The sequence below is a fragment of the Psychrobacter sp. 1U2 genome (genome assembly GCF_051847575.1).
Genome location: NZ_JBPYDC010000007.1, coordinates 1 through 57671, shown reverse-complemented (window position 1 = coordinate 57671; position 57671 = coordinate 1). Strand labels below are relative to the sequence as shown.

Below are 57671 nucleotides of genomic sequence, written 5' to 3'. Positions count from 1 at the left end.
TCAGCCTGCACCGTCTCTGGATTGGTAAACTTCTTAAATAACCGTAACGCTTGTTCATGGATTACCGTAGACTCGCTATGCATAAAAGGCATCAATAAGAATTTACGCTCCTCTACCGTTTGTAGATGCTGCAAATCATTAGCCGCTACCGCCTCTTGCGCTAACACTAATGCCATACCATCTTGCGCAAAAGCTGCTGCTGTATCGCGGTAGATATTTCGTGAAAACTGGTCTAATACGATAATCTCTGCTAAACGGCCATCAGGACTGCTGCGCCAATTATAGCATTCAGCTGCCGAGGCTTGTACCAGTACGCTGCCGAAGCGCTTCCGTAGTAATCTATCAAAACTTAAATCTTTCTCAAAAAACTGCTGACTGCCGACTTCTTCAAAGCAAAATTTTAGTATTTTTTTATACATAAGGGTCCTCATTTAATTTTCCAGTCTTTTTAGTAACCATAGCCTTTTTTATCTGGCACAAGTCTCTACCAATCATAACGACATAATGCGCATTTATAATCTATACTTATTGAGTATCGCCAAACAATAAATAATAACTAAACAATATAAAGAGAGGATACATCATGGCACGTCTACAAGACAAAGTGATCATCATTACCGGAGCAGCTCAAGGTATGGGTGAGACTCACGCCCGTCTATGTCTAGAGCAAGGTGCAAAAGTGGTTTTAACTGATATCAATAGTGAAAAAGGCGAAGCGCTGGCAATGGAGCTTGGCGATAACGCCCTATTTATCAAGCATGATGTGACTAATGAAGATGATTGGACGCAAGTCGTTAATGAAACCAAAGCTAAATTTAGCCAAATTGATGTCTTGGTTAACAACGCGGGTATCACCACCCACAAATCCATCTTGGATACTTCAGTAGAGGACTACCGCAAGATACTGGAGATCAATCAAGTGTCGGTATTTTTAGGGATAAAAGCGGTCATTCCTACTATGAAACAAGCCAAGCAAGGCTCGATTATTAATATCTCATCGATTAACGGTTTAGTGGGCGGTGCGATTGGCTATACTGACTCTAAGTTTGCCGTACGCGGTATGACCAAAGCCGCGGCTCTTGAATGCGCCCCACACGGTATTCGTGTCAACTCTATCCGTCCTGGCGTCATAGCCACCCCTATGATTACCCAAGGCGATACTAAAGATGCGGTCGAAGCTTTTGCCAAAACGATTCCGATGAAACGGGTGGCAGAGTCTGAAGAAGTCAGCGGTATGGTGCTGTTTTTGGCCTCAGATGACTCCAGCTATTCTACTGGCTCTGAGTTTGTCGTTGATGGTGGTTTGACCGCGCAGTAGTTTGTTGAAAAGTGTATTTGAAAAGAGCTAAAGTATAATTTAGCTCTTTTTTTGTAGCTCCTTTATACCAGTCATTTCATGGTCTGCAAAAGGTAAACGCTCTGCTATAACCGTCCATTTATTTTCAAATTTGCTTAGGCTATTTTTTTTATGGTTTATTTTTACTAACAAAATATCGATATCCATACTCACCTTGGTAACCGCTCCTTGACTCCCTGAGCTTTTTGACTTCTGCGTACGCTCTCTACCACATTCGTCCTCTAGATTCTTAAAAACTTGCTGTAGCTGAGCTAAAGTCATACTCTTACTCAAAGCTAAATAGACACTTTGATTGATATAGTCGGGTTTTGGCTGCTCTTTGGTAGCGGTAATATCAGGATTTTTAACAGCATTAGACAACTCAATCTCGCCAAGCTCAGCTAGAATGTTCTGGACATACGGTAAGTGATGATCCGCTTGATAATTACTACCCAAAGCCAACAACGCTGCACTCACTGCCAACGGTTGTAGCTCGGTAATACTCAGCCTTGGCAAGCTTTCTAGCTTTAAATCCGCTAAATCTTTATTGCTCATTAGTAAGATTGTCGGTGTTTTTAGCTTCAGTTTTTGCCAAGCGCGTAATTTGCACCCCAACCGCATTTGCTTCTTTAATAGCCGTTGGCTTGGCGACGCTTAAAGTTATTCTTTGGCAGTTATATTTGGCTAATAGTTTCTCGGCGAGCTGCTCGGCTAGATGCTCAAGTAGTTTTGCTTTAATGTCTTTACACCAAATGCTGACATCGTCGCAGACTTCTTTATAGCTTAAGGCGTCTTTGACATCATCTGATAGCGCCGCTTTGCTGATATCAGTTTCTAACACGATGTCGATTAAAATAGGCTGAGTGATTGCGCGCTCCCAGTCAAAGACACCAATGACTGCATCGAGTTTTAAGCCTTTTACAAATACCACATCTGCTTCGCTAGGTTGCATTATTTTTCCTTAAAATCTTCCATTAACGATACTTTTAATGTATTGCTCTCTACCAAATGACTATCTACAAGACGATTAGGCTTTTGAGTTTCCATTTTTGACTTTTAGCATTTTACTTGGGCGATGTCGCCACAGATCGATACTGAATAATAATAGGCCTAACCATATCAGACCAAATACGGCTAAGCGATGCAGATCAAAAGGCTCCTTATAGTAAAACACCGCTAAGAAGAAGATAAAGGTCGGTGTTAAGTAATTCATAAAGCTTAGAATACTATAAGCGACTAGCTTAGTGGATTTATTAAACAATAAAAGCGGTATCAAGGTTATTGGTCCTGCCAGCATCAATAGCCAAATATTTGAGGTAAACCAAAAGCTAATCTGACTACTGACGACATCTGCCTGCCAAAACCACCACACGCATATCGGTACGAGCATCGCAGTCTCGACAAACATCGCATCGACCGCCGTTAGCGGTGTTTGACGCTGAATGGTGCCATAAGTGCTAAAGCTAAAGGCCAATATTAACGATATCCAAGGCAAGCTACCTAACATGACCACTTGTATTAACACCGACAGTAGCGCAAAACTAATCGCTACCCATTGCAGCGGCCGCATGCGCTCTTTAAAGAGAATCATCGATAGCGCTACCCCGACTAGCGGCCCGATAAAGTAACCTAAACTGGCTTCTAGTATCTGATCGTGATTCACCGCCCAAACGTACGTCAGCCAATTAGTCGCGATAATCAAACCTGATAAAAAGGTTAGTGCTAACCATCTGGGGTTTTGTTTAAGCGTATTAATCCATTGCCAACGCTTAGTAGCGACTAAAACGACTAATAAGCATAAAAACGTCCAGATAATACGATGTCCGATGATTTCGGTCGCGTTGTATGCGCTTAATTGCTTAAAATACAGCGGAAAAGCGCCCCAAATTGAGAACGCTATCAGCGCCGTAATAATGCCGCGCTGAGTGGTTTGCACAGCAGCGACTGGTTTTTTTAGCACATTTTGGGTAGTCATAACACAAGACAACTTATTTGGACAAAGCGCATCTTTATCACCCTTTATATCTCCTACTATTGCTAATCAACAGGGTAAATAAAAGGAAGGAATGCGCTTTGCGAGGTACAGAGTTTTAGTACTTAGGTTTTATTAGTTAGGTTTTAGTATTTAAATAGAAAAGCAATGAGTCAATGCCATAAGGACATCGACCCATTGCTACTTACTAATCACTAATGACTTATAAAATTAAGCTTTTTTAGTTTGTTTTAACTTATCCGCTATAAAAGACCTAGGCTTTGTCAGTGCTGGTATTATTATCAGTATCTACGCCTTTATCCACTTCAATGGACATACCGATTTGATTAGCAAGCTCTGCAAAACCTGGAAAGCTCGTATTAACTGTTTCTACGCCTTCGATAATAATCTGCTTAGAGGCACGCAAGCTAGCAACAGCAAAGCTCATCGCAATACGGTGATCATGATGCGAGGTTATATGACCGCCATCAAAGATAGGTTGATGGTTATCGACCTTATCGTCTTTACCTTGTTTGCCCTTGCCTTCAATGATTAGTCCATCTTCAGTTACCCTGCAGTCAATTCCTAAGGTTTGCAAGCCATCAGCCATGACTGCAATGCGGTCAGATTCTTTCACTCGTAGTTCCTTCGCGCCTGTTAACACCGTTCGACCTTGCGCACAACTGGCGGCAACGAATAATACTGGGAATTCATCAATCGCGAGTGGCACTAAGTGCTCAGGTATCTCAATGCCTATAAGGTTTGAGCTTCGAATGGTAATATCAGCGACGGGCTCACCGCCGACGTGGGTTTCATTGCTTAGACTAATATCTGCATTCATTAATTTGAGGATATCGATAACACCAGTACGTGTCGGGTTGATACCCACTTGACTCAAAGTCAGCTCACTATCTTGGCTGATAGCTGCCGCCACCATAAAGAATGCTGCTGAGGAGATATCAGCCGGTACTGCTATATCGCCAGCGGTTAACTTACCACCGCCCTCAACGCTGATACGATTGCCATCGACGCTCACCTCATAACCAAAGGCCGATAACATCCGCTCGGTATGATCGCGGCTGACTTCCGGTTGCGTCACTGTCGTTGTACCTTCGCTCCACAGGCCAGCTAATAACAAGCAAGACTTAATTTGCGCAGAAGCCACTGGCATCTGATAGTCAATACCTTGCAGTGGCTTACCTGCTTTATCGCGGCCAGTAATACTTAGCGGCGAGGTACCACTAGTACCCGTGCTTTGAATGATTGCACCCATCTGCCGTAGTGGCGCAGCAATACGCTCCATAGGGCGCTTATTGAGGCTAGTATCACCGGTGAGTACGCTATCGAAATCTTGCGCGGCTAAGATGCCAGCTAGCAAGCGCATACTGGTGCCAGAGTTGCCCATATAGATAGGCGTTTTGCTGGGCTTTAGCCCTTTCATACCGACACCATGAATGGTCAACTTGCCGTTATCTGGCCCCTCGATGGTCACGCCCATATCTCTGAAGGCTTGCAGAGTCGCTAACGCGTCCTCTCCTTCCAAAAACCCTGTCACTTGGGTGACGCCTTCGGCAATACTACCAAACATAATACTGCGGTGCGAGATGGACTTGTCACCTGGAATGGTAATGGTACCGTTGACGGCATTACGGGTATTGGGAGAAATAATATAAGAAGCTGACATAGCAGAGGTATCCGTATAAGGGGTGCTGGTTAGCATATGGCCAAAATGTCGCCGTGCAGCTTGCGCGCGGCCTAAAAGTCCCATTAGGGCGGTTGAATCTTTATCAATAATAAGCTGGCGTATATTTTTTAGATAATCGCTGTATTCATCAAGCGCATCGATTATCGCATCTTGATTGGCAAAAAAGATATCGTGCCACATCTTTGGGTCGCTCGCCGCGATACGGGTAAAGTCTCGAAAGCCGCCAGCGGCATAGCGAAACATATTTAAATTATCATCATGACTGGCCAGCTGATCGACTAGATTATAGGCTAATAAGTGCGGCAAATGACTGGTATGCGCCAGTACCGAATCGTGATGCTTAGCATCCATCGACATTACACTCGCCCCTACCGACTCCCATAACTGGCGCAGCTTGATAATAGCTGCCTCGTCAGTGCTCGCTAGTGGACAAATAATAACGCTATGGTTAATAAATAAACCGCTGCGTCGTGCATGATAGCCTGAATCTTCAGCGCCGGCAATCGGATGCGCGGGCACCAGTCCAACAGGCAAACCCTTGAGCGAAGTTGCAAAAACATCTTTAGCGGCGGCAATGACATTGGCTTTGGTGCTGCAGACATCGCTGATAATACAGTCATAGGCAAGCGCACCGCTTTGCATTACAGCCTTAATCTCAGTGAATACCGCTGACACTGCTTGCACAGGGATGGCGATAACGATCAAATCAGAGCCACTCACGACTTGGCTTAGCGAATCACCACCAGCATCGAGCAACCCCTGCTCGAGAGCAGCGCTTATGCTGGGCTGATGTTTATCGACTGCTACCAGACGTTTGCTTAGGCTATTATCTTTAATAGCTTGCGCAAGACTGGCACCGATTAGCCCTAGACCTATGATGCAGACTTGCTCAAATAATGGCTCTGTGTTTAGATGATTTGTGGATTTTGGATAGCTCATGGGTATCTTATTATAAGTGTCGTACAAATAAATCTAGCATCTTAACTGGGGCGTATTGAACAATCATCAAAAAGTATGGCGAATCTGCAACACCGCCCAGATAAAGTTGCGATTAATAGGTTTCAATCTTCATTTAAGATAGATTTTAAAGTATCAATCAAGCGCGTATTGTCTTCTGCTAAGCCTACGGTGATTCGTAACCAGTCGTTTAGCTCATACCCTCTTAAGGGACGTACGATGACACCTTGCTCTAATAATGCTTGATTAATGTCAGCCGCGCCTTCTATTTTTACCATAATAAAATTGGCGTATGACTTGATAAACTCAAGCCCTAACGCATCGAACTGCTTCTCTAACCAGCGCATTTGTCCGGCGTTAATTTTGCGCACCTCGCTAATAAAGCTTTGATCCGCCAGTGCCGCTGCCGCTGCGGCTAAAGCGATACGACTAACGTTAAACGGTTGACGGATACGATTGAGCAAATCCGCCACTGCAGGCGAGCTTAGCGCATAGCCAACACGTAAGCCTGCTAGGCCATAAGCTTTGGAGAAGGTGCGCACAATCACTACATTATCAAACTCGTCCAATAGCGCCCGATTATTACTCTCAGGGCTGTATTCGATATAAGCTTCGTCTAATACAACCAATACTGAAGACGGCAAGCTTGCGACAAACTCGCGTAGCTCTTCGCTGCCTAATAAAGTGCCAGTTGGGTTATTCGGATTGGCGATAAATACGATCTTGGTATTGGCATTATCTAGGGCCGCTTGACGCATGGCTTTTAAATCATGACCGAAGCGCTGGGCTGGTACCTCGATACCGGTCGCGCCTTGCATCTTAGCTAGCATCGAATACACTACAAACCCATATTGGCTATAGACAATAGCATCATTATGACCGACAAAGCTTCGTGCCAAAATATCGAGCAAATCGTTAGAGCCATTACCTAAAGTGATGCTATCGATGCTCATATTGGTAAAGTCAGATAGCGCTTGCTTGAGATAATAACCATTGCCATCAGGATAACGAGCCAATTGGCTTAACTGCTCCGTTATCGCTAAAGTGACTTGCGGTGAGCAGCCTTTAGGGTTCTCATTACTAGCCAACTTGACCACATCTGAGACCCCGTATTCACGCGTGAGCTCTTCCACAGGCTTACCCGTTTGATAGGGTGCTAGCGCCATTATACTGTCGTAGGCTGGCATTAGTGGATGAAGAGTTTTAGCTTGCGAGGTATTGGAAGATGGCATGGTTTTGTCCTTTTTTAATGGCTTGACTATCATCTAGTATTTAGACGTTTAGTCAAAGGTGCTGGGCTCAAGCCTCAGCCTACGCCGACTCAAATAAATATTTCAATACTAACTACCACACTCTATCTCTTAGAGCACCGCTTTTGGATAAGAGCCTAGTACACGCACATCTTTGACCAATGGACGTATATCAGCAATAGCCGCGCTGACATTAGGGTTGTCAATATGCCCGTCCATATCGATAAAGAACACGTAAGCCCACTTGTTCGGACGTTCAGGACGGGTCTCGATGCTAGTCATAGAAACGCCATGATAAGACATGGGCTTAAGGATTTCGATCAAAGCACCGGCCTTGTCATGGGCTGAGACGACAATAGAGGTTTTGTCTTGGCCTGATGGCGCGATAGCTTCGTGACCGATGACTAAGAAGCGGGTGGTATTGCTCGGGTTGTCTTCGATGTTCGAGTACAGCTTATGCAGATCGTATTCAGCAACTGCCACGTCGCCTGCGATAGCGGCTGAATGCCATTCGTTCTTTAGACGGCGAGCGGCTTCGCCATTACTAGAGACTGCGACGCGCTCGACGTTAGGATAATTAACATCGAGCCAATGACGGCACTGTGCGAGTGACTGCTGATGCGAATAAATACGGCTAATGCTATCGACTTTAGTATGTTCAGCGACTAAGAAGTTTTGATGAATAGGCAGCTCAACTTCGCCAATAATCTTAAGCGATGAGGATAAGAACCCGTCCAAAGTATGATTAACGACACCCTCAGAAGAGTTCTCAACAGGGACCACGCCGTACATCGCCGTACCCGCTTCGACTTCACGAAACACATCGGTAATCGTGTTAAGGGGTACAGTATCAGCGGCTTTGCCAAAGTGTTTCAGCGCGGCAGCATGGGTGAAAGTACCAAGCGGGCCCAAAAAAGCAATACGCTGCGGCGCTTCTAGATCCAAGCAGACCGACATAATTTCACGAAACAAACGTGCCATTTTTTCATCAGAGATCGGCCCCTCATTACGCGCCATCACCGCTTTTAGTACTTGCGCTTCGCGCTCTGGACGATAAAAGATAGGATTGCTATCGGATTTTTGCTCCGCTAGGTACTCTTTTTTAACTACCGCCACTCTTTGGGCTAATTTTGCCCGATTATTGATCAGCATATGAATCTCATTATCGACTGCATCGATATCGTGACGCAGCTGATTCAAAAGCTGTTGATCGGTTGCGGTTTTGCTGACATCAGTATTTGCTAGCGTCGAATGATCTACATTTTGCTCTGCCGGCTGTTTACTCATATCTTTTATCCTTTTTGAAACGGTTAACGTTTGCTATATTGAAGAAGACTAGTATCTAAATAGTATCTAGATCTAATCATTTACTTTTTATTATTGACGGCTGGTTACTATTGATAGCCTACCAGCTCTATTTATCCTCTTTACTCATAAAAGAGTCGGCGAATAAGGCAGGCAAACAACAGACCGTCCCTACTATAGCAAAAACTGCTTACAGTGCCCATGCATAAATGGCTGTCAATAGCTGAAATAAAGTAAATGAGGTTATATCTTTTAGTGGCATGAGCCCAAGCATTATCATAATAAATACTCGCAATCGCTATGACTAGCAGTAACCCCAGAAGTAAATCTGTGTTAGAGTCTTAAAGAAAGCCTACGAATAAATCGAAGGTTTAACCCTTATTATAATGACAAGGATATTTAATGAGCGCATTACAACAGCTTCGCACTATGACTACTATTGTCGCTGATACTGGCGATCTAGCCGCTATTGAGCGTCTCAAGCCTATCGATGCGACCACTAACCCAAGCCTCATCACCAAAGCGCTGATTCATCCTGACAATCAATCGATGCTAGCAGAAACCATGAGTCGTCAGCAAGGTGATGTCGATGCGGTTATCGATGCTTTAACGATCCAAATCGGCTGTAGTATTTTAGAGCTCATCGAAGGTCGAGTATCGACTGAGGTAGACGCCCGCTTGTCTTACGATACTCAGGCGACTATCGATAAAGCTTTGGAATATATAGAAGCCTATAAAAAGGCTGGAGTTGACTCTGATCGGGTATTGATCAAAATGGCAGCGACTTGGCAGGGGATTGAAGCGGCCCGCTACCTTGAGACCCAAAATATCCACTGCAACCTAACCTTGCTATTTGGGCAACATCAAGCGATTGCTTGTGCTGATGCTGGCGTTACGCTGATATCGCCATTCGTTGGTCGTATCTTAGACTGGCAAAAGCGCCAACAAAATCGCCAAAACGTACCCGCCGGCGACGATATGGGCGTGCAATCGGTCAAGCTTATTTACCAATACTACAAGCAGCACAGTTATCAGACGCAGGTAATGGGCGCCAGTTTCCGCTCAACAGAGCAAATATTAGCCCTAGCAGGCTGTGACTTATTAACTATTGCGCCAAACTTAATAGATGAGCTTGCCAATATGGATATCGACGTCACCCGCCAGCTATCCCCTACTATGTCGATGGATCTAGATGCTATGAGCAAAGTCAGCTTAACCCATGAAGAGTTCAGCGCCGCTTATCAAGACGATAAAGTGACACAAGATCTATTACCAAAAGGTATTGATGGGTTTATTAGCGCCCGTGAAGAATTAGCGCAAGCGTTAGCAGCTATGCGTTAATCAACATACTTATACTTAACGTCCTATTATCTGAGTAACTCAAAAAGCGCTCAACGTAGAGCGCTTTTTTTGTCTTAATACCTGCTTTGAAAGCCCATTTAGGCTTTCAAAACGGTATAAACCGGCACTGGAAACTCGTCATGTAGGTCGACTAAATCCAATAATACCAAAGCCCCCACCACATTATGATTAGCGGATCTGCATAGCTCGTAGGCCGTGCGCAAAGTACCGCCAGTGGCCAAAATATCATCAACCAATAGTAAACGCTCAGGCGGCAAGTTGCTTTGCATCTCAAGCGTATCTTTACCGTACTCTAGCGCATAAGCTTTATTAGCGACCGGTGGTGGTAGCTTACCGGGTTTACGAAGTAATATCATGCCCTTGCCCAATCTACCTGCTAGCAAACTTGAAAAGACAAAACCGCGCGCTTCAACTGCGCCTAAACAGTCCACCTCATCCATGAGGCCCTTCGGCAGCGCCGCTAACAATGCATCAATCACCTCATCAATATGACTGCGCAGTAAAGGGGTAATATCATAAAAGTCTATACCCGGCTTAGGAAAGTCCGGTACAGTACGAATAATTTGCCAAAGCGGATGCTCAGTATTGACAAGATTAGAGTCATCAGAGACAGTCTTAGCGGATGATGTCGCTTTTGTGGCGCTCATAAAAGTCCTTAACAGGTAAAAATATAGCGATCATAACCAAAATGTAAAGGTCATAATAATCGGACGTTATAGTAGCATAATTGCTATGTTGACAGTGATCAAAGCTAAAAATGACGACTGCTTCACTATTGAATATAGCGATAAGGCTTTAATAAAGGCATACTTGTCTCAATATACAAGTGTAAACTTAAATGAGCTAGGTGGCGATATATGCTACACTACGCGCGCTTTGATAGTCTCAAACCCCAATGATAAATGAGCAATGATAGATAGGATTATGTATGAAACGTTATGAATGTATCGTCTGTGGCTGGATCTATGATGAAGAGCTTGGCTGTCCTGAAGAAGGTATCGCTCCTGGTACGCGCTGGGAAGATGTCCCTGAAGACTGGACTTGCCCTGAGTGCGGTGTGGGTAAGCTTGATTTTGAGATGTTAGAGTTTTAGAGCTAGTACCTTGATAACTAGGTAACTAGGACCCTCTAAATAGGACACTTTATGACGAATACAAAATCTCTTGATGCTGATACTACTAGTAGCAATACTGCTGAAGGTAGTAGCAATGGTACTTTGAAACGTATGGACACTAAAAGACCCGCGCAATACCCTACCCCAGACTGGGAGAAATTCGGTGAGCATCACTGGGTACCTTCAGATCTGAGCAAAGATCTTTATCAAGCCATGATCGATATCGGTGATGGTATTGAGCTTTGCGTCGAAGCAGGTGGCAATCCTCATAACCCACCGCTGCTAATGATAATGGGTTTAGGCTCACAAATGATCTTTTGGCCCAATAGCTTTATAAAAAGGCTCATTGACGCAGGTTTTTTTGTCATTCGTTTTGATAATCGGGATATTGGGCTGTCCTCCAAGGTTCAAATTGAAGGGTTACCACGCGTCAATCAGCTGAAGATGATGTTTCGTCTGCAAACTGGCTTATCTAATAAAAGCGAGCAAGTCGCTTATAAGCTTACTGATATGGCCGAGGATACCGTGCGCTTGATTAAGGTGTTACATCTTGGTCGCACGCATCTCATTGGCGCTTCCATGGGTGGTATGATCGCGCAAATCGTCGCGGCTCGTTATCCAAGCTTAGTCAACCGTATGGCTTTGATGTTTACCACCAATAATCGCGCTTTTTTGCGACCACCAAAACCCAAACAGTTATATACCTTAATCAATCGTCCTGAGAGTCACTCTGAGCGCGATATTGTCCGTCATAGTGTTTGGTTTATTAAGACGGTTGGTACGCCTGGGCATATTGATATTCGCGCGGTACGTGAAGTGGCAGAGCTACGCTATCAGCGCAGCTTTCATCCGTTAGGTACGCTGCAGCAGCTCAACGCTATTTTGGCTTCCGGCTCCATTGCGCGCTTTAGTAAAAAGGTAAAAGCGCCGACTATCGTTATGCACGGTAGCGCCGATGGGCTATTGCCAGCATCGCAAGGCAAGGTAGTGGCAAAGACTATTCCTAATGCCAAATTTTATCTGATTGATGGTATGGGTCACGATATTCCAGCTTATTATCAGCCTTATATGGTCGATCTGATCCGTAATCATCTTTTAGGTTAAAGAAGTATTGTCAGCTGCTCGATTTTTAAATGAATACAGCGGCGCATAATCTTATTATGCGCCGCTGTATTCATTGATCTTGCTCACTTCTACTTTGGGGATTATTTATCAATCACAGCTTACATTGGTACCTTCTTTATCAATACACATCTTATTACCATTTTGGAGGCTGCCAATCCAAGCTTTGCCTTGTTTAAAGACAAAAGAGGGCGCTCCTAGATAGCTGCCGCTGCTCGCCACGCCTTCTTCATCGAAGCGAAAAGGAATCACCAACTCCCCGCCTAAATTAACAAAACCCCATTTACCATCGACGAGTACGCCTGCTAAGCCTTCTGAAAAGGGACGCACAGCATCGAAGGAATAGGTAATCATAGTAATATTACGCTCATCTACAAAGCCCCATTTGCCATCGCGCTGATCCGCTTGCAAAGTCGTAAATAGCGCTCGGTTGGCGCGGTTAGTAGTCGCAGTATCGTTGTTTGTGCTGTTAGTATTATTTTGCTGCCTATCACGATTACTATTGTCAGCACTGACAGGACTGGGGTCTGAGATAGCATTACCATTTTTATCGAGCCAGCTAGTGGCTTGACCTTTACGCACTCGCGCTTTGCCGCCTTTATAATTATCGATATCACTAATAGAGGCAGAAAACGGTACTATGATGTTGTTAGTAGTATCTATAACTCCATATTTACCGTCTTTTTTAACCACAATACGCCCATCCGTTGCCGCTCGCGCCCAGCCCGAAGACTCACCTAGCTTATCATAGATCAGCGGCACTACTTCGCGCCCTTCCATATTCAGATAACCGACCTTGTTACTGCGCTCGACAGGTATCAAGCCGCCAGCCAGCTTATCGGCGTCTACTTGCTGATAGCGCGATAGATCAACGACCCTCTTACCTTGCTTATTGATTAAGGCAACCGGTGCGCCAAAATCCTTAATCGCTAAGAAATAGCGACTGTTAGCGGTGCAAGAGACATTTTTGTAATAGCTTTTGGGCAGCTTACAGCTGGCAGCTTGCGCGCTTGGCATCACAAACATTAGGCTAGCCGACATTAGCAGTCCTGCAGACAACTGCTGCGCTATTAACGCAAATAGCTTTCTAGACGTAGATCTAAATAGTGACATAGACGATGTGTATACCGGTAAGTTATTAACAAAGTTTTGATAGCTATTTTCGGTAGCTCTTAGGCTGAAAAATAATTATAAGCTTGTTTATTATAAACTGCTAAGCCAACAAATAGCCAATATAGCGTTCGGGTAATCTTCTAGTGTAACTAAGTACGAGCTTAAAAATATTATAACGAGCTACTGCTAAACCAATCCTAGCTACAAAATTATCGTTATGCCATTTAGATTTTAGGCCAAAAGGTATACACTTGTGCTCTTTTTAGAGCTTACATTTTTATCTTTTGTTGTTATTAGTGCAATATCATAGTCGTTTGTAAATCAGTCAGACCCATAAACAGGTCAATAAGTCAGAGGGGAGCTTTATGTCCAATACCACCACGCGTACTGCTACCATTGGCTTAGTCATAGGTTGTATTATTTTTGGTTTAGGTAGCCTCATTGTTGCCCATGTCGATATTGGTGGCTGGGCGATGTCATTTTGGCGATTGGCGATCTCAGGGGTGGTTTTTGCGGTGTTAGCGAAGATAGCCGGTCAACGCTTGCCAAAATCGAGACGCGCCATTTTTTATGGTTTATTATCAGGCGCGTTTTTGGGCTTGGACTTAGCCCTTTGGCATGAAAGTATTTATGCAGTCGGCCCTGGTATCTCAACATTATTAAATAGCTTACAGATTTTCTTTTTGGCAGCGATTGGTTTTTTATACTTCAATGAGCGCCAGTCTATTTTGCAATTGATTAGTTTATGTTTAGCGATGCTAGGAGTCGCTATGATAGGCAGTCCGGAGTTTGCGCAAAACTCTGCCGCCACTTGGGGCTTTATCACTGGTATCATCTCAGGGGGCATGCTAGCGGCCTCGATGACGTTTATTCGTAAGACGCACGATACAGAACCGACCCCTATACTGGTTCTGATGCAACTGGTCAGTATTGGCGGGGTGCTAGCAATGATAGTCCCTATGCTGATACTAGATAAAGGTAATATTATGCCTAGTACTTTATCTGAGGTTGGCTGGATACTGGTCTATGGCGCGGTGATGCAGTGCTTAGCTTGGGGCTTGATTGCCTACTCTATTCCTAAGCTATCTCTAGCTCTGACCGGATTATTGCTGTTGACTGAGCCGGTTGCCGCTTTGCTCATTGATTATACTTGGCTCGATAAGCCCATTAATACTTTGCAATGGACCGGCGCTCTACTGACTATGTTAGCTATCTATTTAGGCTCGCTAAAACCCAAACCTCGAGCTCTGCGCCGATATCGGTTTTTTGCGCGGTTTTATAACAAAAAATATTAATTTAAAAAAGGGTGAGGCTGTTATCAGCCCCACCCTTTTACTCTTAAAGCTAAAATACCTTAAAGATAAAGATCAGTCCGTTTGACGATTAAATAAAGCATTGAGTACGATGGCGGCTAAAGTTGCAGTACCTATGCCGCCCAAATCAAAACCGCCTAAATGCAAACTAAAATTACCAGTACCCATAATGACCGTAACTGCAGCGATGATTAAATTGCTGTTTTTACTAAAATCCACTTTACTGTCTATCCAGATTTTTGCCCCAGCGATAGCAATGAGTCCGAATACGACGATAGATGCGCCGCCCAACAGCGCCACCGGAATAGTCTGAATAATCGCGCCAAATTTTGGTGACAATCCTAATAATACCGCGACGACACCGGCGACAACAAAGATAGTCGTGCTATAGACTTTAGTAACCGCCATAACCCCAATATTCTCAGCGTAAGTGGTCACTCCAGTACCGCCAAAGCCTGCTGAAAATGTCGTTGCTAAGCCATCAGCAAAAAACGCCCGGCCCATATAAGGGGTGACTCGCGCCTTAGTCATACCTTCTACCGCTTTAAAATGACCTAAGTTTTCGGCGACTAAAATAAAAGCGACAGGTGCAATCAAGACAATAGCACTAAGCTCAAAGCGCGGCGTATGAATACTAGGCAGACCAAACCATGAGGCAACTGAGACACTAGTAAAATCAATAGGTGTCCCGTAGCCCATCACGTTGGTAACGATGTAATAGATCACATAAGACAAAATAAGGCCAACGAGTAATAATAGGCGGCGCAGCATACCTCGTGTGAATACCGCCACACCACTAATGAGCAATACCGTAAGCGCCGCCATCCAAGCGTCAAACTGATTGGCCGAGACCCCTTGGATAGTAACGGGCGCTAAATTCAGCCCGATAATCATCACGATAGCACCGGTGACAATAGGGGGCATCAAGCTTTCAATCCAGCCCGTACCGGTCTTCATAACCAGCAAGCCTACTAGCGCATAAATGATACCGCAGGCCATAATACCGCCTAAAGCCACATCTAAACCGCTATTGAAACCGGTACCAGCATAAGCAGTGACTGCTATCACAGGGCCAATAAAAGCGAAGCTTGAGCCTAAATAGCTTGGCATCCGGCCGCCGGTAATCATAAAGAACATGATAGTACAGATACCTGACATCAAAATAGCTAGATTGGCGTCAAACCCCATTAATAGAGGGGCTAATACTGTTGCGCCAAACATCGCAAAAGTATGCTGGATACCTAGCAAGATGCTCTTTGATGGTGGCAAATACTCATTGATCCCTACTGGATTGCGATCCAAGTCACCTTGAAAAGGACGCCAAGTAGGAAACCATTTGCCATTATCGAAGTCTGGATTATGCGGTAGTGTCATAGTATTAGTCTCAATACCTGCAGCCTCTAAAGCATTGTGTTCCGATGAGATTTGAGACGACTGTTCTGAAGGGGGTATCATGCGCGTTTCCTATTTGACCCAACTGCATTATTATAGCTTCTATAAAAAGGAGCATGTGCTGTCATTATTTACCAGTAGTGAAGACTTGTGACTTTTGCCAAGTCGTACCCTATAACTTTGTAGCCGTCGGATAGCTTGCATTGATGGACATCATTAATAATAATTAGTTAACCATCACAAGCTTAAGCCTTGCTATTTTTCGTTAGTCACGTCGATTTATATATGTTCTACTAGATAAATAAGAATTTTGTCTAAATTTTTTTGGTACTTACATTCAATATCTTTTATTTTTATTACAGGATGTTACAGCACGGTTAGTGCTCAGCATAATAACGGAATTTTATAGCAAAAAAAAGAGCTGATTTGACGGTTTTCTATACCGAGCTATTCTTAAGTAGCCACTAACGAAACGGTTGGCTATTCGCTAAAAACCTTTAATTGACTACCCTATTCGTGTCTAAATGTTGATTATTCCTGATAATCAAAATATCTACTAAACGACCCTTTATTTAAGCGCTATCTACTGACGATTTAGCCTTTTTTTATTTCATCTGTTGAGTGTTTCATTATGATTAGTGTTTTTGACTTATTTAAAATCGGTATTGGTCCCTCAAGCTCACATACTGTAGGCCCAATGGTTGCGGCCAACCTGTTTTTATCCTCACTGCGTAAACAGACTGAGCTGAGTGCCATTAAAAGTGTTGAAATCGAGCTTTTTGGCTCTTTAGCCGCTACCGGCAAAGGGCATGCGACCGATACCGCTATCTTGCTCGGGTTACTCGGTCATGCTCCTAGCACCATCGACACTCGGCTTACCAGCCAGTATTTGCTACCTATATTTTCAGACAAAACTCTTAATATCGCAGGCGAGCATGAGATTGCATTCGATGTAGAACGCCATATTCATTGGTATAGCGATACGGTCCTACCTTATCATCCTAACGCGATGACTATTAGCGCGCACTTAGCCGATAATAGTCGCTATCAGCAAACCTACTATTCAGTAGGGGGCGGTTTTGTGATCAATGAAGAAGACGCCACCAACCCTGATGACGATCATGCGACGCCAACGATAGAAGAGATACCCTATCCGTTTAATAGCGCATCTGAGCTACTTGAGCGCTGCCAAAAGAACGGCTTAAGTATCAGCGAGTTGGTATTGGCTAATGAGTGTCATTATCGTGATAAAGAGGAGGTACTTGCTTATTTAGATTCTATATGGGATTCAATGCAAGACTGCGTAGCAAGAGGCTGCCAAAATAGCGGTATTTTGCCTGGAGGTCTCGATGTCAAACGCCGTGCCCAAGCCCTATACTTACAGCTGTGCGCTGAAAAAGACCGGCCTATTGCCAAAACAGATAAATTGGCTGCGATGGATTGGATCGATTTGTACGCTTTAGCCGTTAACGAAGAGAACGCTAATGGCGGCAATGTGGTGACCGCTCCGACGAATGGCGCAGCAGGTATTATCCCAGCTGTCATGCATTACTACCGAGATTTTTTGTCTAACTACAGTTTGGATGGTGCGCGTAAGTTTTTACTTAATGCCACAGCTATCGGCAGTCTTATCAAACAAAACGCTTCTATCTCAGGTGCTGAAGTCGGCTGCCAAGGCGAGGTGGGCTCTGCTTGCGCAATGGCAGCATCAGCTTTGGCCGAGATATTAGGCGGCGATCCGGCAAAATGCCTCAATGCTGCGGAGATTGGTATTGAGCATAATTTAGGATTGACTTGCGACCCTATTGGTGGCCTCGTACAAGTGCCTTGTATTGAGCGCAACGCTATGGGAGCCGTGAAAGCGGTGAATGCCGCTCGTCTGGCCTGCCGCGGTGATGGTCAGCACTTTGTCTCTTTTGATAAAGTAGTTGAAACCATGAAGCAGACTGGCGCTGATATGCTCGAGAGCTACAAAGAGACGTCGCGCGCAGGCCTTGCCGTGATTGCAGACAACCGAATACCTACAGTCAGCCAGGGAGTCAGTGTCAAGTATAGTCAGTGCTAGAGCTCTGAATATATTGACAAAGTAGCTGCCATAAAAAAGCCTCTAATCATTTAGAGGCCTTTTTATATAATATGTCTCGTCCTAAAATAAGTTTACGAAAAAGGAGCTTATTCATGGACAAGTTAGCAGTAGCAAAGGTTAAACGCAGTCAAAAAGATTACACCTTAGGCTTTAAACTCGCCGTCGTTGACAGTATAGAAAAAGGCGACATGACCTATAAACAAGCACAAGCAACTTATGGCATACAAGGACGCAGTACCGTATTGGTATGGCTGCGTAAGCATGGTAAATTAGACTGGACCCATCCCCTTAAGAGCCAGACTATGTCACCCAAAGAAACCCCAGCCCAAACCATCAAACGCTTAGAGCGAGAACTGGCGGATGCTAAAGCGCATAACCTTATTTTAAGTAAGGTTGTCGACGTCTTTGAAAAAGACTATGGAGCACCTACTAGAAAAAAGTCTTCTACGGCATCCTCTGGCAACTCAAAGAAGACAAACAAATAAGTTTAGCTCAAGGATGTCGATTGCTTAATGTGAGCCCGCAAGCGGTGTATCAACATCGTACTCGGGTACAGAATAAAGCAAGCACCTTTGCTGTCATCAAAGACTGGGTACAAGCATATCGAATGCTCATGCCTCGTATAGGGGGTCGGAAGTTATATTGGCTGCTTAAACCGAAACTGATAGCTCATGGCATAAAGATTGGCCGTGATGGATTCTTTGATTACCTAAGAGCTCATAGACTATTGGTTCAACCCAAACGAAGCTATACAAAGACCACCTTTAGTAAGCACTGGATGAAAAAGTATCCAAACTTAACCAAAGAGACACCAGCACCTATCAAGCCTGAACAAACCTTGGTGGCTGATATTACTTATGTCACCTCTAAACAAGGAACGCACTACCTATCTTTAGTGACAGATGGGTATTCAAGACAGATTATGGGGTATCACCTAAGTGAGAGTGTGCCAGCAAGTGAAGTTGTAAAAGCGCTCAAGATGGCAGCTCACAGACGTTCTTATACTCATAAAGCCATTCATCACTCTGATAGAGGTCTACAATATTGTGCATCAGAATATCAAGAGGTGCTTAGAGCACATAACATCACACCGTCTATGACCGATGGTTATGATTGTTATCAAAATGCATTGGCTGAGCGGGTGAATGGTATTTTAAAGAATGAGTTCTTGTTGTATGAGTGCAATACGATGAGTGAGCTTAAACAGCTGATTGATGAATCTGTTTATGTCTATAATCATATTAGACCGCATTTAAGTTTGAATATGAGAACACCGACTGAGGTACATGACAGTTATTCATGTCCTGTTTAATGTAAAAAAGCCAGATACATAGGGTATCTGGCTTAGCAAAAAACTATCAATGTATTTTAGGACGGGACAATATAAAATGTTCAAAAATTAGGTCAGGTCATCTATCTAAGCTTACTCAGCTGTTTTTGAGATAACTTCATTAAGATACCATACTGGCTTAACAACACCAGCAGTCTCGTCAGCGACCGCTTCTTGGCGTACGTCTAACATATAGCGGTATCCTGGCTCATAAGTGAAACCTTGAATATCGCCATTAAACGAAGTAAAGTTTTTCTGATGCGCTTGACGGAACTGTAAGCACTCAGATTTGATAACCTCACCTGTGTTTGCAGTGACATCACAAACAGCTTTGGTAGGTGCGATCTCAAGCTTAAGGTTAGGAATGTTAACCACTTTAACATTTTGCGCTTGGCCTTCAACAACCATAGTACGCTCATCGTTAAGATCCATAGTAGAACAACCAGCTAAAGCGAAAGTAGTTGCTAGTGCTGCTATTGCTAATTTTTTCATGAATAAATCCTCAATTGGTATAAATTATTGGTAGTCATTAAATTAACGGCTACGGGTAATGGTTATTCAAATATAAACAATTGGTTTAAGGATAATTAAACTCAAGTGCTAAGTTTGTGTTGCTTATTATATGATCTAAGCAATATATTACCTCTGCTACGCTAATTTGATGACTTATATTGATTATAGTTTTTTCAAATCAAAATAATTATAGAGCGCGCACACATCTTAGCACTATGACTCCTTTGTAACTTAACGTCAAAGTTTGCAACTTTTGTCAACAGACTACAAAATAAGTTAACTTCGGTAATCGGCATTTATCTTGACATAATCATAGGATAAATCACACGTATAAACAGTATCACTTGCTGTACCGCGTGCTAAATCGATATGGATAGTAATCTCTGAACGACTCATCACTTGATTACCATCGGCTTCTTTGTACTCAGGTGCTACGCCGCCGTTTTGGCAAATCATGACTTCATCTAAGTACACATCGACCTGTTCAGTGTCTAAGTCTGGGACGCCGGCGTAGCCAACAGCCGCTAAGATACGACCCCAATTGGCATCACTGGCAAAAAACGCCGTCTTCACCAGTGGGGAGTGCGCCACCGCATAAGCGACATCGCAGCACTCTTCAGTCGTCTTACCGCCAGTCACTTTAACCGTCATAAACTTAGTCGCCCCTTCCCCATCACGGACAATCAGCTGTGCTAAGCGTACAAACACCTCAGTTAAGGCGCCAAATAGCGGCTGGTAATGAGGATGCTCAGGGCTATCAATGACATCGGGGCTAGCTTTTCCTGTCGCTATGAGCACGCAGCAATCATTGGTAGAAGTATCGCCATCTACGGTAATACGATTAAAAGACTGCTCATTAATGGTGCTTAGCATCTCTTGTAACAGATCAGCACTAATATTGGCGTCGGTAGCTACGTAGCCAAGCATTGTCGCCATGTTTGGCCGGATCATGCCTGAGCCTTTAGAGATACCAGTGATGTGATAAGTGCTTTTTTTATCATCCTCAGCTATCTCAACTTTTTGACTGGCCAGCTTCGGCAAAGTGTCAGTCGTGCGAATACCGTTTGCAGCGGCTAGCCAGCTAGTAGGCGCTAATTGTTCTAAGCCCTTATCTAAACCCTCAATGACTGCATCGCTATTTAACGGCTCGCCGATGACGCCAGTAGAAAAAGGCAATACGCTAGCGCTCTCTACCCCCACCTTAGTGGCTAAAGCGGCACAGATATCGCTAGCGCGGCGCTTACCATCGCTACCCGTTCCGGCATTGGCATTACCAGTGTTGATGACTAAATAACGCGGGCTGGCCTTTGCAAAATGCTCACGCAACACTCTGACGGGAGCGGCGCAAAAAGCGTTCTTGGTAGTGACAACCGCGACGCTCGCGCCTTTAGCAATCTCAATAAGGACCAGATCATCACGATCCTTATAACGCACACCAGCGGCCGTCGCACTGAGGGTGATGCCATCGATGGGATATATTGTGTCAGGTACTGCCGTATCTCCAACAGCCATAATGCTTCCTTTATGATGATTAATTAGGGTTAAAACACTTACGAGAGCTGGTAAAAAACACAGCCCCTACTTGCTTAAATCAAAAGCCGACCAGATTGGGGCATGATCTGAGGGTTTCTCCATTGCTCGCAGCTCATAGCTGACACCCGCATCTGTGCACTGATTGACTAAATCAGGGGTACATAAAATATGATCAATGCGCATGCCGCGTTTAGGATCATCATTGAAGCCGCGACTACGATAATCAAACCAGCTATAAAAGTCCTCACTATCAGGATAATGGAAGCGATACGTGTCGATCAGATCGCGAGACATAAGCGCGGCGTACCACTCGCGCTCCTCTGGTAAGAAAGAGGTTTTTCTATTTTTTAACCAGCGCTTAGCATTTGCTTCACCGATACCGACATCGATATCTTCCGGCGCGATATTCATATCACCCATGATAATCAACGTGCGGCCTTCGGCGATTAACACATCAATATAAGCTATCAAATCAGCGTAATAAGCTCTTTTCATCGGATACTTAATTGGGTGGTCTTGGCTCTCTCCTTGCGGAAAATAGCCATTTAGCACATCAATCTCGCGACCTGCAAAGACATAGCGCGCATGAATAAAGCGTTTTTGTGCATCATCATCTTCGTGCGGGAAGCCTTTTTGCACAAAAATAGGCGCAATCTTTGATAATAGTGCCACGCCGTAATGCGCTTTTTGGCCAAAATACTCGACATGATATCCTAGAGATTCGACGTTTTTTAACGGGAATTGCTCATCATGAACCTTAGTCTCCTGTAACCCCATAACATCAGGGTCGATGACGTCTCGTACCGCCTCGAGCTGATGCTGACGCGCGCGAATACCATTGATGTTGAAACTGACAAAACGGACCATACGTTACCCTTATAATTAATTTTAAGCTCAAAAACCTGTCTTTTATTGTGCATGTCCTAGTTATAGTCACTAACTATTAAATAATTAGTTTTTGCTAAGTTTAGCAGCTGGTCTTGTGTTTAGCGCTCGATCGAGCGCTAATCATAACAGAGTTATCGTGCGCTATCTGTTGCTTGCTGCCAATCCTTACGCTAAAGTATCACTATTAAAACGAGTCAATCATTACTATAAGTAAGATAATATAGAATCTTTATAAGCTTCTAGTAATAGGCTCCCTTACTATTTGTGATTGAGTGCATTTATGACGATACAATCTAGCAGCGCCCCGACGATAAAAGCAGAACCGCTATTTTCTACTAACTACTCTATTTATATCAACCATACAGATGCCGGCGGTATTGTCTACCACGCCAATCATTTGGTGTTTTTTGAAAACTGTCGCCGTGATTGGTTTACTAAACTTAATATTAATGGCTACTTTTTGCAGACTGATGAAGGCCACATTCAGCACTTTGTCGTGAGCCAAGCGCAGTTACAATACCACAAGGCCATCTTGTTAGACGAAACCATAGAAGTACGTATCGATAAAGTCGAGCTAAAACCGGCTAGCATCATTTTTTATCAAAGCATCCATCGCCAACAGTCCTTCCCTACTCAGCACTCAAAAGAAAATGGCTTAAACAATCTTCAAGCCAGCTCAGACACTTTGTTAAGCAGTACAAAAATAGTCATTGCTTGTGTCCAAAATCAGCTAAATCCTACTGCATCCAAAAGCTCAGAGCCAGCGGCTACCCTAACAGACAGTCCTTTATCCGGTCAATCGGCAGCTCAAACGAATCAGATGACTCCTATAAAGCCCGTTCGTGTTCCCAAAAGCTTACGTGACACTATCGAACAAGCTATTAACCAACACAATCAGCCTTCATAAAGCTTATCAATAACGGCTTAAAGTGATAGCAATCACTCATTAAATCCTAAACCTTCGTCCATTAATAACACTTTTGTACCAAAGCGCTATTTTTATGGTAATTGTTGCTATACTTTTGAGGCTTTTTTGCCTATTATTTAAAGTTACTAGAAAACGGATGAGTGGTAACATTCGTGACACAAAACGTATCTAAAACGGTTAATTATGCGAACGAACGGTAAAGTCACCTAAATATCGCTCTACTATCGTAATCCATTGCTATGCTTGTTAACTGTCTAACCCCTCATGGAATGACCCAATTAAGACTCCCTAAACTTCAAGGACGCAGAAAATGACAATGAATAAACCTTGGCATGCTCGTTATCCAGCTGGTGTACCTAAGACGATTTATCCAGATAATTATGCCAATATAATAGAGCTTTATGAAGAAAGCTTTAGCCGTTATCGCCAGCATCCTATAAGTATTTGTATGGGTGTCACTCATACTTATGGTGATATAGATGATGCATCCTTGGCTATCGCTGCTTGGTTACAAGCACAAGGCTTGCCTAGAGGCAGCGTAGTGGCATTGATGATGCCAAACGTACCACAGTATCTGCCAACGATGATAGGTATCTTGCGTGCCGGTTATATCTGTACGCCGGTCAACCCTCTATACACCGGTCGCGAGTTGCGCCATCAGCTCAATGATTCAGGTGCAAAAGCTATATTTTTGGTCGACAACTTCGCACAAGCGCTAGAACAAGTCGTCGATGAGACGGCTATCAAGCATATTGTGCTCTCCAAAATGGGCGATATGATGGGTCTTAAGGGTATTTTAGTCAATACTATCATCCGTCAAGTCAAACGTTTAGTACCTAAGTATAAGCTCAACGATCCCAAACATGCCCTCACTAAATTCCCAGATGTACTAAAAAGAGGCAAAAACATGCCTTTTCAAAAGCCAAAAATGTCTTTGGATCAAAAAGCATTTTTGCAGTACACCGGTGGTACTACAGGCCTATCAAAAGGCGCTATTTTATCGCAGCGTAACGTCGTAGCTGCTGCTCTGCAGTCTGAGGCTTGGACACGCCCTATCACAGGCGAGATTAATGATGTTTATATCAATATGGTTATGGCTTTGCCGCTATATCATATTTTTGCCTTTATGCTTAGTTTGCTAGCGGTACGGTCAGGGTATACTTTTATTCTCGTTCCTAATCCGCGTGATATTCCTGGGTTTGTCAAAACCTTGTCAAAACAGCCGTTCCATATCTTTCCTGCGGTTAATACCTTGTTTAAAGGTCTACTGGATAATCCAAACTTCAAAAACTTAGATTTTAGCTCATTGAAGATATCTCAAGCCGGCGGTATGGCGGCTACTGAACAAACTGCAACGCGCTGGCTTGAAGTGACAGGTTGCCCGATGATTGAGGGTTGGGGTATGACTGAAGGCGTTGCTGCCGGTACGGCTAACGTCATTACAGACCGTAAGTTTAACGGCACTATTGGGGTGCCCGTTCCGAGCGTTGATATTATCGTTATCGATGAAGAAGGCAACCGAGTCGGTTTCAATGAGGCAGGTGAGATGTGTATCAAAGGCCCAAATGTTACTTCAGGTTATCTTAATAGGGATAACACTGATGACTTTACCGAAGAAGGCTACTTCCGTACCGGTGATATTGTCAGTATGGATGAAAAGGGCTACATCAGGTTGCTCGATCGCAAAAAAGATATGGTTTTAGTCTCCGGCTTCAACGTTTTCCCTAACGAGCTTGAATCGGTTATGCTAGATTATGAAGGGATTATCGATTGCGCGGTCATTGGGGTACCCGATGAGCATCAAGGGGAGTCTATTAAGATATATATTATCCGTAAAGATAGTACTATCACTAAAGAGATGATTAAAGACTTTGCCCTTGATAATTTGACAGGTTATAAATGTCCACGCTATATCGAGTTCGTCGATGAATTGCCAAAATCCAACGTCGGTAAAGTGCTCAGACAAAAACTGCGCGAAAAACACTTAGAAGATCATCCTGTCCTTTAAAACACTTTCTAAAGTAGTAATAAGCGAATCATCATATATAGAGGCCCTTTACTTAGATAAAGGGCTTTTTTTATAATTAACTGCTTGTATAATACTACCTTGATGCAAGCGCTGTAACAAGATAAGGAGGAAATATAACCGCTTATCTATTATTAACGTCCACTTGTCATACATCACATAATAAAATATTTATCAACTTTATATTCATACTCTGAAGTCTTTGTATGTTGTTATCGCAAAAAGCTAAGTTTGTGGTAGTGTGTTTCCAAATTATTTCACTATGTTACTGTTTAGCAAAATATTAAGGTTATTGTGCTCTAAAATTCTAGACAACAATAATTTTGAATAGTAGTTAATTCAGTATAATTTTATAGCGACAATACTTTAAGCAGTAACAGTGCTGTATCGATAGCGCTGAAAAGTCGTTCATTTAGGCTCATATTTACAGAAGAACTATAATGAACGGTTTGTACAAAGGCCACCATATGTTAGCAGTCAGTTAATAGATAGGATAGCACTCGGCATGACTTAGCTTTGGCAATAATCATCAGCGTTGCCATAGCTATTTATCATGTTGACAGGGATGTGACTACTTGCCTATAGAACCTTAACTTATCTCAAATTTAAGGATGCTAGATATGACAGTGAATAAACCTTGGCTCGACCAATACCCGACTAATGTACCTAAGACAGTTAATCCTGATAAATACGGCAATATAGTCGATCTATATGAAGAGTGTTTTGATCGTTTTCGTATGCATCCTATGAGTGTCTGTATGGGCGTCACTCATACTTATGATGATATCGATAAAACCTCATTAGCTATCGCCGCATGGCTACAAGCGCAAGGCATACCTAAGGGAAGTATTATAGCGATTATGATGCCGAACGTACCGCAATACCTACCCACGATGATAGGTATCCTGCGCGCCGGTTATATCTGCACGCCTATCAACCCGCTCTATACCGGTCGTGAGCTGCGTCATCAATTAAATGACTCAGGGGCCAAGATCATCTTTGTCGTTGATAACTTCGCCCAAGCGCTTGAGCAAGTGGTAGATGAGACCGCTATCAAGCGTATTGTGCTCTCGAAAATGGGCGACATGATGGGACTAAAAGGAATGTTGGTCAATACCATCATCCGCCAAGTCAAACGCCTAGTGCCTAAATATAAGCTCAATGATCCTAAGCATGAAGTAACTAAGTTTCCTGACGTCATCAAGAGAGGCAAAGAGCTGCCTTTTAATAAACCAAGCATGAGCTTAGAGCAAAAAGCTATCTTGCAGTACACTGGCGGTACTACTGGTTTATCCAAAGGCGCTGTGCTATCCCAGCGTAACGTAGTAGCAGCCGCGCTTCAGTCAGAGGCCTGGTATCTGCCAGTAACCTCTGAAATCAATGAGGTCTATATCAATATGGTCATGGCGCTACCTTTGTATCATATCTTTGCTTTTATGCTGAGCTTATTAGGGATGCGTTCAGGCTACACCTTTATACTAGTGCCTAATCCTCGCGATATGCCCGGATTTGTGAAGACCTTATCGAAGCAGCCATTCCATATCTTCCCAGCGGTCAACACTTTGTTTAAAGGCTTATTAGACCAGCCAAACTTCAAAAATTTAGACTTTAGCTCACTACGTATCACCCAAGCTGGCGGTATGGCAGCGACAGAACAGACAGCAGCGCGCTGGCTTGAAGTCACAGGCTGTCCGATGGTTGAAGGTTGGGGTATGACCGAAGGCGTGGCCGCTGGTACCGCTAACGTCATTACCAATCGCGAGTTCAACGGTACTATCGGTATCCCTGTTCCGAGCGTCGATGTCATCGTTATAGATGAAAATGGTCAGCGTCTAGGCGTCCATCAAGCAGGCGAGATGTGCTTTAAAGGCCCCAATGTCACTGCAGGCTATCTGAGCACCGATAGCAGTGGCGACTTCACTGAGGATGGCTACTTCCGTACTGGTGATATTGTTAGTATGGATGAAAAGGGTTACTTCACCCTACTCGATCGTAAAAAAGATATGATCTTAGTCTCAGGATTCAATGTGTTCCCAAATGAGATTGAGTCTGTGATGCTTGACTGTGAAGGTATTATCGATTGTGCTGTCATCGGTATCCCTGATGAGCGTCAAGGCGAAGCGGTCAAAATCTACGTGGTTCCTGCAAACAATAATGTCAACAAAAGCGACGTTAAAGAATTTGCTTTGGATAATCTGACTGGCTATAAGTGCCCGCGTTATATTGAGTTTGTACCTGAACTACCCAAATCCAACGTCGGTAAAGTGCTACGTCAAAAACTTCGCGAACAGCACTTATTGGATAATCTGGCTCTATAAACAACCTGACATTTATTCGTACTCTCAAAAGCCCTTTATTAATATAAAGGGCTTCTTACTTTGTAAAATCCGAAAAATAGTATAGAATTTTATCATCATGTTCACTTCTCATAAGATATAAGGATTTATCTTCTAAGAGCGTTAACGTAAGATAAATATCTCCTTTCAATCGAGCAATACCTTTCACCCCATTTATCACTCACTAAGGATAGTAATAATGATGAATCAACCTTGGCTCGCTCAATATCCAGCCGGTGTTCCCAAGACCATTGACCCCGACCAATACTCAAGCTTAATAGAGCTCTATGAAGAGAGTTTCGATAACTTTGCCAGCCAGCCCTTTAGCATTTGTATGGGTGTCAAACACAGCTATGATGATATCAATCAAGCCTCAAAAGCGATCGCTGCTTGGCTACAATCGCAAGGCCTAGCGCCAGGTAGCGTGGTGGCTTTGATGATGCCAAACGTGCCGCAATATCTACCGACTATGCTTGGTATCTTGCGAGCAGGGTATGTTTGTACGCCGGTCAACCCACTCTATACTGGCCGTGAGCTGCGTCATCAGCTCAATGACTCTAGTGCTAAGGCGATATTTTTGGTGGACAATTTTGCAAAAGCGCTCGAAGAAGTCGTTGATGATACCGAAGTTGAAACGATTGTGATTTCCAAAGTAGGCGATATGATGGGTCTAAAAGGTATCGTCGTCAATACACTGCTGCAACATGTCAAAAAACTGATTCCTGACTATAACCTTAATAGTACTAAGCATAAAGTAACTTTCTTGCCTGATGTGCTCAAAAAAGGCAAAAAACTAACTTTGAAGAAGGTTGATGCCACTCTAGATCAAACGGCGTTCCTTCAATATACTGGCGGGACCACTGGGCTGTCTAAAGGCGCTATCTTGACGCAGCGCAATATTGTCGCCGCAGCCCTACAATCTGAAGCTTGGTCGGAACCTATCGTCTCAAAGATTGGTGACGAACAAATTAATATGGTCTTGGCCCTACCGCTCTATCATATTTTTGCTTTTATGCTAAGCTTGGTAGGCGTACGCTCTGGTAACGCCTTTATTCTGATTCCCAATCCGCGCGATATTCCAGGCTTTATCAAAACGCTCTCAAAGCAGCCTTTTCATGTGCTGCCGGCTGTTAACACCTTATTTAAAGGTCTGCTTGATCACCCTGATTTTAGCAAGCTTGATTTTAGCTCGCTCCACATGTCGCAAGCTGGCGGTATGGCTGCCACTGAACAAACAGCTTCACGCTGGTTGAGCGTGACAGAATGTCCGATGATCGAAGGTTGGGGAATGACTGAATGCGTGGCGGTTGGTAGCTGCAATGTACTGACTAATACTGAGTTTACTGGCTCTATTGGTATTCCTTTACCTAGCATCGATATGATCGTTATTAATGAGGATGGCACGCAAGCCGCGGTGAATGAAGCAGGTGAGATCTGTATGAAAGGCCCTAATGTGACGCCCGGCTACCTGAATAAAGATAACAGTAATGAGTTCACCAAAGACGGTTACTTTCGCACCGGTGACATCGGCAAGATGGATGAGCAAGGCTACTTCACCCTACTCGATCGCAAAAAAGATATGATACTCGTCTCAGGGTTTAATGTCTTTCCTAATGAGATCGAATCCGTCATGCTCGATTGTGAAGGTATTTCAGACTGCGCTGTCATTGGCGTTGCTGATGAAAGCCAAGGTGAATCGGTAAAAATATACATCATACCTGACAATGATAAAGTCACCGAAACCATGGTTAAAGACTTCGCTCACAAGAACCTCACTCGCTACAAATGCCCTAGTCAGATTGAGTTCGTTGATGATCTACCGAAAAGTAATGTCGGTAAAGTTTTGCGCCAAAAGCTGCGAGAAAAACACCTAGCCGATTATGCATAATCGAGAATCAGTACTATTGATAGTCAGTCATCAAAAAGCCCTCTTAGCTTAGAGGGCTTGCTTATTATAAAACTACTTAGATAATTAAAAAATAGCTATTAGCTGATCTTGCTAACAAACTGCAAAGGCAGATGCTTCATCGCTTGACCAACGATTGACCAAGGTAAGCTTGGTACGCAAGCTTCCTCGACGCCAGACTCTATGGCCGCTACGATAGCTTTCGTTCCCGTATCAGCATCCACCTCAAACGGTAATGGCTTAGCGTCCTTATTAATCTCAGTGCGAATATAACCTGGGAAAATAGTAGTGACGTTAATCGGTAATTTAGTGAGCATCATATCCGCACGAATCCCTTCGGCAAGATGCGCAATACCGGCTTTTGCTGCGCCATAGGTCGTCATATGTCCTGGCAGGCCGCGCATCGCTGACATGCTCGAGATTACTACTAAATGGCCTGCGTTTTGCTTTCGAAATATTTTCATGGCCGCCTCACACTGCGCAAGTGCTGAGATGAAGTTGATCTCAGCGGTACGCCGGTTGATCTCAAACCGCCCTTTACCGATACGGCGACTGTCTCCGACGCCAGCATTGACGACAATACGATCTAAATGACCAAAATCTGCGGCAAACTCATCAAATACTTTGAATATTGATTCATAGTCGCTGACATCTAAAATCTTGTATTCCACCCGAATATTAGGGTAGCTGTCCATAAGTTCGGCTTTGAGCTGCTCTAAACGCTCACCGCGCCGCGCACAAATCGCTAGACTATAGCCAAGTTTGGCAAACAGCCGCGCCATGACTTCACCAAGACCTGAACTTGCGCCAGTGACAAGCACGGTTTTGCCTTGTCCTACTTGAGATTTGGTAAGACCGTTTAGATAGCGCGCGGGTTGTATCGCACTAAGCGCTTGCGCTCTACCTTGTTCGGTCGCTTTTGTCACTAAGCTCATTATTTTATTTTGCATAGCATTCTCTTCTCATCAATACCGTACGTGTACGTTTACACCACTTTAGGGCTTCAAATAATAAGATATAAAGATATCATAATATAGCAGTCATATTTTAGATACTATATTTAAGTGCTAGATGTTAGCTATTAGGTTTTGAGGTATCCTTGTCGCTATTAATCACCCTTTCCTATACTCTAAATCCTAGCGCCAAGTGACGAAACGTTCGCCCTCAGAAAACAAATGGCTGTATTCATTTAATGATAATAACCGTGCCGTTTGTCTTCGTAAAGTAATAGCAGTCACCCCGGTATTGATCAGTCTCTTATTAAGCTGATAGGCCATCTGACTATCTTGCTTAAATAACTGCGCAGTAATCGCGGCTATTACCCCGCCTGAGGTAAACACTAGCACCGTCGTATCTGAGCTGCTACCAGAACCCTTATTTATAGCATTTAATGAGGTCGCTTTGTCGCGTATCTGAGCGAATGCTTGCTGTGTACGCTCATTAAACTGTGTCCAGCTTTCAATATAGTCGCTATCATAATCGCCGCCATGCCAGCGCTGCATCGCTTGATCAAACAGCTCAGCCAAACGTAGCTTAGGCACGTCAGCTTTTGCGATCTCCATAGCTATAGCCGCTTGGCTAGCAAAGGCCGGGTGAGACTTGGTCAACACATCTTGATGATTAAACTCGTTGAACTCAGCAATCAAGCTATCATCAGAAAAGGCAGCGGGCGCATTAATAAGCGTATCAGAGGGATTATGCTCAGCCAAAGCCGCTTGATAACTGTCTATAAAGTGGCGGGCAGAGTCCTGCTGACGCACTAAATGACCACTGAAGACTGCATCGATACGGCGCTGAGTATGAGCATAATAGGAGCCAAGCATTTGCGCTTGCTTGACCCCTAAGTCTGATAATTCATCGTAGTTTTTTTTGCCAAAAGAAGCTTGGCCATGACGAGCCAAAAGTATGGTAATCATAGTAATATTGCCTAATTGTTATCTTATTTTGCGTATGTCATTCATCAAAGACTGTATTAGTGAAAGACGTTTTGTCATCATCACTCATCAACTGATTTTGAAGTCGATTCAAAATAACCTTTAGGTAAGATGCCTTTGACAAGCTTTTGTACAGGCTCTGGCAATTGCTCTATCGCGGCTTTATCTACGCCTCTTTCTTCTAAGCGCGGCTGCACATGCGTCAAAAATAGCGCCTCGCCTTCATACTGAGCGATAAGCTTTAGACATTTAGCATTTAATACATGCACGATGAGCCAAAAGTTCTTAAAAGCTGGGTTTTTGGTTTGTTTATTATAGTAGCGATAATAGATTTGCTGAATGATACCGGCTAAGCGAAATAGTCCAAACACTTCATAAAAAGTCCAGTTATCAATCTCAAGACCGGTTTTCTCTAAGTAGTATTCAACGACTTCATTACGAGTCATCATCCCTTTTAGATGGGTCGGCTGACGACGCGACTGCTGCATGATGATGTTGTCATCTTCCTCGATCCAATAAGCCAAAGCGCTACCTAAGTCCATCAAAGGATCACCAAGAGTCGCCATTTCCCAATCCAGCACGCCGATGACCTCGGTTGGATTATCAGCAGCCAAAATCACATTGTCAAAACGCCAATCATTATGAATAATACAGGTCTTGCTATCTTCTGGCGTGTGCTTGTTCAGCCATTGACGCACGATACCAAAGCTTGGTACGTTTGGTGTTTTTGCTTTCACATAGCGCTTATCCCAGCCCGTTACTTGGCGCTCGCAGTAGCCATCGCCGCGGCCTAAATTAACCAGATCAGCATGCTCGGTATAGTCCACTTGATGCAGCTCGATCAAAGCATCTATCACATTAGTACAGAGCTCACGCGTCTGCTTTGGATCAAAATCTATCTCTTTAGGCAAATTGGCACGAGGAATGATACCTTCCATGCGCTCCATGACATAAAAATCCGCTCCGATAATATCTTCATCAGTACACAGCGCAATCATCTTTGGAACATATGGATAAGCTTCTTCTAGCGCTTTTTGTACCGTATATTCGCGTACCATATCGTGAGCAGATTTGGCCTTGGTACCTTTAGGCGGGCGGCGTAAAATTAAATCTTGATTGTCGTACTCTAAGCGATAAGTCCAGTTAGATGCGCCCCCTGAAAATTGGGTAACGGTAGGCTTGCCTTGAATATCAACGCCTTGATCTCGTAGCCAGTTGCTAACAGCGGGTGCATCAAGCTCTTCACCTTCTCGCACTGCACCGCCTTTGTCTAATGCCGCATTCAGCTCTGGCTGCTCGTGGCTGTTCTTAGCATTGTCTTCAGTATTCTGCGTATCAGTTACCATACAACGTTCCTTATTGTTTATGTGCTGCTATTATTAAATATTCAACAGACCTTAGTTAAAAATTCACTACCAAAAGCTTGATAGTGAATGTTAAGGGATAATATTCGCTGAAGTAAGGGTCATTAGGGTCAATGCTATGGTCTAAATGACCCATTAGCGTTTAGACCCTATTATTTAGAAGGCTTCTTATTTAGACGATTTCGAAGGACGGCGAAAGCCTTGACGCTTTAGTTCTAATTTTGCAATCATCGTTTTATGAACTTCATCCGGACCATCTGCTAAGCGTAATACTCGAGCTTGAGCGTAAAATCCTGGCAACATAGTATCTTGGCAAACACCCATACCGCCATGGATCTGAATGGCCATATCGGCGACTTCTTGTAGTACGGTAGGCGCCACGACTTTGATCGCTGAGATTTCAGTCAATGCCGCTTTGGTGCCTTGGCTGTCCATTTTTTGCGCGGCATATAACGTCAGTAGACGCGCTTGATCGATCTTAATACGCGATTCAGCTACCCGCTCTAGATTACCACCTAATTGTAAGATCGGTTTGCCAAAAGCGTTACGGCTCATACCGCGCTGTACAGCAAGCTCTAATGACTTCTCGGCTGCACCAATACAGCGCATACAGTGGTGAATACGACCCGGCCCTAAGCGGCCTTGCGCAATCTCAAAGCCCATACCCGGTCCACCGATAAAATTAGCAACCGGTACGCGCACATCATTGAAGCTGACTTCACCATGACCATGCGGCGCATCATAATCGCCGAATACTTTGAGCATGCGCTCGATTTTGACTCCTTTTGCGTTAGCAGGAACCAAAACCATAGAATGCTGCTGATGACGATCTTTACTCTCATCAGGGGTATAAGCCATGACAATCAAGATATCAACGGCTGGATCACCGAGACCTGATGACCACCATTTACTACCATTAATAACAATCTCGTCGCCATCGACGACAGCGGTCGCTTCCATATTAGTCGCATCACTAGAGGCGACATCAGGCTCAGTCATACAAAACACCGAGCGCGTCTTACCCTCAAGCAAAGGCGTCAGCCATTTATCTTGCTGCGACTCAGAACCGTAGCGCCATAATAGCTCCATATTGCCACTATCAGGAGCATTACAGTTAAAGATATGCGGAGCCAATAAACTACGTCCTGTGAGCTCTGCAATTGGGGCATAATCCGTCACCGATAAGCCTGCACCAAGCTCGTCATCCGGAAGAAATAAGTTCCAAAGACCAGCCTCGCGTGCTTGTTTACGTAAGTCATCGTACGCAGCTGGCCACTGCCAACTCTGCCAGTTACCATCTGGGTTCATCTTGTGGCATTCTTGCCAAAACTCATCTTCGATCGGCTCAATCTGAGTGGCTATAAAATCTTTGACCTTGGCATGCATGTCTTGACCGTGTTCGGTAGCGGTAAACATCAATGTATCATTGGACATAACTGATTTCCTTTTCGTGGTTAACTTGTATGAGTAGTTAGCTATTAGCTTCTGAAGGCCAATATATTGACGGTGTACGTACGTGTACTGTTTGTTACTTCCTCTATTTATAACATAGCTCCGAATTTTAAACAGCAAAAAAGGCGCGACTGTTTAGGACACGCCTTTTACAAAATATCAACAGTGAAATAGGATATACCTAATTTTTATAAGGATTTCTCAAACTCTGCATTAGCTCCTATGAGAAGGCTCATAAAAAAAGTATAAACTGTTCAAATGAGCTAAAAACTACTTCAACATATTTAGACGGCTATTGAGATCCAACCGTGCTAGCGCGTCAGGTAGTTTGTCTACTGCTAGCGCAATAGTCGCTTCAGCCGCTTGTGATAAGCCAAGCTTTTCAGCAAGCGTAGGCTTTTGACGCGAGTGTAGCGCATAAACTTCGTTATCTTTCATCAGCTCTAACACATAACTATCTGAGGTTTGCAGCTTATCAACGAGCTTAAGCTTCAGCGCATCTTCGCCATACCAGTGCTCACCATTAGCGACTTTTGTTAGGTCAAGCTGAGAGCGATAGGTATTGACGAAGTGTTTAAACAGATTATGAGTTTGTTCAAGCTCTTGCTGATACTTAGCACGATCTTCTTCGTCGTTTTCACCGAATACGGTCACGGTACGTTTGTAGTCGCCGGCGGTAAACATCTCAAAATCGATATCATTTTTTTTCAGTAGTTTATGAAAGTTTGGTAGCTGTGAGACCACACCGATAGAACCGATCACCGCAAAAGGCGCTGCAATAATCTTATCAGCGACACAAGCCATCATATAACCGCCACTGGCGGCGATTTTATCGACGCAGATGGTGAGCTTAAGGCCAGCATCTTTGAGACGCACTAGTTGCGCTGCAGCTAATCCATAACTGTGCACCATGCCGCCACCAGACTCTAGGCGAATAATAACCTCATCGCCTTCATTGGCGGTACTGATAAGGGTGCTAATCTCTTCACGCAAATGCTTGACCGCAGAGGCTTTAATGTCACCATCAAAATCTAGTACAAATACTTGCTGACTCTTATTTTTACTTTTATTCTTGCTTTTAGATTTAGCTTTTAGCGCTTGCTTGGCCTTTTTTGCCATGCTCTTTTTGAGCTGCTTGAGCGCAGCTTTGCCTTGAGTCGCTTCCATCAAGTCTTCTTGGCGCTGCTGCTGAGTCTTATTCAAGTGCATGACTTTGAGCTCGACAGGGTTTTTTGGCGGGTGAAATAGCATATCAAGTCTTCCTTTGGGTTAATTGCAGAGGTTTTAGATGAAGCATTCTAGTTGTGATAGCGGTAGTATTTTAAGATGAAGCTGATATGCGCTCGCTGCGCTCTATTTTCAAGCATTAACACTATATAATAGTTACAAAAGCCTGATCGCTTTAAATGATTGGTATCAGATAAGTATTCTATTCTTTGATCTGTGCTATTGAGATATCCTATTCTCATTAGCAAGCACAGTTGTATAACACCCGTACTTTAGGCATAATATGCGTTTAAAATAAATTTAATACAGCCTACGCGCAGACTATCCGTCTTTATAGCGCTGAATGGCTGTTTTTTGCAATTGACTATCTTAATATCAAATATCGTTTGAGAGCCTAACTGGTATTTTTAAACGGCTATTCTTTGAATCGGGCACATAACTGGATAACCTTGACTATGACTGACAGCACTATGAAACCTAGTACTATTACGCAAAAAGACCTCGCCGTACACAGTGGCTATCGCGACGAATACTGCGGTGCTGTGACTGAAGATTTATTAGAGCAGACCATCACTATCGTCGGTTGGGTACATCGCCGCCGCGATCATGGTGGAGTGATCTTCTTGGACATGCGTGATCGTGCTGGCATCTTACAGGTCGTCGTCGATCCTGATACACCTGAAGCCTTTGCTACTGCTGATGCGGTGCGTCCTGAGTATGTGCTAAAAATAACTGGCCGCGTCCGTCGTCGTTACGAAGGTACTGAAAATAAGAATATGACCAGCGGTCAAGTCGAGCTATTAGGCAAAGAGATTGAAGTTTTAGCAAAATCTGAAACCCCGCCTTTCCCGCTCAATGACGAAAATATGACCGTCTCTGAGGACTTACGCCTCAAGTACCGCTATCTGGATATGCGCCGTCCTGAGATGCAAGAGCGTATGGTATTCCGTGCCAAAGCCACATCAGCCATTCGTCGTTATTTAGATGACCATGGTTTCTTGGATGTTGAGACTCCTATCTTGACACGTGCAACGCCAGAGGGCGCGCGAGATTACTTAGTGCCGTCACGTACCCGTCCGGGTAACTTCTTTGCATTACCGCAGTCGCCGCAGCTCTTTAAGCAGCTATTAATGGTCTCAGGCTTTGATCGCTATTATCAGATTGCTAAGTGCTTCCGTGATGAGGATCTGCGTGCTGACCGTCAGCCTGAATTTACCCAAGTTGATATTGAGACCTCTTTTCTAAATGAAGAAGATATCATGGCCATCAACGAAGGTCTAATAAAGCACGTGTTCAAAACTATGCTAGATGTTGATTTTGAAGCTTTCCCGCGTATGACTTATGCAGAGGCAATGCGTGATTATGCATCAGACAAGCCTGATCTGCGTATTCCATTAAAGCTACAAGACGTTGCCGACCTGATGCAAGAGGTTGATTTTAAAGTCTTTGCCGGTCCTGCTAACGATCCAAAAGGTCGCGTAGCCGCGCTACGTATTCCGAATGGTGCGTCATTAAGCCGTAAGCAAATCGATGAATATACTAAGTTTGTTGGCATCTATGGTGCGCGCGGTCTGGCGTATATCAAAGTCAATGACGCAAGCAACATTAACAATGGTGTGGATAAAGAGTCTGGCCTACAATCGCCTATTATCAAGAATATGACTGACGACGTTCTTGCCAGCTTAGTTGAACGCACGCAAGCTGAAGATGGCGACATTATCTTCTTTGGTGCCGACAAAGCCAGTGTCGTTAATGATGCTATGGGCGCGCTACGTCAAAAAATTGGCCTAGATATGGACATGACCACTTGTGAGTGGGCGCCGCTTTGGGTCACTGACTTCCCGATGTTTGAAGAGACCGATGACGGTCAATGGACGTCTATGCATCATCCGTTCACTAAACCTAAAGGCTCAGTGCAAGAGCTCAAGGACAATCCAGCTAACGCGCTCTCTATTGCTTATGATATGGTGCTAAACGGTACAGAAATCGGCGGTGGTAGCCTACGCATCAATACCTATGACATGCAGCAAGCCGTACTTGAAGCTCTAGGAATTGGCGAACAAGAAGCGGAAGATAAATTTGGCTTCTTACTTGACGCGCTAAAATTTGGTGCGCCGCCGCATGGTGGTCTCGCCTTTGGTTTGGATCGCTTAATTATGCTGATGGTCGGCGCCAGTTCTATCCGTGACGTAATCGCCTTCCCAAAAACTAAAACTGCTGAAGATCCATTAACTCAAGCGCCTGCTCCAGTCGATACTAAGCAGCTACGTGATCTAGGTATCCGTCTGCGCGAAAAAGCTCAAGCAGATTCGACTAAACCTGCTCAGTAATTCATCTAATGATGGCTTACTCTATGTGCGGTGATTCATTATGAATCCGTATCAGATTTTCAAATACGTGCCTTTATCTGTCCTGCAGATTTTGGCACGTATTGCTGCTAGGATAATGATGCGCCTGCCGAACTTGAGTATCGTTCGTACTATCAAGATTAATATGGCGCTTATCGAACCTACCTTAACGGTTAACCAACAAAAGGTGGTTATCAAAGATATCGTCCGTCATCAGTGTTTAAGCAGTGTTGAGTCCATCAAGAGCTGGGCGATGCCGCCTGAATGGAGTATTCAGCAGATACGTGAAGTGCATAATAAAGAGATATTACTAGAGGGCTTAGCCGATCCTAACGGGATGCTTGCAATCGTTCCTCACCTTGGCACCTGGGAGATAATGAACGCTTGGCTCAATCAATTTGGCTCGCCAACGATTATGTATAAGCCGGTCAAAGACAAACTCGCTGATAATTTTATCCTAAAAGGTCGTGCGCGCCTTAACGCTACTTTAGTGCCTACCGATAGTAGCGGTGTCAAAGCTATCTTTAAAACGCTTAAACAAGGCGGTTTTAGTATTATCTTACCCGACCATGTTCCTGACCCGTCAGGTGGAGTGGTTGTGCCTTTTTTTGGCGTTGAAACCTTGACCAGTACCCTCGCCCCTAAGCTTGCTAGCAAAACCCAGTGCGCCCTAGTTGGTCTGTCTTGTATTCGCCGTGATGACAATCGCGGGTTTGATATTCATTGCTATAAGCTCGATGATCCAGCGCTGTATGAGCGCAATACAAAAGTCGCTACTCATGCTCTGAACCTTGCAATGCAAGAGATGATTGAAGATAAATGCAGTCATTACATGTGGGGCTATCGCCGATTCAAACATATCCCTATCTTACGCAATCCTTATACTGCTAATGCAAGCGCATTAGCAGAGTTTATTCATAGCAATCGAGCTACAGCTTCTAAATCCGCTTTTAAGACCGATAACCCCCTTGATAATGAGTAATGACTTCTACTCTAAAAACCCTATTTCATTGATATAAGTATGAGTGCATTATGGCAACTGACAGGATACTAAATTCATCAAACGCGCAAACGCAAGATAACCGCCAAGGTGCTGAATCGCGCTATATCATTTGTATGAAATGGGGTGATAAATATGGGCCAGAGTATGTCAACCGCCTATACAATATGGTTAGTCGCCATCTGACATTGGACTTTCAGATGGTATGTCTCACCGATAACAGTACAGGTATTGATCCTGCCGTAAGGTGCTACCCAATACCTGAGCTGGATCTACCTGCTGGCCCAGAGCGCGGCTGGAAAAAGCTCACAACTTTTAAACCTGAGTTATACGATCTAAAAGGCGTGGCGCTGTTTTTAGATATCGACATCGTCATTGTCGATAATATCGATAGCTTTTTTACTTATGAGGCTAAGCATCCAGATAGCGTGGTTATCATCCGTGACTGGAAAAAACCTTGGCGGATGATTGGCAATAGCTCAGTGTATCGTTTCAATATCGGCATGGGTACTTACCCTAACTTATTGGCAAACTTTGAGCATAACTTTGATATCATTCGCACTCAGGTACGCCATGAGCAGGCTTATTTATCTGATTATTTGCGTAAGCATCATCACTTAGAGTACTGGCCCAAAGATTGGTGCGTGAGCTTTAAATATCAATGCATCGCCCCTATTCCGTTTAATTTAGTGCGTGCACCTAAGCTACCTGATGGCGCGAAGATGGTTATCTTTCATGGCGAAATCAATCCACCAGACGCTATAAAAGGTGGCGGCGGCAAATGGTATCGTCATGTCAAACCTAGCCCTTGGTTAAAAGAGTATTGGCAATAAGTTTATAAGGAAAACCATGAGATCAGAGGACAAAAGGCAAATAGACGTCGTTATTGCTTGGGTAGACGGTGATGATCCGCAGCTCAAAGCAAAAAGAGCGCGCTATCAAAAAACCTCCAGCGCTGCCTCTGACGCTACTAGCTCAACCCGCTTTGCCAGTAATGATGAAATCTATTACAACCTTGCTTCTATTTTGAAGTATGTACCTTTTTGTCGTCATATTTATATTGTTAGTGACGGGCAGCAGCCTGAGTTTATAGATGAGTTCGCTAAGCAAGGAATTTGTGCAGGTGATAAGATAAAAATCATCGATCATACAGAGCTTTTTGAGGGTTACGAGCAGTTTTTGCCAACGTTCAATACTCGCTCAATTGAAACAATGCTTTGGAATATAGCGGATGTGTCTGATTATTTTATTTATATGAACGATGATTTTTTCTTTAACCAGTCTGCAACTCTAGAGGATTTTATAGAGAAAGATAAGCTTATCTTGCACGGTCATTGGCGCAACACGGCAGCTTTAAATGCCAAACTTAACTTTCGTAAAGCTAAATCTAAACTATTAGGTACGCCTATTCAGCCAAGACATACCATCGCGCAGATGCTCAGTGCAAAAGTGCTTGATATGGATCAGTTTTTTGAGATTCATCATTTTCCTCATATTGTTGATAAAACGATCTTAAAAAACTATCTGCTACAGCACCCACAGCTTTTAGAGACACAAATAAAATATAAATTTAGAGATGTTGCTCAGGTGAACCCTATTACTCTGATGAACCATCTCAAAATACAGAAGAGCCAAGCCCATTTACGAGCTGATATAGCGGTTAATTACTTGAAGAACGAAGATAGCGTTGAGAGTTTTTTATCTAACTTAGATAATAGTGATTATAAGTATGGCTGCATTCAAAGCTTAGACCGTCTTAACTCTGACTCTTATCAGAAGGTTACAGCCGCTATGACAAATAAATTTTCGGCATATTTACCCTCATCGCTACTAACGAGTGCAAACTAACGTCTTAGAGCAACCATATATTGCATCAACTTTAACTTAGAGACCTTGGATACTTTATGAAAATAGCAGTCGTCGGTACCGGCTATGTAGGCTTATCAAATGCTATGCTACTAGCGCAGCATCATGACGTTATCGCTGTCGACATTGTCGCTGAAAAGGTAGAATTGCTAAATAATAAGCAATCCCCTATCGAAGACAAAGATATCGAACACTTCTTGGCAAATAAAAAACTAAATTTCAGTGCAACTCTTGATGCAAAGCAAGCCTATGAAGATGCTGATTTTATTATTATAGCAACGCCTACTGATTATGACCCCAAAACCAACTATTTTAATACCTCAAGCGTCGAAACTGTAATTGAGCAGATACTCACCGTTAATCAAAACGCCCTCATCATTATTAAATCGACCGTACCCGTCGGCTTTACGCTCAGTATTAGAGCGCGCTATGGCACTGAGCGTATTATATTTTCTCCTGAATTTCTAAGAGAAGGCCAAGCTTTGCATGACAACCTTTTCCCTTCTAGAATCATAGTCGGAGAGCAGTCCAAACGTGCCCAGCAGTTTGCAGACCTACTCATCGAAGGCGCGCAAAAAAAGGATGTTCCATTACTATTTACTAAGCCCACTGAAGCTGAGGCAATCAAACTATTTTCTAACACTTATCTAGCGATGCGCGTGGCCTACTTTAATGAGCTTGACACTTATGCACAGACTTTTGGCTTATCTACTAGGCAAATCATCGAAGGGGTGGGCTTAGATCCACGTATCGGCGATCACTATAACAACCCTTCCTTTGGCTACGGCGGCTATTGTCTACCAAAAGATACTAAACAACTATTGGCTAATTATGATGAGGTGCCAAGTAATTTAATAAGAGCAATTGTAGACTCTAATCGCACGCGCAAAGATTTTATTGCGGATAAGATCATTCAAAGAAACCCTAAAATCGTTGGTGTTTACCGATTGGTTATGAAAAGTGGGTCTGATAATTTTCGTGCCTCGGCTATTCAAGGCATTATGAAACGTATTAAAGCCAAAGGTATAGAAGTCGTTGTTTATGAGCCAGTACTAGAAGAAAAAGAATTTTTTAATTCGCGCGTCATTAAAGATTTGAGTGAGTTTAAAGCGATGAGCGATGTAATCGTTGCTAATCGTTTATCAACTGATATACAGGACGTAGCGGATAAAGTGTTTACTCGAGATCTATTTGGGAGCGACTAATGAAAATACTGGTCACTGGTGCGGCAGGTTTTATTGGTTTTCATTTAATCAAGGCGATACTAGAAACAGATCTATCTGCTAGGGATTACTGTATCGTTGGTATCGACAATATCAACGACTATTATGATACAGATCTAAAAGAAGCGCGTTTGAGAATATTAGGTGAGATATCAGATCCAGAAATTTTTACATTTATTAAGTTAGATCTGGCTGATCGTGAAGCCATATCTGAGCTTTTTGCAACCTATCAATTTGATACAGTTGTTAATTTAGGTGCCCAAGCAGGTGTGCGCTATTCTATCGAAAACCCTAACGCGTATATCGACTCAAATGTGGTTGGCTTTGTTAATATTCTAGAAGGCTGTCGTCACCACGATATTAAGCACTTAATCTACGCAAGCTCTAGCTCTGTTTATGGTATGAATATAAAGCAGCCATTTACCACTGCTGATTGTGTTGATTTTCCTATCAGCCTATATGCCGCTACCAAAAAATCGAACGAGCTTATGGCACATAGCTATAGCCATTTATATAATATCCCTACGACAGGGTTAAGGTTCTTCACTGTTTATGGTCCTTACGGTCGACCTGATATGGCATATTTTTCGTTCACAAAGAAAATTCTAGCTGGTGAGCCAATTAATGTATTTAATAATGGTGATATGCAGCGTGACTTTACCTACATTGATGATATCGTCAATGGCATTATTCGTATAATTAATAAGGCCCCTTCTCCCCAGTACTCTACTATTACGACAGCGACTGCTCCCTATAAGATTTACAACATTGGTAATAATCAGCCTGTCACTTTGCGCCGTTTTATTACTGCCATTGAAGACGCTTGTGGCAAAAAAGCGCAAGAAAATTTACTGCCCATGCAAGCAGGCGACGTACCGATTACTTACGCCGATATAGATGAATTGATAGAGGATACTGGCTTTAAACCGGAGACTAGTATAGAAGATGGTATCAAACAATTTGTCGATTGGTATCAACGATATTATATCTAATATTCATATCAGTTTAGACAAGCTTTACAATTATTTTGAGTACCCGCTACTGAGGAGCAGTACATGGTTTTATTTTTGATTTCAAACTACTCAGGTTTTAATACTGGACGTGGCGGGCACTATTACTCATTGAGACAAATGGCTGAAACTATAGCTAAAAACAGACAAGTCGTAACCATTGTAATGGGAGATAGCGTCTCATTGCCAGCGGCATTATTAGGTATGCAAAATGTTCATTCTATTTCTACTAAATTACATAAGCAACAAAAGGGCGTGAAAAACGTTATTGCTAAGCTTGAAGAATTAGAGTGTTTATCTGAGCTCACTACTGTTCATGCTTACGATGCAAAATCTGCATACATTGGCGCACATATCGCAAAAATGACAAAGACCTCCTTCATACTTACAAAATGTGGAGGAAGAGTACCAAAAAATTTTTACCCTAAAATACAATCTTTGATTGTTTTTCATAAAAAAGACTATGACTACTTTTCTAAGCAAAAAAATAACTACCCAAATATCTACCTGATTCCTAATAGAGCAAAACCTGCAATATATGATAAAAGCAGACAATATCAAATTGATGAGATACGCAATGAACATGCTTTTAACATTCTTAAAATAGGTAGGATCGGCAGTTATTATTTTAAAACTTTAACAGACACTATTAGATTTTGTTCACGCATTCAAAGTAAGGACCTTCCTGTACATCTAAGCTTTATTGGTTATGAAGAGTCAGTAGAGGTTACGCAAAGACTAAGGGGTTATGCAGAACAGCTAAATGTATCATTATCTATCTATTCTGATAGCGACTATACATCACAAGCATCTGAACTATTATGGTCTTGTGATGCGGCAGTTGGTACTGGTCGCGGTGCTATGGAAGCCCTATCTGCTGGTAAAATTCTACTATTTCCTGTTTCTAATTTTGATTGTCCATGTTTGTTTAATGAAAAGACCGCGGCTTATGCCATGCAGGATAATTTCTCAGAAAGAACCATAGTGCCTGAGCAATTAAGCGAATACTGTGATCCAAACTATGTTTTGGATTTAATAACAGACAGCACCTATAGACATAAACTGAGCACATTCGGTTATGATATCTTCAACTCAGATTTTAATGTAGATGTAGGAGCTAGAAAAGTACTTGATATATATCACAGCAATCAAAACAATCCAGGAATCTCCAGATGGAACTCTTTCATGTTACGGCTTCACAATATGAAGCTACATTTCAAGCACAGAACAAAGTCTTTTAGACATAGACTTAAAGGAATGTTAAGTTAACAAATATTGTTAGTTCTAAATGTATAATCTACTAACGCGCTTCACTTGAACTGAGTGTCATTACTATTTGTAGAACTAGATGCTAGTAATTTCTCCATTAGAAGTTACGAACCTTGCTTCAACGACCATTTTATAACCTGTTTCTTTGTATACAGTCTCTTTGACAGTATTGATTAAGTACAAAATATCTTCAGATTGAGCACTGCCGTTATTTACGATAAAGTTGGCATGCTGTTCTGATATTTGTGCACCACCCTGATTCATGCCCTTTAACCCTAACTCTTCAATAATTTTTCCTGGTGGTCCATAGTCTTCATACATATCAGGGTTGCTAACAAATACTGAGCCGCAGTTTGGTTGTTTTCTAGGAAATTTTTTTCGACGTGAATGAAGAATGTCTAACATATCTTGGCGAATATCACATTTAGCACGGCCATTGTTGAGCTTTAATCCAACTTCAACGACCACTTCATCTATATTCTGGAAAATTGACTGGCGATAGGAAAAATTGCATTGTGAGTTATCATAACGTTTTATATTGCCTTGGTTGTCGATAGTTTCTACATAGGTAACTACACTACCAATACCTTTTCTTTGACTGCCACCATTCATGACAACAAGGCCGCCAAGTGTCCCAGGTATGCCGCACGTATGTTCGATGCCTGATAGATTTTTTTGCATAGCCAGCCTAGCCAGACTAGGCACCCATATGCCAGGATCAGCAACAATATCTAAGCCATCCACTGCTACTTTTGAAAAATTAGTTCCTATTTGTATAATAACTATGTGTATATCCTCATCAGAGAATAGTAAATTTGTAGTACTACCTATTATGAGAGACTTTATACCATTCAAATATAACCATTGTCGAACTTTGATTAATTCGTTTTTACTTCTTGGCCGAATAATAATGTCTGCCTTTCCACCTACCTTCCATTGGCTAAGTTTAGACAAAGACACTTCGAACTCTATGATTTCAGGGAATATCTCATTAATTTTTTTCTGATATAAGGTATTCATTTGTATTTATCCGATACTACCACCACAGTTTGCACCAAGAGACTTTAATTTAGGTATAAGATCAACATATCCACGTCCGATTTGCCATGCATCAGTAATAACGGTTTCTCCTTCAGCAGCTAAACCACATAGCGTCAAGGCAATACCAGCTCTTAGATCCAGAGCCTTCACTTCGGCTCCTAACAAACCACCACCTTTACCTATAATTTTTAGCATGTCACCAGAGATTTTATAGTCAACTCCCATACGAGCCATTTCTTTTGCGTATCCATAACGTCCAGGGAAACGCAAGTCTACTATACGCGACTCACCTTGAGCTTGTGCAGCCCAAGCCGCTAGAATGGGCTGTACGTCTGAATTTATACCTGGGTGAGGCCCAGTACTTAATTCAAGTGGATAGCAACAACCACCGCGTACAATAAGTGATCTTTCACCTTGGTAAAGCTTTGCTCCACCAGCTTTTAGATGACTAAGAACAACCTCTAAATCATTATAAGGAAAGTCATGAATCTCTATATCACCTTTAGTGATAACTGCTGCTGCCAGCCATGTAATGGCTTCCATATTATCAGCTATCACTCTATGCCTAATACCATTTAACCGCTCGACGCCAGATATTTCGATATGTTCTTGCCCAAATACTTTAATACGAGCGCCCATACCATTGAGCATTGTTATCAAGTCAATTATTTCTGGACGTATATGTGGATTCCAAATACGTGTAGTACCACGAGCTAACGATCCAGCTATGATAGCGTTCTCAGTAGCTCCCGTTGAACGCAGTGGTAAATGTATATCACTTCCTACTAAACCACTTCTCGCTTCTGCACATAGATAGTCACCCTCTTCCCATATCGTTGCTCCTAGTTTCTCTAACAACATAACATGCAAATCATATTTACGTTCGCCCAGCTTACAACCGCCTGGCAGTGGGACTTTGGCTTCTCCAAAACGAGACACTAACGCTCCTAGTATCAATAATGTGTTTCTGATAGAGCGACCATCCCATATTAAATCTGTTCTTATACTGGTATTTTCTTTAATAATAATGATGTCATCATTTACAAGCTCAGTTTGTTTACCTAAAGCATGCAGCATATCTACATGTACTTGCGCATCTAATAATTGGGAAGGATAGTTTTCTAAGATAATGCTATTTTCAGATAATATGCTAGCCGCCAACAAACGTAATGCTGAGTTTTTAGCACCTGCTAACGCAACTTCACCCTCTAATCTGCTTTTTGCAACTGTCAAAACATTGTTAACCATTAATAAATCCATATTATTTTTAATTATTTGACTGTTAATTACCTAACAGTAATTCCGTCTATATTTTTCAAAACTTTCAATAACTAATATAAGGTAAACTCACGAAGAAGTTAAATAATCAATATATTTTTGAGCAATGTTCTTCGGTAAAAACTGTTCATCAAAATCAAACAGAAAACTTTCAGGCTTTGCCATCAATAAGGTCATTTTTCTCGCTAAAGCATCAACATCATCTACAGGCACAAGGCTATTAGTCGGTAACATTTCACTTGGACCTGACTTACAGTTGGTGCTTACCACGGGTACATTCAATGCTAATGCCTCAGGTATAACCCTAACAAAACCTTCGGATCTTGAAGATAAAACAAACCCTCTAGCATGCTTCATATAAGGGTAAGGATTTTTATTAAAACCTAGAAATAGAACTTTCTGCGAAATACCTAAGTCTTGAGCCAGCTTTTTGGTTTGCTCAAGCATTTTGCCTTTACCCAATAACACTAAAGGATAGGCCATAGTCGATTTAGCATAAGCTTTTAGCAACACGTCATGTGCTTTTTCTGTTTTAAAACTACCTACATGAAGAATATATTGTCTTGGCGTAATCTTATCGTACTGGCTTTCAATTGATTCATTAGCCAGTTGTCGAATCAGCTCTTTGTCAAACGCATTGTAAATTGTATTACTAGTGATACAAGAACCTAAGCTTGCCTGCAAATCAGCTTCCACCCCTCTTGAAACACAAATACAAGGTCTGCTCTCATAAATTCGGCGAAGCTCTTTTACTTTTTTATTAGTATTAGTGTTATTCGTTAGTTCAAACTTATTAGAAACTGTATTTCTAATAACGTACATTAGATTAGGTAATTTACTATGAGTCATGATTCTATCTGATGCATATAGATTAGATAAGATAATATTTGGTTTTCCTATTTCACTTAATATATATTTATCTACCTTAGCTGCAAATAACTGATAACGAAGTTGACTATTCAGTATTAGCTTATATGGTTTGAATCTGATCATATGATAGTTCAAATTAGGATTGAGATCATATTCTACAAGCGGTTTGAATCTTAATATATGAACTTCATAACCCAATTCATAAAACCCCTGACCTAAAGTAAGAACTGAACGCTCTGCGCCACCACCTTGCAAACAATTAATAACTAATACTACTTTCTTAGCAATTTGAGACATAAACTATGGCTTACCGACTAATATCATTTTTGTTAGAACATTGAAAATTTAGTAACATTTAAACCTTATGACTTATTCCCTCCAATATTTCTCAACCCACCCTACTGGCAAGATAAAATGACGCAAGTGACGTAGCGGTCTTTTTAGATTTTTGGGCTCAGTTAATCTTTTTAAGTGATCTTTGGCATTGTTAGCAGCATTTTTATTATATCTACCTTCGATCGCATGTGTCGGATATAAGTCGCCAGGGAAAATAACAATTCGAGCACCTTTAGGAATCTTTGGCTCTTTGATGTAGTTAAGTGGGAACGGTTGACGACATTTGCGTCTAAAGTGCGCAACCCATGCCTTTGGAAACAGCTTGACACCGCCTGGCGCATTACGAGTCACAAAACGCTGCTCAAAACGATACTCATCAGCGATACCTTGTGGATCAGCTTTGAATTTTTCTTGTAGTGAGACAAGCGAACCTATCTTGAATCTAAAGCAAGATGTTTGCCCTAGGCGCTCTAGCGGGTTACTTGGGTTATAAGACAAAATAACATCGTCCGGCTCGCCGTATTCAAAGAAAGGATCGAGGCTATCTACTATAATCACATCCAAATCTACAAATAATACTGTCCCTGTCAAATCACCTAATGTCTCACCCCACAAACGTGATTTTGGCCACTTGCCAAGTGTGTTGGTTGGCATGGTGACATCTAATGGTGGCAATTCTTGACATTCGATTTCTGGACGTACATCGGTGGTATCATCGGTAAAACAGACGAAACGAAACGGTGGCGTAATATTGCGAGATACCATGCCATACAATTTATTGGCGTAATCAGCCCCGTACTTTGTACCCCATTTAATACAAATAATTTGTTTGATATTTTTATTATGTGCTGTACTAGAATCTATTGGCATGGACTGCTCACTTTAATCTTAAGAATAAATATGATGGCTATATTAGCATAAAAAAAAGACTGAACAATTATGTTCAGCCTTTTTGGTCTTTAAACTAACGACTTTATTAGTCAATAAAGCTTAACCAGTCCATATACTTCTCATTACGACCATGAACCACATCAAAATATAGCGTCTGTAGTTTTTCGGTCAAGGGTCCTCGGCCACCATTACCAATGACACGATCATCGTATTCGCGGATAGGTGTCACTTCAGCAGCGGTGCCTGTCATAAAGATCTCGTCTGCTAAGTAGAACTCATCACGAGTGATACGGCGTTCAACGACTTTGATACCTAGATCAGCTGCGAACTGGAAAATAGTACGACGAGTAATACCATCTAGTGCTCCGCCTGCCAAGTCTGGCGTGTGCAACACACCGTCTTTAACTAAAAACAAGTTCTCGCCAGCGCCTTGGCAGACATAACCTTGTGGGTCCATTAGGATGGCTTCGTCATAACCGTTACGGGTAACTTCTTGGTTGGCCATGATAGAGACAGGATAATTGCTCGAAGCTTTGGCCTTACACATAGTGACATTTGGTAGATGATGCGTGAATGAAGAGGTTTTTACGCGGATACCGTTTTTGATACCCTCTTCACCAAGATATGCGCCCCAGTGCCAAGCAGCAACCATGGCATTAATGCTATTGTCACGTGAAGACAGGCCAAGCTTTTCTGCACCTACCCAAATAAGCGGACGAATATAAGCTTCTGCTAAGTTATTTTGCTTGACCACATCTTTATGTGCTTGCTCTAGCGTGGTCGCATCAAAAGGCACATCCATTTGAAAGATTTTCGCTGAACCAAGTAGACGTTCGGTGTGTTCCTTTAGGCGAAAAATAGCGGTGCGGTTGTCAGCTGTTTGATAAGCGCGTACGCCTTCAAACACAGCCATGCCATAGTGCAAGCTATGGGTAAGCACATGAACGTTGGCATCTGGTTGTTCAATTATTGTGCCATTCATCCAAAGCTTACCGTCTTGTGTTGCCATATTCATTTTATAGTCCTTATGCTAGCGCTAACGTCTAACTTTTTTTGTAGAAGTAAGTGTTTTAAGTACAAATTGAGCTGATTATATCACCGGCAGCCTTGGCGAATAAAACTTTTTATTTTAGCAGCCGATAGCTTTTGTTTATGGGACATTATAGCCCCATACAGCCTTTGTAACGCTACTGCTTGTAGTCTGTACTTATGGTTATGAGTTATCTTCGTTTTCAGTGACTCCCATCAAGCGCTGCCACTGGTCTTGTACGAGCGCTCTTGTTTCAAGCCATAAAGATTCATCCACTAGCAAAGACTGTTCAGCAAGCGCTAATTGATGAGTGGAGGCGCGGATGCGTAAATAGGCGTCTGTCAAGTCCTGACAGACGGAGTGCTCCCAAATGCCAAGCTTCGCCATCTCCTCAAAGATACGCACATTGTCGCTCCATTTAGTCAAGCTTGGGTAGTCATGCGCATAGGCCAGCACAGCAAACTGAGCTAAAAACTCAATATCAACAATGCCGCCTGCGTCCTGCTTTAGATCAAATTTACCGGCTTTCTTTTTTTGACGACTCGTCCCAAGATGACGCTGCATTTTTAGGCGCATTCGCGTCACCTCCAAGCGCACTTCATCAAGGGTACGCGGCAGCGATAACACTTCGCGGCGTATCTCAACAAACCGCGCGGTCACGCGCTTATCCCCGCAGATAGCACGCGCACGCACTAGCGCTTGATGCTCCCATGCCCAAGCTTTGTCGCGCTGATAGGTTTCAAACGCATGACAAGAAACGATCATCATGCCCGCATTGCCCGAAGGACGCAAGCGCATATCAATCTCATAAGCACGCCCATCACGGGTTTGGGTATTGAGATAGGTCATAAGCTTTTGCGCAAGCCTTGCGGCAAATTTCATGCCGCTGACTGACTTCTCGCCGGTCGTCATGCCTTGCTCTTTTATCTTATGCAAGAACACCAAGTCCAAATCAGAAGAATAAGACAATTCAAGCCCGCCAAGCTTACCATAGCCAATAATAGCAAAACCGCAATCGGCCTCCGTTACCGGATCGCCATTTTGAGCGATTGGATAACCATAGCGCTTAACCAGCTCAGCAAAAGCGCGCTCAAGTGCCGCTTCTAATACCACCTCTGCAATATAAGTCAGCGAGTCTGAGACTTTCATAATCGGTCTTTCGGCCAAGACGTCGCTGGCCGCCACCGCTAGTACTTGGTTTTTTTTGAATAGTCTAAGAACACTAAGCAGCTCCTCTTCATCACTCGGCTCGACGCGAAGCAGGCGCTGACGCAAGATATCTCGCAGCTCAAGCTTATCGGGCAGATGGCGATAGCGCTGCTGCAAAAAAGTATCTAACAGCACAGGATAGCGCGCCAGCTCACCTGCTATCCAAGGGCTAGCCGATAACATCGGTATCAGCTCAACAGTAGCATTTGGGTTTTCAGCGATCATCACTAAATAAATGGAGCGTCGACTAATAGCCTCAAGTAAAGTTATTAATCTCGGTAAGGCACTATTCGCTAATTGCTGCTGTTCTTGATGGGCTAGCAAAGCGTGAATGATAACAGGATAAGCATCATCTAGCCGCTCGCGCGCCTCATCGCTTAAATTCGCTATCATTTTGGAATCCCAAAACGCTTGCAGTCGCACGCGGTTTTCTTCGCTTAGTATAGTATCGAGCTGCGAGAGTTGTTCATCAAGGTTGGTCGGCTGCGGTAGGCTATCGTCTTGAGTCGGCATTTGCCGTTCGGTCACCATCCGCTCAAAAGGAGCATTGACGGTTTCTCGATGGGCGTTCAGCGTCGTTAGTAGCGCTGACCAATCTGCAAATCCTAAAGTGATAGCGAGGTTGTGTTGCCAATGCTCGTCATGAGGCAAGCGCTGCGTTTGCTGATCATTAATCGCTTGCAGACCATGCTCAAGCCGCCGTAAAAACCGATAGGCCGCTTGCAGTGACTCATAGGTTGCCGGCTCTAGGTATTCAAGCTCACATAGAGCTTGCATCGCCTGCAAGCAAGATTTGACTTGTAGCTGTGGATGGCGACCACCATAGATCAGCTGAAAGGCTTGTACGATAAACTCAATATCACGGATGCCGCCAGCACCGAGCTTAATGTTATCTAAATCCTCACGCTGCGCCACTTGATTTTGAATCAAAGATTTCATTTCACGCAGCGCTGAGAAGGCACTATAATCCACATAGTACCGAAAAACAAAAGGCTTAATCAAGGCTTGTAATTGCGTATAAAACGCTGGTGATACTTGCCCGACTACCCGCGCTTTGAGCCAAGCAAAACGCTCCCAAGCGCGGCCATGCTGGGCAAAGTATTTTTGAAGTGCAGATAAATGAATCGCTAGATCACTACCATCACCCCAAGGGCGCAGACGCATGTCTACCCGAAAGACAAAACCATCAGCGGTATTATTATCCAGCAGCTTGATAATCCCTTGTCCTAAGCGCGTCATAAAGCGCTTGTTATCGATACTGCGCGTGCCCTTAGATTTATCGCCATCGGTCATGCCGCGAGCTTGATGCACAAATATAAGGTCGATATCACTCGACAAATTAAGCTCATGAGCGCCTAACTTTCCCATAGCCATAATAGCCATGTCGTCCGTTTTTAGCTCACCTTGTTCATTGACAAAGGTAGGTTTGCCATATTTAACAACTAACTGCTCATAGGTGTACGCTTTAGCAAATAAGATACAGCCATCAGCAAACTCAGAGAGCTCATCGGTGAGCTGTTCAAGCGAGATAATACTCAGCGCATCTTGCCAGATCCAACGCATCATCAGCAGCATACGCAGATGACGCAGACCGCTCATGACTTTGGGCTCATCGGCAGTTTGATAATTCTCATCTAAGGTATAATCTTGAATAAGATCGTCGATTTGTTGACGCGTTAAGGTTTGCTCTAAAGGATAGCTACGCAGAAAGGTTTGACAGGATATCGTCCTACTCTCCCACACCTGATAAGCAAACTCACTCGCGGTTTGCAAGACTTGCAGCTGCTCAGATGTCGGCTGATAGCTTGCCACGCTCGGTGTGGTGGAGGAGATCTCTGATGACGCGGATAGCATAGTATCTGTTTTTCCTAGTAAAATGTTTCCCCAGTAACATAAGTAATGGTGGATTCAAAACCAAAATATGCAATATAAAATAATAAACAGCTAGTAATAAAGCACGCGTTGTAGCATAAATTTACCACAAAAAACGCTAGCGCTCTTCGAATCTGTCGGCTTTATGGTAGCATAAACAAGCTTGTTATAAAGGCTCATAAAGCTAAGGTTACGTCTGAAAACAAATCAAAAAAACACTAAAGCCTCCTGTTTATTAACAAAGCATCATATTATTAAAAAGGCCTCATAATTTAGCGATGAGTTTGATGTCGCCAAAAAACAAATCAGCGAATGGTATAATAGCGGTCAATTAAAGTATAAAGAAAATCTTGTTGAAGGCTTTGAAAATATTCCGTCCGCCTTTATCGGCCTGTTCGAGGGAGATAATATCGGTAAACAAATGGTCAAAGTGGCTGATTTAGAGTCATAATTCATATTTATAATTCTTATAGTCTTTTCAAAATTCAAGCTATACAGCGCGACAAGGATACTCTGGCTACAAGCCAGCACTATTTTTATACCCTTATTTTATAATCTGCAAAACTTTGTGATACTTAACTTATGACTACCAATACCACCCTACTGATTACCAAAGATCCTAGCCATCCGCTAGCTCATTTAGCCCTGCGTTACGCAAAAGTTTTACTTGATAAGGCTGATGAGAATAATGAGCTGTCCTTGCAGCTGTTTTGTTATGCCGATGCCGCTCATTTGGCGAATCGCTTGCGTTGGCAATCAGCGGATCAGATAAATTTAACTCAACAATGGCAAGATCTTGCCCGAAAGCATGATATAGCTTTGCCCGTTTGCGTCAGTACAGCGCTAAGCCGCGGTATCACTGATAGTGAGAACAGCGCTCGTCATCAGCTAACCGGTGATAATTTAGCTGACGGTTTTACGCTCGTAGGCCTAAGTGAGCTGGCTATAATGCTGCAAGATGATAATCGTCTGATAGCGTTTTAAGGATTAACCATGAAATTATTGATTCAACTACGTACAGCGACTGAGATGGCAAGCTATGAAGGCTGCGCTCTGGCTTTGACCTTAGCGACTTTTGGCCATGAGGTGCAGCTATATTTGGATGCGCCAGTATTTGGCTTATTGATGCAGCCCAAAGCACGCTTGCATGGCATGATCCAATCGCTTGAATTATATGATATACCGCCGGCTTGGTTGCCAGATGATGTGTTTAGTGGCTGGCTGACAGGTATGCTGCCCAATGACTTAGCCAGTCAATTAACCTTAGTGCCTGAGGTGGTTGACCCTGATGACTTTCAGCAAGTATTGAGCTTTTAAAGTACTTATAAGGTTTTATCTTTATTAAAAAACGTCTAGATACTTTGAGTTTAAATACTTTCATTAAGCCAACTGATAACACTCTATTTTCGGATCCTTTTTTTATGGCTACTTTATACCAATTACATAGCACGATGGACAATCTTAGACGCAGTATCGATCAGCTCGCCCTCACTTGGCGCAGCGGAGACAGCCTTATATTATTAGGGACTACTGTCGCTTTTATCGATTGGCTAAGCGCTTACTTGACAGAAAATCAGATAGAAGGTATCGCTAACCTTTACGCTTTAGCAGATGATATCTCGCAACTTGGAGATAATACGGCAACCAAGCTCACTCTTCAAACTAAGGTTGACAAGGTATTGAACGATGCTGACTGGGTAAAGCTAACGCAAGATCGTCAGTTCGATAAAGTGGTGACCATTGCCCTATGACCCAGACTAATAGCTCCTCAATTGCCAGTATTTCGTTAGACCAAGACGGTCATCTTTGCGATCACACCCTTTGGACGCCAGATGTCGCCCAACAGCTCGCCGACACTTTAGACGTCACCTTAAACGCTGAGCACTTGCAAATATTGCAACAAGTACGCGCGTTTTTTGATAGATTTAATCACGCGCCGGCTACTCGCCCTTTGATTAAATGGCTACAGAAGAGTCTGCCTGAACATGACATTAGCAATCAAAAGTTGCAACAGATATTTAATACTGGCCTAGTGGCTCGTCATGTCAACCGCTTAGCCGGACTGCCAAAACCGCCAAACTGTTTGTAAAAGCTGATTATAAGAGCTGACTCATGATGTCTTAATATAATCAATAGTTGTTATTCCTTGGGGTCGTAAACGCTTAAGGTTTCATAGCCAGTACTGCGACCGGTATCGCCGTAAAAACCCTGCTGACGCCATACTTCATACAGACATATCGCCACACTATTGGCTAGATTCAAGCTTCGCGAGTCTGGCAGCATCGGTAGTCGCAGCCAGTTATCTGCGCCGATATCTTCTCGTATATCATCCGCTAACCCTGAAGTTTCAGAGCCAAAGACTAAGGCGATATTAGGTGTCTTTGCACGAGTTGCCTTCAAACTCTCCTCTTTTGAGTTATCTTGTCTCTGGCTACTCTCTACCCTACCGAAATTATACTCATAAAGCGTATGACTGAGCTTAGTCGTCAATGCAGTGATAATATGACAATCTGCCGTCGTTAACGCCTTTTTGGCAGCCGCCCAATCCGCATGCACTTGCAGATGAGCATATTCGTGATAATCAAGACCCGCACGGCGTAGTTTCTTATCTTCAAGCTCAAACCCTAAAGGCTCAACTAAATGCAGCTTTGCGCCGCTATTAGCACATAACCGAATGATATTACCGGTATTGCTCGGCATCTTTGGGGCGACGAGCACAATATGAATAGTCATAGAAATTCCATCAGAGAGAATAATTGAATAGTTGAAAGGTTAGTTTGAATACTGCATAAAAAGGCTATACATAGTTAGTCAACAACAGACGTGTATAGCTATTAGCGATGTAAGCCTATTTAACGTCATCGTAATCAGAAGTTACAGATTATGGCTAATAATTACACTTTGATACTTTGCATATATTTTAACTTTTATTATGATGGCTCTATCGGATGACAAGACGATAGATAGAGCTTCTCAAAGAGACTTACCTTTAAAGTCTCTTATTGTTAAAGCTACTTTTAAACGAATTTGCTTTTAAACGAAGTTTATTCACTGTTTTGTCTGATCTTGATAGGTGATTTTAAAGCACCGTGGTTATAGCATTTAAGTGTTTACAACCATTCATATTATCTAAAAACCAAACTATTTTGAGGAAATTACTATGAAAAAATTAGTTATCGCATCTTTGACAGCTATGTTTGTACTAACTGGTTGCAACACTTTTAAAGGTCTTGGCCAAGACGTTGAAAGCGCAGGCAACGCTGTAACTGACGGCGCACAAGACGTTCAAAATAAAATCTAAGTTTAATAAGTAGATTTTATATTAAAAAGGCTTATCATTTATTTGATAAGTCTTTTTTTGTACCTGCCGCTTTATTTTTAGGTATTAAACGCTATAAAAACGCTCGCAATATTTGATTAAGATAGCGTTGACCCAATGCCGTCGTCTGCAGTTTTTCAGTCGACTCACTTAACAAGCCTTTGACTACTAACCCTTCTACCGCATCAGCGACATCCTCATAGCGCATTCCTGTACGCGCCTCAAATAATTGCCACGTTACCCCATCATGTAGCCTTAAAGCATTTAGCATAAATTCGCTCACTAATTCATCGCTAGCAATAGCGCTCCAACCGACCATTTTCGGTGCAGGCGTAGCTACAGTATTATTCTGGTTGTTATTGGAAATATTGTCATTTAACTTGTTTTTATAGTTTAAATAATCCTTGGGCAAGCGTGATTTGCTGTAGCGATAGATGGGAGTCAAATTCTCCTCCAGCTCTAGTGAGGAGTTATCTATTGACGATAAAAAAGCGCTCATCTTTTTTTGGATATTATCCTCATCTGTGTGCAAATCAATACTGACCTTACCATGCGCCCCTGCCCCAATCGCTAGATAGTCGCCAAACTGCCAATAGTTGAGGTTATGACGACAAGGCGTATCAAGTCTGCCTGCCCAAGCGGACACTTCATAATTGCTGTAGCCCAGACTTTGTAATAACGCGGTTCCCGCTTCCTCAATATCGGCTAAATTATCCTCATCTGGTAAAATGGGCTGATCACGATAAAACACTGTATTAGGCTCGATGGTTAGCTGATACCAGGAGATATGAGTAGCGCCCGTATCATGCGCCAGCTGAATATCATGGAGCGCCTCAACTAAGCTCTGCTGCGGCAGCCCATGCATCAGATCGACATTGAGCCGCCTGAATCCCGCTTCGCGCGCCGCCTTAATAGCCGTGACGGCTTGCTGCGGATCATGAATGCGACCAAGAGTGTTCAGTTTTTCGGCATTGAAGCTTTGTACACCTATCGACAAGCGGTTAATACCTACCGCTAGATATTCAGCGAACGGTGCGTGCTCGAGCGTCCCTGGATTGGCTTCCATGGTGATTTCGATGTCATCGGCAAAATCAAAATAATGACGTAAACCCTCAAATAAACGTTGATACTGAGGAATAGGCAATAGTGAAGGTGTACCGCCACCGATAAAAATGGAGCTAAGCTTGCGCCCTTGGGCTAAAGGCTGCTGCAATAACCCATCGGCGAGCAGTGCATCGACATAATCATCATAGGTCTCAGACATCGATAGCGGACTAGCTACTGGCAACTCATGCGAGTTAAAATCACAATAAGGGCATTTTTTTACACACCAAGGAATATGAATGTAGAGAGCCAGCGGAATAGTCGTGACTTCGACACTATTCTTTTTAGTGCTATTAGCCGTCTGTAATCTCTGTAATTTATCGGTCAAAAAAGTATCCATTTCAAATGCTGGCATAGTTAGACTTAGGGTTATAGTTGCGGATATAAATGTCGTTAGGATAACTACTCTAATGGTCAAAGAAAAGGGGGTTGATAACAAAACCCTTAATAAATAAGCCTACTAATGACCCTTGCTGTCAATCCCGTAGAACTAAACTTGGGAGATTTTAGTTACGCAGCCTGACGATAATAATCAAACCAC

49 protein-coding genes (1 of these 49 running past the window's edge) are annotated in these 57671 nt (G+C 43.0%); 23 read left to right on the top strand and 26 right to left on the bottom strand.

All coding sequences use genetic code 11. The features are described 5' to 3' along the window. Nucleotides 1-419, bottom strand: partial view of a DUF924 family protein gene (locus ACS8FD_RS05280; RefSeq protein ID WP_439274785.1) — the 5' portion only. The gene continues 121 nt to the left of window position 1, outside the view; the window shows 419 of its 540 coding nt (coding positions 1-419); the start codon lies at nucleotides 417-419; its stop codon lies beyond the left edge, outside the window. 164 nt (nucleotides 420-583) lie between these two features. Here ACS8FD_RS05280 and ACS8FD_RS05275 point away from each other — a divergent pair, with 164 nt between their 5' ends. After that, complete coding sequence (locus tag ACS8FD_RS05275) at nucleotides 584-1318, top strand: glucose 1-dehydrogenase (RefSeq protein ID WP_439274784.1); 735 nt, start codon at nucleotides 584-586, stop codon at nucleotides 1316-1318. Nucleotides 1319-1357: 39 nt separating this feature from the next. Here ACS8FD_RS05275 and ACS8FD_RS05270 read toward each other — a convergent pair whose 3' ends face one another. From ACS8FD_RS05270 to pheA, 6 genes are all read right to left on the bottom strand, one after another. After that, nucleotides 1358-1891: a 2-amino-4-hydroxy-6-hydroxymethyldihydropteridine diphosphokinase gene (locus ACS8FD_RS05270; RefSeq protein ID WP_439274783.1), complete on the bottom strand. Its 534-nt coding sequence runs from the start codon at nucleotides 1889-1891 to the stop codon at nucleotides 1358-1360. Further along, nucleotides 1881-2288 carry a dihydroneopterin aldolase gene (gene folB, locus ACS8FD_RS05265; protein WP_439274782.1) on the bottom strand — a complete coding sequence of 136 codons (408 nt, stop codon included), beginning with the start codon at nucleotides 2286-2288 and terminating at the stop codon, nucleotides 1881-1883. The genes ACS8FD_RS05270 and folB overlap by 11 nt, the downstream gene beginning before the upstream one ends. Nucleotides 2289-2363: 75 nt before the next feature. Continuing rightward, entirely contained in the window at nucleotides 2364-3311 is a 948-nt protein-coding gene (rarD, locus tag ACS8FD_RS05260) for an EamA family transporter RarD (RefSeq protein WP_439274781.1), read from the bottom strand. A gap of 271 nt (nucleotides 3312-3582) precedes the next feature. Then, nucleotides 3583-5952 (bottom strand): bifunctional prephenate dehydrogenase/3-phosphoshikimate 1-carboxyvinyltransferase, encoded by a 2370-nt coding sequence (locus tag ACS8FD_RS05255; RefSeq protein WP_439274780.1) that lies wholly within the window; start codon nucleotides 5950-5952, stop codon nucleotides 3583-3585. A 122-nt stretch (nucleotides 5953-6074) separates the two neighbouring features. Then, nucleotides 6075-7202: a histidinol-phosphate transaminase gene (hisC, locus tag ACS8FD_RS05250; protein ID WP_439274779.1), complete on the bottom strand. Its 1128-nt coding sequence runs from the start codon at nucleotides 7200-7202 to the stop codon at nucleotides 6075-6077. A 129-nt stretch (nucleotides 7203-7331) separates the two neighbouring features. Continuing rightward, a complete protein-coding gene (gene pheA, locus ACS8FD_RS05245; protein WP_439274778.1) occupies nucleotides 7332-8507 on the bottom strand; it encodes a prephenate dehydratase in 1176 nt (391 codons plus the stop codon). Between the two features lie 420 nt (nucleotides 8508-8927). Here pheA and ACS8FD_RS05240 point away from each other — a divergent pair, with 420 nt between their 5' ends. After that, nucleotides 8928-9866: a transaldolase gene (locus tag ACS8FD_RS05240; protein WP_439274777.1), complete on the top strand. Its 939-nt coding sequence runs from the start codon at nucleotides 8928-8930 to the stop codon at nucleotides 9864-9866. 98 nt (nucleotides 9867-9964) lie between these two features. Here ACS8FD_RS05240 and ACS8FD_RS05235 read toward each other — a convergent pair whose 3' ends face one another. After that, nucleotides 9965-10534, bottom strand: coding sequence for an adenine phosphoribosyltransferase (locus tag ACS8FD_RS05235; protein ID WP_439274776.1), 570 nt, complete (start codon nucleotides 10532-10534; stop codon nucleotides 9965-9967). Nucleotides 10535-10815: 281 nt separating this feature from the next. Here ACS8FD_RS05235 and ACS8FD_RS05230 point away from each other — a divergent pair, with 281 nt between their 5' ends. Together ACS8FD_RS05230 and ACS8FD_RS05225 are read left to right on the top strand one after the other, a co-directional pair. Further along, nucleotides 10816-10980 carry a rubredoxin gene (locus tag ACS8FD_RS05230; protein ID WP_439274775.1) on the top strand — a complete coding sequence of 55 codons (165 nt, stop codon included), beginning with the start codon at nucleotides 10816-10818 and terminating at the stop codon, nucleotides 10978-10980. A 132-nt stretch (nucleotides 10981-11112) separates the two neighbouring features. Next, a complete protein-coding gene (locus ACS8FD_RS05225; protein WP_439274851.1) occupies nucleotides 11113-12105 on the top strand; it encodes an alpha/beta fold hydrolase in 993 nt (330 codons plus the stop codon). A gap of 108 nt (nucleotides 12106-12213) precedes the next feature. Here the strand turns inward: ACS8FD_RS05225 and ACS8FD_RS05220 are convergent, their stop codons facing one another. Then, the gene (locus ACS8FD_RS05220) at nucleotides 12214-13164 is read right to left on the bottom strand and encodes a WG repeat-containing protein (protein ID WP_439274774.1); all 951 of its coding nucleotides are present in this window, start codon (nucleotides 13162-13164) and stop codon (nucleotides 12214-12216) included. Nucleotides 13165-13601: 437 nt separating this feature from the next. Here ACS8FD_RS05220 and ACS8FD_RS05215 point away from each other — a divergent pair, with 437 nt between their 5' ends. After that, complete coding sequence (locus tag ACS8FD_RS05215) at nucleotides 13602-14531, top strand: DMT family transporter (RefSeq protein WP_439274773.1); 930 nt, start codon at nucleotides 13602-13604, stop codon at nucleotides 14529-14531. A 72-nt stretch (nucleotides 14532-14603) separates the two neighbouring features. Here ACS8FD_RS05215 and ACS8FD_RS05210 read toward each other — a convergent pair whose 3' ends face one another. Next, nucleotides 14604-16004, bottom strand: coding sequence for a solute carrier family 23 protein (locus ACS8FD_RS05210; RefSeq protein WP_439274772.1), 1401 nt, complete (start codon nucleotides 16002-16004; stop codon nucleotides 14604-14606). 568 nt (nucleotides 16005-16572) lie between these two features. Here ACS8FD_RS05210 and ACS8FD_RS05205 point away from each other — a divergent pair. Together ACS8FD_RS05205 and ACS8FD_RS05200 are read left to right on the top strand one after the other, a co-directional pair. Continuing rightward, a complete protein-coding gene (locus ACS8FD_RS05205; RefSeq protein WP_439274771.1) occupies nucleotides 16573-18006 on the top strand; it encodes an L-serine ammonia-lyase in 1434 nt (477 codons plus the stop codon). A gap of 113 nt (nucleotides 18007-18119) precedes the next feature. Further along, a protein-coding gene (locus ACS8FD_RS05200) for an IS3 family transposase (RefSeq protein WP_439274770.1) occupies nucleotides 18120-19339 on the top strand; the annotation gives its coding sequence in 2 pieces (ribosomal slippage) (nucleotides 18120-18459 and nucleotides 18459-19339; 1221 coding nt in all). 111 nt (nucleotides 19340-19450) lie between these two features. Here ACS8FD_RS05200 and ACS8FD_RS05195 read toward each other — a convergent pair. The 3 genes from ACS8FD_RS05195 to xthA all read right to left on the bottom strand — a co-directional run bounded on the left by ACS8FD_RS05195 (nucleotide 19451) and on the right by xthA (nucleotide 22270). After that, nucleotides 19451-19849 carry a DUF4377 domain-containing protein gene (locus tag ACS8FD_RS05195; RefSeq protein ID WP_439274769.1) on the bottom strand — a complete coding sequence of 133 codons (399 nt, stop codon included), beginning with the start codon at nucleotides 19847-19849 and terminating at the stop codon, nucleotides 19451-19453. Between the two features lie 297 nt (nucleotides 19850-20146). Continuing rightward, entirely contained in the window at nucleotides 20147-21382 is a 1236-nt protein-coding gene (gene argJ / locus ACS8FD_RS05190) for a bifunctional glutamate N-acetyltransferase/amino-acid acetyltransferase ArgJ (protein WP_439274768.1), read from the bottom strand. A gap of 66 nt (nucleotides 21383-21448) precedes the next feature. Continuing rightward, the gene (gene xthA / locus ACS8FD_RS05185) at nucleotides 21449-22270 is read right to left on the bottom strand and encodes an exodeoxyribonuclease III (RefSeq protein ID WP_439274767.1); all 822 of its coding nucleotides are present in this window, start codon (nucleotides 22268-22270) and stop codon (nucleotides 21449-21451) included. A 301-nt stretch (nucleotides 22271-22571) separates the two neighbouring features. Between xthA and ACS8FD_RS05180 the strand changes: the two genes are divergently transcribed. The 4 genes from ACS8FD_RS05180 to ACS8FD_RS05165 all read left to right on the top strand — a co-directional run bounded on the left by ACS8FD_RS05180 (nucleotide 22572) and on the right by ACS8FD_RS05165 (nucleotide 29469). Further along, a complete protein-coding gene (locus tag ACS8FD_RS05180) occupies nucleotides 22572-23198 on the top strand; it encodes a hotdog domain-containing protein (RefSeq protein WP_439274766.1) in 627 nt (208 codons plus the stop codon). Between the two features lie 331 nt (nucleotides 23199-23529). Next, on the top strand, nucleotides 23530-25227 hold the full coding sequence (locus ACS8FD_RS05175; protein WP_439274765.1) for an AMP-binding protein: 1698 nt from the start codon (nucleotides 23530-23532) through the stop codon (nucleotides 25225-25227). A gap of 638 nt (nucleotides 25228-25865) precedes the next feature. Further along, nucleotides 25866-27563, top strand: coding sequence for an AMP-binding protein (locus ACS8FD_RS05170; protein WP_439274764.1), 1698 nt, complete (start codon nucleotides 25866-25868; stop codon nucleotides 27561-27563). Between the two features lie 214 nt (nucleotides 27564-27777). Next, nucleotides 27778-29469, top strand: a complete 1692-nt coding sequence (locus ACS8FD_RS05165; protein ID WP_439274850.1) for an AMP-binding protein — start codon at nucleotides 27778-27780, stop codon at nucleotides 29467-29469. Between the two features lie 98 nt (nucleotides 29470-29567). On the opposite strand, the gene ACS8FD_RS05160 is transcribed toward ACS8FD_RS05165, so the two are convergent. The 5 genes from ACS8FD_RS05160 to sohB all read right to left on the bottom strand — a co-directional run bounded on the left by ACS8FD_RS05160 (nucleotide 29568) and on the right by sohB (nucleotide 35488). Continuing rightward, nucleotides 29568-30437 (bottom strand): SDR family oxidoreductase, encoded by an 870-nt coding sequence (locus ACS8FD_RS05160; RefSeq protein ID WP_439274763.1) that lies wholly within the window; start codon nucleotides 30435-30437, stop codon nucleotides 29568-29570. A 186-nt stretch (nucleotides 30438-30623) separates the two neighbouring features. Next, a complete protein-coding gene (locus tag ACS8FD_RS05155) occupies nucleotides 30624-31403 on the bottom strand; it encodes a histidine phosphatase family protein (protein WP_439274762.1) in 780 nt (259 codons plus the stop codon). An 80-nt stretch (nucleotides 31404-31483) separates the two neighbouring features. Beyond that, complete coding sequence (locus ACS8FD_RS05150; RefSeq protein WP_439274761.1) at nucleotides 31484-32767, bottom strand: phosphotransferase family protein; 1284 nt, start codon at nucleotides 32765-32767, stop codon at nucleotides 31484-31486. A 186-nt stretch (nucleotides 32768-32953) separates the two neighbouring features. Then, nucleotides 32954-34201: an acyl-CoA dehydrogenase family protein gene (locus ACS8FD_RS05145; RefSeq protein ID WP_439274849.1), complete on the bottom strand. Its 1248-nt coding sequence runs from the start codon at nucleotides 34199-34201 to the stop codon at nucleotides 32954-32956. Between the two features lie 306 nt (nucleotides 34202-34507). Further along, complete coding sequence (gene sohB, locus ACS8FD_RS05140; protein ID WP_439274760.1) at nucleotides 34508-35488, bottom strand: protease SohB; 981 nt, start codon at nucleotides 35486-35488, stop codon at nucleotides 34508-34510. 446 nt (nucleotides 35489-35934) lie between these two features. On the opposite strand from sohB, the gene aspS reads away from it, so the two are divergent. The 7 genes from aspS (at nucleotide 35935) to ACS8FD_RS05105 (ending at nucleotide 44180) form a co-directional block, all read left to right on the top strand. Continuing rightward, on the top strand, nucleotides 35935-37794 hold the full coding sequence (gene aspS / locus ACS8FD_RS05135) for an aspartate--tRNA ligase (RefSeq protein ID WP_439274759.1): 1860 nt from the start codon (nucleotides 35935-35937) through the stop codon (nucleotides 37792-37794). Nucleotides 37795-37834: 40 nt separating this feature from the next. Beyond that, the gene (locus tag ACS8FD_RS05130) at nucleotides 37835-38794 is read left to right on the top strand and encodes a lysophospholipid acyltransferase family protein (protein ID WP_439274758.1); all 960 of its coding nucleotides are present in this window, start codon (nucleotides 37835-37837) and stop codon (nucleotides 38792-38794) included. Between the two features lie 50 nt (nucleotides 38795-38844). Further along, nucleotides 38845-39645, top strand: coding sequence for a glycosyltransferase (locus ACS8FD_RS05125; protein WP_439274757.1), 801 nt, complete (start codon nucleotides 38845-38847; stop codon nucleotides 39643-39645). A gap of 16 nt (nucleotides 39646-39661) precedes the next feature. Continuing rightward, complete coding sequence (locus tag ACS8FD_RS05120) at nucleotides 39662-40660, top strand: Stealth CR1 domain-containing protein (RefSeq protein ID WP_439274756.1); 999 nt, start codon at nucleotides 39662-39664, stop codon at nucleotides 40658-40660. A gap of 56 nt (nucleotides 40661-40716) precedes the next feature. Then, the gene (locus tag ACS8FD_RS05115) at nucleotides 40717-41883 is read left to right on the top strand and encodes a nucleotide sugar dehydrogenase (protein WP_102077169.1); all 1167 of its coding nucleotides are present in this window, start codon (nucleotides 40717-40719) and stop codon (nucleotides 41881-41883) included. After that, entirely contained in the window at nucleotides 41883-42893 is a 1011-nt protein-coding gene (locus tag ACS8FD_RS05110; RefSeq protein ID WP_439274755.1) for an NAD-dependent epimerase, read from the top strand. Before ACS8FD_RS05115 ends, ACS8FD_RS05110 begins: the two co-directional genes overlap by 1 nt. Before the next feature lie 63 nt (nucleotides 42894-42956). Further along, on the top strand, nucleotides 42957-44180 hold the full coding sequence (locus tag ACS8FD_RS05105; RefSeq protein ID WP_439274754.1) for a glycosyltransferase family protein: 1224 nt from the start codon (nucleotides 42957-42959) through the stop codon (nucleotides 44178-44180). 75 nt (nucleotides 44181-44255) lie between these two features. Here ACS8FD_RS05105 and murB read toward each other — a convergent pair whose 3' ends face one another. From murB to glnE, 6 genes are all read right to left on the bottom strand, one after another. Beyond that, nucleotides 44256-45200 carry a UDP-N-acetylmuramate dehydrogenase gene (murB, locus tag ACS8FD_RS05100; RefSeq protein WP_439274753.1) on the bottom strand — a complete coding sequence of 315 codons (945 nt, stop codon included), beginning with the start codon at nucleotides 45198-45200 and terminating at the stop codon, nucleotides 44256-44258. A 6-nt stretch (nucleotides 45201-45206) separates the two neighbouring features. Further along, on the bottom strand, nucleotides 45207-46481 hold the full coding sequence (locus ACS8FD_RS05095) for a UDP-N-acetylglucosamine 1-carboxyvinyltransferase (protein WP_439274752.1): 1275 nt from the start codon (nucleotides 46479-46481) through the stop codon (nucleotides 45207-45209). Between the two features lie 87 nt (nucleotides 46482-46568). Then, nucleotides 46569-47666: a glycosyltransferase gene (locus tag ACS8FD_RS05090; protein WP_439274751.1), complete on the bottom strand. Its 1098-nt coding sequence runs from the start codon at nucleotides 47664-47666 to the stop codon at nucleotides 46569-46571. Nucleotides 47667-47738: 72 nt separating this feature from the next. After that, on the bottom strand, nucleotides 47739-48575 hold the full coding sequence (locus ACS8FD_RS05085) for a glycosyl transferase (RefSeq protein ID WP_439274750.1): 837 nt from the start codon (nucleotides 48573-48575) through the stop codon (nucleotides 47739-47741). A 106-nt stretch (nucleotides 48576-48681) separates the two neighbouring features. Next, nucleotides 48682-49611, bottom strand: a complete 930-nt coding sequence (locus ACS8FD_RS05080; protein ID WP_439274749.1) for a branched-chain amino acid transaminase — start codon at nucleotides 49609-49611, stop codon at nucleotides 48682-48684. A 198-nt stretch (nucleotides 49612-49809) separates the two neighbouring features. After that, on the bottom strand, nucleotides 49810-52689 hold the full coding sequence (glnE, locus tag ACS8FD_RS05075) for a bifunctional [glutamate--ammonia ligase]-adenylyl-L-tyrosine phosphorylase/[glutamate--ammonia-ligase] adenylyltransferase (protein WP_439274748.1): 2880 nt from the start codon (nucleotides 52687-52689) through the stop codon (nucleotides 49810-49812). Between the two features lie 600 nt (nucleotides 52690-53289). Here glnE and tusD point away from each other — a divergent pair. From tusD to ACS8FD_RS05055, 4 genes are all read left to right on the top strand, one after another. Then, nucleotides 53290-53691 (top strand): sulfurtransferase complex subunit TusD, encoded by a 402-nt coding sequence (gene tusD / locus ACS8FD_RS05070; protein ID WP_439274747.1) that lies wholly within the window; start codon nucleotides 53290-53292, stop codon nucleotides 53689-53691. Nucleotides 53692-53700: 9 nt separating this feature from the next. Beyond that, the gene (locus ACS8FD_RS05065) at nucleotides 53701-54024 is read left to right on the top strand and encodes a hypothetical protein (RefSeq protein ID WP_439274746.1); all 324 of its coding nucleotides are present in this window, start codon (nucleotides 53701-53703) and stop codon (nucleotides 54022-54024) included. 104 nt (nucleotides 54025-54128) lie between these two features. Beyond that, nucleotides 54129-54458 carry a hypothetical protein gene (locus tag ACS8FD_RS05060; protein WP_439274745.1) on the top strand — a complete coding sequence of 110 codons (330 nt, stop codon included), beginning with the start codon at nucleotides 54129-54131 and terminating at the stop codon, nucleotides 54456-54458. Further along, nucleotides 54455-54796 (top strand): TusE/DsrC/DsvC family sulfur relay protein, encoded by a 342-nt coding sequence (locus ACS8FD_RS05055; RefSeq protein WP_439274744.1) that lies wholly within the window; start codon nucleotides 54455-54457, stop codon nucleotides 54794-54796. Before ACS8FD_RS05060 ends, ACS8FD_RS05055 begins: the two co-directional genes overlap by 4 nt. Nucleotides 54797-54846: 50 nt before the next feature. Here the strand turns inward: ACS8FD_RS05055 and ACS8FD_RS05050 are convergent, their stop codons facing one another. Continuing rightward, nucleotides 54847-55440 (bottom strand): tRNA (cytidine(34)-2'-O)-methyltransferase, encoded by a 594-nt coding sequence (locus ACS8FD_RS05050; protein ID WP_439274743.1) that lies wholly within the window; start codon nucleotides 55438-55440, stop codon nucleotides 54847-54849. Nucleotides 55441-55867: 427 nt separating this feature from the next. Here ACS8FD_RS05050 and ACS8FD_RS05045 point away from each other — a divergent pair, with 427 nt between their 5' ends. Beyond that, the gene (locus ACS8FD_RS05045) at nucleotides 55868-56008 is read left to right on the top strand and encodes an entericidin A/B family lipoprotein (protein WP_201558651.1); all 141 of its coding nucleotides are present in this window, start codon (nucleotides 55868-55870) and stop codon (nucleotides 56006-56008) included. Nucleotides 56009-56099: 91 nt separating this feature from the next. Here ACS8FD_RS05045 and hemW read toward each other — a convergent pair whose 3' ends face one another. Then, nucleotides 56100-57485, bottom strand: a complete 1386-nt coding sequence (gene hemW / locus ACS8FD_RS05040; RefSeq protein WP_439274742.1) for a radical SAM family heme chaperone HemW — start codon at nucleotides 57483-57485, stop codon at nucleotides 56100-56102. Between the last annotated feature and the right edge of the window lie 186 nt (nucleotides 57486-57671).

Excerpts from the sequence above, each read along its gene's own strand:
- ACS8FD_RS05275 (WP_439274784.1), top strand. The coding sequence starts at position 584 with ATGGCACGTCTACAAGACAAAGTGATCATCATTACCGGAGCAGCTCAA.
- ACS8FD_RS05270 (WP_439274783.1), bottom strand. The coding sequence starts at position 1,891 with ATGAGCAATAAAGATTTAGCGGATTTAAAGCTAGAAAGCTTGCCAAGG.
- folB (WP_439274782.1), bottom strand. The coding sequence starts at position 2,288 with ATGCAACCTAGCGAAGCAGATGTGGTATTTGTAAAAGGCTTAAAACTC.
- rarD (WP_439274781.1), bottom strand. The coding sequence starts at position 3,311 with ATGACTACCCAAAATGTGCTAAAAAAACCAGTCGCTGCTGTGCAAACC.
- ACS8FD_RS05255 (WP_439274780.1), bottom strand. The coding sequence starts at position 5,952 with ATGAGCTATCCAAAATCCACAAATCATCTAAACACAGAGCCATTATTT.
- hisC (WP_439274779.1), bottom strand. The coding sequence starts at position 7,202 with ATGCCATCTTCCAATACCTCGCAAGCTAAAACTCTTCATCCACTAATG.
- pheA (WP_439274778.1), bottom strand. The coding sequence starts at position 8,507 with ATGAGTAAACAGCCGGCAGAGCAAAATGTAGATCATTCGACGCTAGCA.
- ACS8FD_RS05240 (WP_439274777.1), top strand. The coding sequence starts at position 8,928 with ATGAGCGCATTACAACAGCTTCGCACTATGACTACTATTGTCGCTGAT.
- ACS8FD_RS05235 (WP_439274776.1), bottom strand. The coding sequence starts at position 10,534 with ATGAGCGCCACAAAAGCGACATCATCCGCTAAGACTGTCTCTGATGAC.
- ACS8FD_RS05230 (WP_439274775.1), top strand. The coding sequence starts at position 10,816 with ATGAAACGTTATGAATGTATCGTCTGTGGCTGGATCTATGATGAAGAG.
- ACS8FD_RS05225 (WP_439274851.1), top strand. The coding sequence starts at position 11,113 with ATGGACACTAAAAGACCCGCGCAATACCCTACCCCAGACTGGGAGAAA.
- ACS8FD_RS05220 (WP_439274774.1), bottom strand. The coding sequence starts at position 13,164 with ATGTCGGCTAGCCTAATGTTTGTGATGCCAAGCGCGCAAGCTGCCAGC.
- ACS8FD_RS05215 (WP_439274773.1), top strand. The coding sequence starts at position 13,602 with ATGTCCAATACCACCACGCGTACTGCTACCATTGGCTTAGTCATAGGT.
- ACS8FD_RS05210 (WP_439274772.1), bottom strand. The coding sequence starts at position 16,004 with ATGATACCCCCTTCAGAACAGTCGTCTCAAATCTCATCGGAACACAAT.
- ACS8FD_RS05205 (WP_439274771.1), top strand. The coding sequence starts at position 16,573 with ATGATTAGTGTTTTTGACTTATTTAAAATCGGTATTGGTCCCTCAAGC.
- ACS8FD_RS05195 (WP_439274769.1), bottom strand. The coding sequence starts at position 19,849 with ATGAAAAAATTAGCAATAGCAGCACTAGCAACTACTTTCGCTTTAGCT.
- argJ (WP_439274768.1), bottom strand. The coding sequence starts at position 21,382 with ATGGCTGTTGGAGATACGGCAGTACCTGACACAATATATCCCATCGAT.
- xthA (WP_439274767.1), bottom strand. The coding sequence starts at position 22,270 with ATGGTCCGTTTTGTCAGTTTCAACATCAATGGTATTCGCGCGCGTCAG.
- ACS8FD_RS05180 (WP_439274766.1), top strand. The coding sequence starts at position 22,572 with ATGACGATACAATCTAGCAGCGCCCCGACGATAAAAGCAGAACCGCTA.
- ACS8FD_RS05175 (WP_439274765.1), top strand. The coding sequence starts at position 23,530 with ATGACAATGAATAAACCTTGGCATGCTCGTTATCCAGCTGGTGTACCT.
- ACS8FD_RS05170 (WP_439274764.1), top strand. The coding sequence starts at position 25,866 with ATGACAGTGAATAAACCTTGGCTCGACCAATACCCGACTAATGTACCT.
- ACS8FD_RS05160 (WP_439274763.1), bottom strand. The coding sequence starts at position 30,437 with ATGCAAAATAAAATAATGAGCTTAGTGACAAAAGCGACCGAACAAGGT.
- ACS8FD_RS05155 (WP_439274762.1), bottom strand. The coding sequence starts at position 31,403 with ATGATTACCATACTTTTGGCTCGTCATGGCCAAGCTTCTTTTGGCAAA.
- ACS8FD_RS05150 (WP_439274761.1), bottom strand. The coding sequence starts at position 32,767 with ATGGTAACTGATACGCAGAATACTGAAGACAATGCTAAGAACAGCCAC.
- ACS8FD_RS05145 (WP_439274849.1), bottom strand. The coding sequence starts at position 34,201 with ATGTTTACCGCTACCGAACACGGTCAAGACATGCATGCCAAGGTCAAA.
- sohB (WP_439274760.1), bottom strand. The coding sequence starts at position 35,488 with ATGCTATTTCACCCGCCAAAAAACCCTGTCGAGCTCAAAGTCATGCAC.
- aspS (WP_439274759.1), top strand. The coding sequence starts at position 35,935 with ATGAAACCTAGTACTATTACGCAAAAAGACCTCGCCGTACACAGTGGC.
- ACS8FD_RS05130 (WP_439274758.1), top strand. The coding sequence starts at position 37,835 with ATGAATCCGTATCAGATTTTCAAATACGTGCCTTTATCTGTCCTGCAG.
- ACS8FD_RS05125 (WP_439274757.1), top strand. The coding sequence starts at position 38,845 with ATGGCAACTGACAGGATACTAAATTCATCAAACGCGCAAACGCAAGAT.
- ACS8FD_RS05120 (WP_439274756.1), top strand. The coding sequence starts at position 39,662 with ATGAGATCAGAGGACAAAAGGCAAATAGACGTCGTTATTGCTTGGGTA.
- ACS8FD_RS05115 (WP_102077169.1), top strand. The coding sequence starts at position 40,717 with ATGAAAATAGCAGTCGTCGGTACCGGCTATGTAGGCTTATCAAATGCT.
- ACS8FD_RS05110 (WP_439274755.1), top strand. The coding sequence starts at position 41,883 with ATGAAAATACTGGTCACTGGTGCGGCAGGTTTTATTGGTTTTCATTTA.
- ACS8FD_RS05105 (WP_439274754.1), top strand. The coding sequence starts at position 42,957 with ATGGTTTTATTTTTGATTTCAAACTACTCAGGTTTTAATACTGGACGT.
- murB (WP_439274753.1), bottom strand. The coding sequence starts at position 45,200 with ATGAATACCTTATATCAGAAAAAAATTAATGAGATATTCCCTGAAATC.
- ACS8FD_RS05095 (WP_439274752.1), bottom strand. The coding sequence starts at position 46,481 with ATGGATTTATTAATGGTTAACAATGTTTTGACAGTTGCAAAAAGCAGA.
- ACS8FD_RS05090 (WP_439274751.1), bottom strand. The coding sequence starts at position 47,666 with ATGTCTCAAATTGCTAAGAAAGTAGTATTAGTTATTAATTGTTTGCAA.
- ACS8FD_RS05085 (WP_439274750.1), bottom strand. The coding sequence starts at position 48,575 with ATGCCAATAGATTCTAGTACAGCACATAATAAAAATATCAAACAAATT.
- ACS8FD_RS05080 (WP_439274749.1), bottom strand. The coding sequence starts at position 49,611 with ATGAATATGGCAACACAAGACGGTAAGCTTTGGATGAATGGCACAATA.
- glnE (WP_439274748.1), bottom strand. The coding sequence starts at position 52,689 with ATGCTATCCGCGTCATCAGAGATCTCCTCCACCACACCGAGCGTGGCA.
- tusD (WP_439274747.1), top strand. The coding sequence starts at position 53,290 with ATGACTACCAATACCACCCTACTGATTACCAAAGATCCTAGCCATCCG.
- ACS8FD_RS05065 (WP_439274746.1), top strand. The coding sequence starts at position 53,701 with ATGAAATTATTGATTCAACTACGTACAGCGACTGAGATGGCAAGCTAT.
- ACS8FD_RS05060 (WP_439274745.1), top strand. The coding sequence starts at position 54,129 with ATGGCTACTTTATACCAATTACATAGCACGATGGACAATCTTAGACGC.
- ACS8FD_RS05055 (WP_439274744.1), top strand. The coding sequence starts at position 54,455 with ATGACCCAGACTAATAGCTCCTCAATTGCCAGTATTTCGTTAGACCAA.
- ACS8FD_RS05050 (WP_439274743.1), bottom strand. The coding sequence starts at position 55,440 with ATGACTATTCATATTGTGCTCGTCGCCCCAAAGATGCCGAGCAATACC.
- ACS8FD_RS05045 (WP_201558651.1), top strand. The coding sequence starts at position 55,868 with ATGAAAAAATTAGTTATCGCATCTTTGACAGCTATGTTTGTACTAACT.
- hemW (WP_439274742.1), bottom strand. The coding sequence starts at position 57,485 with ATGCCAGCATTTGAAATGGATACTTTTTTGACCGATAAATTACAGAGA.